The 55,001-nt window shown below is 64.4% G+C and carries 56 protein-coding genes (2 of these 56 cut by a window edge); 24 read left to right on the top strand and 32 right to left on the bottom strand.

From position 1 onward, the window contains the following. Window positions 1–382: the 5' end (the start) of an ABC transporter substrate-binding protein gene (locus DK847_RS09450; protein WP_111198035.1), read on the bottom strand. 806 nt of this gene lie to the left of the window's left edge; 382 of the gene's 1,188 nt are visible here — the first part of the coding sequence; it begins with the start codon at window positions 380–382; its stop codon lies off the left edge, out of view. 216 nt (window positions 383–598) lie between these two features. Between DK847_RS09450 and DK847_RS09445 the strand changes: the two genes are divergently transcribed. After that, window positions 599–1,360, top strand: a complete 762-nt coding sequence (locus DK847_RS09445) for an aspartate/glutamate racemase family protein (RefSeq protein ID WP_111198033.1) — start codon at window positions 599–601, stop codon at window positions 1,358–1,360. 3 nt (window positions 1,361–1,363) lie between these two features. Here the strand turns inward: DK847_RS09445 and DK847_RS20390 are convergent, their stop codons facing one another. Further along, complete coding sequence (locus DK847_RS20390; protein ID WP_146256090.1) at window positions 1,364–2,095, bottom strand: GntR family transcriptional regulator; 732 nt, start codon at window positions 2,093–2,095, stop codon at window positions 1,364–1,366. 120 nt (window positions 2,096–2,215) lie between these two features. Here DK847_RS20390 and DK847_RS09440 point away from each other — a divergent pair, with 120 nt between their 5' ends. Beyond that, the gene (locus DK847_RS09440) at window positions 2,216–3,238 is read left to right on the top strand and encodes a GlxA family transcriptional regulator (protein ID WP_161957213.1); all 1,023 of its coding nucleotides are present in this window, start codon (window positions 2,216–2,218) and stop codon (window positions 3,236–3,238) included. A 9-nt stretch (window positions 3,239–3,247) separates the two neighbouring features. Further along, window positions 3,248–3,814, top strand: coding sequence for an NAD(P)H oxidoreductase (locus DK847_RS09435; RefSeq protein WP_111198029.1), 567 nt, complete (start codon window positions 3,248–3,250; stop codon window positions 3,812–3,814). Between the two features lie 54 nt (window positions 3,815–3,868). Here the strand turns inward: DK847_RS09435 and DK847_RS09430 are convergent, their stop codons facing one another. From DK847_RS09430 to DK847_RS09400, 7 genes are all read right to left on the bottom strand, one after another. After that, a complete protein-coding gene (locus DK847_RS09430) occupies window positions 3,869–4,144 on the bottom strand; it encodes a chaperone modulator CbpM (protein ID WP_342634753.1) in 276 nt (91 codons plus the stop codon). Beyond that, window positions 4,141–5,055 carry a DnaJ C-terminal domain-containing protein gene (locus DK847_RS09425; protein WP_245414570.1) on the bottom strand — a complete coding sequence of 305 codons (915 nt, stop codon included), beginning with the start codon at window positions 5,053–5,055 and terminating at the stop codon, window positions 4,141–4,143. The genes DK847_RS09430 and DK847_RS09425 overlap by 4 nt, the downstream gene beginning before the upstream one ends. 229 nt (window positions 5,056–5,284) lie before the next feature. Then, window positions 5,285–6,262, bottom strand: a complete 978-nt coding sequence (locus DK847_RS09420) for an HpcH/HpaI aldolase/citrate lyase family protein (RefSeq protein ID WP_111198026.1) — start codon at window positions 6,260–6,262, stop codon at window positions 5,285–5,287. Window positions 6,263–6,283: 21 nt separating this feature from the next. After that, a complete protein-coding gene (locus DK847_RS09415; RefSeq protein ID WP_111198024.1) occupies window positions 6,284–6,631 on the bottom strand; it encodes a helix-turn-helix domain-containing protein in 348 nt (115 codons plus the stop codon). An 11-nt stretch (window positions 6,632–6,642) separates the two neighbouring features. Then, a complete protein-coding gene (sucD, locus tag DK847_RS09410; RefSeq protein ID WP_111198023.1) occupies window positions 6,643–7,530 on the bottom strand; it encodes a succinate--CoA ligase subunit alpha in 888 nt (295 codons plus the stop codon). After that, entirely contained in the window at window positions 7,527–8,726 is a 1,200-nt protein-coding gene (locus tag DK847_RS09405) for a malate--CoA ligase subunit beta (RefSeq protein WP_111198021.1), read from the bottom strand. Before DK847_RS09405 ends, sucD begins: the two co-directional genes overlap by 4 nt. An 11-nt stretch (window positions 8,727–8,737) precedes the next feature. Continuing rightward, on the bottom strand, window positions 8,738–9,931 hold the full coding sequence (locus tag DK847_RS09400) for an aminotransferase class V-fold PLP-dependent enzyme (RefSeq protein WP_111198019.1): 1,194 nt from the start codon (window positions 9,929–9,931) through the stop codon (window positions 8,738–8,740). Between the two features lie 172 nt (window positions 9,932–10,103). On the opposite strand from DK847_RS09400, the gene DK847_RS09395 reads away from it, so the two are divergent. Next, the gene (locus DK847_RS09395) at window positions 10,104–10,718 is read left to right on the top strand and encodes a response regulator transcription factor (RefSeq protein WP_193548185.1); all 615 of its coding nucleotides are present in this window, start codon (window positions 10,104–10,106) and stop codon (window positions 10,716–10,718) included. 312 nt (window positions 10,719–11,030) lie between these two features. Here DK847_RS09395 and DK847_RS09390 read toward each other — a convergent pair whose 3' ends face one another. From DK847_RS09390 to DK847_RS09385, 3 genes are all read right to left on the bottom strand, one after another. Then, a complete protein-coding gene (locus DK847_RS09390; RefSeq protein WP_111198017.1) occupies window positions 11,031–12,707 on the bottom strand; it encodes an alpha/beta hydrolase in 1,677 nt (558 codons plus the stop codon). A 37-nt stretch (window positions 12,708–12,744) separates the two neighbouring features. Continuing rightward, entirely contained in the window at window positions 12,745–12,918 is a 174-nt protein-coding gene (locus DK847_RS20595) for a hypothetical protein (RefSeq protein ID WP_161957212.1), read from the bottom strand. A 265-nt stretch (window positions 12,919–13,183) separates the two neighbouring features. Continuing rightward, complete coding sequence (locus DK847_RS09385) at window positions 13,184–13,333, bottom strand: cbb3-type cytochrome oxidase subunit 3 (protein ID WP_111198015.1); 150 nt, start codon at window positions 13,331–13,333, stop codon at window positions 13,184–13,186. 311 nt (window positions 13,334–13,644) lie between these two features. Here DK847_RS09385 and DK847_RS09380 point away from each other — a divergent pair, with 311 nt between their 5' ends. Further along, window positions 13,645–15,669 carry a hypothetical protein gene (locus DK847_RS09380; protein ID WP_111198014.1) on the top strand — a complete coding sequence of 675 codons (2,025 nt, stop codon included), beginning with the start codon at window positions 13,645–13,647 and terminating at the stop codon, window positions 15,667–15,669. Here DK847_RS09380 and DK847_RS09375 read toward each other — a convergent pair. The 7 genes from DK847_RS09375 to DK847_RS09345 are packed head-to-tail and all read right to left on the bottom strand — an operon-like array spanning window position 15,661 to window position 22,913. After that, entirely contained in the window at window positions 15,661–16,560 is a 900-nt protein-coding gene (locus DK847_RS09375; protein WP_161957211.1) for a dimethylsulfonioproprionate lyase family protein, read from the bottom strand. The two genes, DK847_RS09380 and DK847_RS09375, sit on opposite strands and share 9 nt — an antisense overlap. Continuing rightward, window positions 16,553–17,362, bottom strand: coding sequence for an ABC transporter permease subunit (locus DK847_RS09370; RefSeq protein WP_193548189.1), 810 nt, complete (start codon window positions 17,360–17,362; stop codon window positions 16,553–16,555). The genes DK847_RS09375 and DK847_RS09370 overlap by 8 nt, the downstream gene beginning before the upstream one ends. A 26-nt stretch (window positions 17,363–17,388) precedes the next feature. Then, entirely contained in the window at window positions 17,389–18,303 is a 915-nt protein-coding gene (locus DK847_RS09365) for an ABC transporter permease (RefSeq protein WP_161957210.1), read from the bottom strand. Window positions 18,304–18,307: 4 nt separating this feature from the next. Next, window positions 18,308–19,411, bottom strand: coding sequence for an ABC transporter ATP-binding protein (locus tag DK847_RS09360; protein WP_111198008.1), 1,104 nt, complete (start codon window positions 19,409–19,411; stop codon window positions 18,308–18,310). 4 nt (window positions 19,412–19,415) lie between these two features. Continuing rightward, the gene (locus tag DK847_RS09355) at window positions 19,416–20,525 is read right to left on the bottom strand and encodes a polyamine ABC transporter substrate-binding protein (RefSeq protein WP_111198007.1); all 1,110 of its coding nucleotides are present in this window, start codon (window positions 20,523–20,525) and stop codon (window positions 19,416–19,418) included. Between the two features lie 34 nt (window positions 20,526–20,559). Beyond that, on the bottom strand, window positions 20,560–21,777 hold the full coding sequence (locus tag DK847_RS09350; protein ID WP_111198005.1) for an aromatic ring-hydroxylating oxygenase subunit alpha: 1,218 nt from the start codon (window positions 21,775–21,777) through the stop codon (window positions 20,560–20,562). After that, entirely contained in the window at window positions 21,774–22,913 is a 1,140-nt protein-coding gene (locus DK847_RS09345) for an aromatic ring-hydroxylating oxygenase subunit alpha (protein WP_111198003.1), read from the bottom strand. The genes DK847_RS09350 and DK847_RS09345 overlap by 4 nt, the downstream gene beginning before the upstream one ends. Before the next feature lie 230 nt (window positions 22,914–23,143). Between DK847_RS09345 and DK847_RS09340 the strand changes: the two genes are divergently transcribed. Further along, window positions 23,144–23,734 carry a TetR family transcriptional regulator gene (locus DK847_RS09340; protein WP_161957209.1) on the top strand — a complete coding sequence of 197 codons (591 nt, stop codon included), beginning with the start codon at window positions 23,144–23,146 and terminating at the stop codon, window positions 23,732–23,734. A 6-nt stretch (window positions 23,735–23,740) separates the two neighbouring features. Here the strand turns inward: DK847_RS09340 and DK847_RS09335 are convergent, their stop codons facing one another. Next, window positions 23,741–24,337: a tetratricopeptide repeat protein gene (locus tag DK847_RS09335; RefSeq protein ID WP_111198000.1), complete on the bottom strand. Its 597-nt coding sequence runs from the start codon at window positions 24,335–24,337 to the stop codon at window positions 23,741–23,743. Window positions 24,338–24,504: 167 nt separating this feature from the next. Here DK847_RS09335 and dhaL point away from each other — a divergent pair, with 167 nt between their 5' ends. Genes dhaL through dhaK form a run of 6 tightly spaced genes read left to right on the top strand, consistent with a single transcriptional unit; the run spans window position 24,505 to window position 28,764 of the window. Beyond that, window positions 24,505–25,107 (top strand): dihydroxyacetone kinase subunit DhaL, encoded by a 603-nt coding sequence (gene dhaL, locus DK847_RS09330; protein ID WP_111197998.1) that lies wholly within the window; start codon window positions 24,505–24,507, stop codon window positions 25,105–25,107. Then, entirely contained in the window at window positions 25,104–25,490 is a 387-nt protein-coding gene (gene dhaM / locus DK847_RS09325; RefSeq protein WP_111197997.1) for a dihydroxyacetone kinase phosphoryl donor subunit DhaM, read from the top strand. Before dhaL ends, dhaM begins: the two co-directional genes overlap by 4 nt. Further along, a complete protein-coding gene (locus DK847_RS09320; RefSeq protein ID WP_111197995.1) occupies window positions 25,487–25,780 on the top strand; it encodes an HPr family phosphocarrier protein in 294 nt (97 codons plus the stop codon). The genes dhaM and DK847_RS09320 overlap by 4 nt, the downstream gene beginning before the upstream one ends. Next, entirely contained in the window at window positions 25,770–27,350 is a 1,581-nt protein-coding gene (gene ptsP / locus DK847_RS09315; RefSeq protein WP_161957208.1) for a phosphoenolpyruvate--protein phosphotransferase, read from the top strand. The genes DK847_RS09320 and ptsP overlap by 11 nt, the downstream gene beginning before the upstream one ends. 2 nt (window positions 27,351–27,352) lie before the next feature. After that, on the top strand, window positions 27,353–27,784 hold the full coding sequence (locus DK847_RS09310) for a hypothetical protein (RefSeq protein WP_111197992.1): 432 nt from the start codon (window positions 27,353–27,355) through the stop codon (window positions 27,782–27,784). After that, window positions 27,781–28,764 carry a dihydroxyacetone kinase subunit DhaK gene (gene dhaK / locus DK847_RS09305; RefSeq protein ID WP_111197990.1) on the top strand — a complete coding sequence of 328 codons (984 nt, stop codon included), beginning with the start codon at window positions 27,781–27,783 and terminating at the stop codon, window positions 28,762–28,764. Before DK847_RS09310 ends, dhaK begins: the two co-directional genes overlap by 4 nt. Here the strand turns inward: dhaK and DK847_RS09300 are convergent. Continuing rightward, window positions 28,761–30,158: an aspartate ammonia-lyase gene (locus DK847_RS09300; protein ID WP_204508294.1), complete on the bottom strand. Its 1,398-nt coding sequence runs from the start codon at window positions 30,156–30,158 to the stop codon at window positions 28,761–28,763. The genes dhaK and DK847_RS09300 overlap by 4 nt on opposite strands. A gap of 124 nt (window positions 30,159–30,282) precedes the next feature. Here DK847_RS09300 and DK847_RS09295 point away from each other — a divergent pair, with 124 nt between their 5' ends. Next, a complete protein-coding gene (locus DK847_RS09295; protein ID WP_204508286.1) occupies window positions 30,283–30,753 on the top strand; it encodes an MmcB family DNA repair protein in 471 nt (156 codons plus the stop codon). Here the strand turns inward: DK847_RS09295 and DK847_RS09290 are convergent, their stop codons facing one another. Then, window positions 30,754–31,299 (bottom strand): ActR/PrrA/RegA family redox response regulator transcription factor, encoded by a 546-nt coding sequence (locus tag DK847_RS09290; RefSeq protein ID WP_111197987.1) that lies wholly within the window; start codon window positions 31,297–31,299, stop codon window positions 30,754–30,756. A gap of 86 nt (window positions 31,300–31,385) precedes the next feature. Beyond that, window positions 31,386–32,735, bottom strand: coding sequence for an ActS/PrrB/RegB family redox-sensitive histidine kinase (locus DK847_RS09285; protein ID WP_245414569.1), 1,350 nt, complete (start codon window positions 32,733–32,735; stop codon window positions 31,386–31,388). Between the two features lie 83 nt (window positions 32,736–32,818). Here DK847_RS09285 and DK847_RS09280 point away from each other — a divergent pair, with 83 nt between their 5' ends. The 3 genes from DK847_RS09280 (at window position 32,819) to DK847_RS09270 (ending at window position 35,472) form a co-directional block, all read left to right on the top strand. Next, the gene (locus tag DK847_RS09280) at window positions 32,819–33,427 is read left to right on the top strand and encodes an SCO family protein (protein WP_111197986.1); all 609 of its coding nucleotides are present in this window, start codon (window positions 32,819–32,821) and stop codon (window positions 33,425–33,427) included. Window positions 33,428–33,500: 73 nt separating this feature from the next. Beyond that, window positions 33,501–34,775 carry a polyhydroxyalkanoate depolymerase gene (locus tag DK847_RS09275; RefSeq protein WP_111197985.1) on the top strand — a complete coding sequence of 425 codons (1,275 nt, stop codon included), beginning with the start codon at window positions 33,501–33,503 and terminating at the stop codon, window positions 34,773–34,775. Next, window positions 34,723–35,472, top strand: a complete 750-nt coding sequence (locus tag DK847_RS09270; protein ID WP_111197983.1) for a M48 family metallopeptidase — start codon at window positions 34,723–34,725, stop codon at window positions 35,470–35,472. Before DK847_RS09275 ends, DK847_RS09270 begins: the two co-directional genes overlap by 53 nt. 150 nt (window positions 35,473–35,622) lie before the next feature. Here DK847_RS09270 and DK847_RS09265 read toward each other — a convergent pair whose 3' ends face one another. Further along, the gene (locus DK847_RS09265) at window positions 35,623–37,740 is read right to left on the bottom strand and encodes a transglycosylase domain-containing protein (protein ID WP_111197982.1); all 2,118 of its coding nucleotides are present in this window, start codon (window positions 37,738–37,740) and stop codon (window positions 35,623–35,625) included. Between the two features lie 173 nt (window positions 37,741–37,913). Next, window positions 37,914–39,419, bottom strand: a complete 1,506-nt coding sequence (locus DK847_RS09260; protein WP_245414568.1) for a UxaA family hydrolase — start codon at window positions 39,417–39,419, stop codon at window positions 37,914–37,916. 92 nt (window positions 39,420–39,511) lie between these two features. On the opposite strand from DK847_RS09260, the gene DK847_RS09255 reads away from it, so the two are divergent. From DK847_RS09255 to DK847_RS09245, 3 genes are read left to right on the top strand one after another with little or no spacing between them, the layout of a single operon-like run. Next, window positions 39,512–40,243, top strand: a complete 732-nt coding sequence (locus DK847_RS09255; protein ID WP_111197978.1) for a GntR family transcriptional regulator — start codon at window positions 39,512–39,514, stop codon at window positions 40,241–40,243. Beyond that, entirely contained in the window at window positions 40,240–41,265 is a 1,026-nt protein-coding gene (locus DK847_RS09250) for an aldo/keto reductase (protein WP_111197976.1), read from the top strand. Before DK847_RS09255 ends, DK847_RS09250 begins: the two co-directional genes overlap by 4 nt. Beyond that, window positions 41,262–42,200, top strand: coding sequence for a 3-hydroxyacyl-CoA dehydrogenase (locus DK847_RS09245; RefSeq protein WP_245414567.1), 939 nt, complete (start codon window positions 41,262–41,264; stop codon window positions 42,198–42,200). The genes DK847_RS09250 and DK847_RS09245 overlap by 4 nt, the downstream gene beginning before the upstream one ends. Before the next feature lie 17 nt (window positions 42,201–42,217). Here the strand turns inward: DK847_RS09245 and DK847_RS09240 are convergent, their stop codons facing one another. From DK847_RS09240 to DK847_RS09230, 3 genes are all read right to left on the bottom strand, one after another. Next, window positions 42,218–43,006, bottom strand: a complete 789-nt coding sequence (locus tag DK847_RS09240; RefSeq protein ID WP_111197974.1) for an ATP-binding cassette domain-containing protein — start codon at window positions 43,004–43,006, stop codon at window positions 42,218–42,220. A gap of 31 nt (window positions 43,007–43,037) precedes the next feature. Beyond that, the gene (locus DK847_RS09235) at window positions 43,038–44,123 is read right to left on the bottom strand and encodes an ABC transporter permease (protein ID WP_111197973.1); all 1,086 of its coding nucleotides are present in this window, start codon (window positions 44,121–44,123) and stop codon (window positions 43,038–43,040) included. Window positions 44,124–44,232: 109 nt separating this feature from the next. Continuing rightward, the gene (locus DK847_RS09230) at window positions 44,233–45,252 is read right to left on the bottom strand and encodes a substrate-binding domain-containing protein (protein WP_111197971.1); all 1,020 of its coding nucleotides are present in this window, start codon (window positions 45,250–45,252) and stop codon (window positions 44,233–44,235) included. 220 nt (window positions 45,253–45,472) lie between these two features. On the opposite strand from DK847_RS09230, the gene DK847_RS09225 reads away from it, so the two are divergent. Both DK847_RS09225 and DK847_RS09220 read left to right on the top strand, forming a co-directional pair. After that, the gene (locus DK847_RS09225; protein WP_111197969.1) at window positions 45,473–46,699 is read left to right on the top strand and encodes an ROK family transcriptional regulator; all 1,227 of its coding nucleotides are present in this window, start codon (window positions 45,473–45,475) and stop codon (window positions 46,697–46,699) included. Then, the gene (locus DK847_RS09220) at window positions 46,699–47,130 is read left to right on the top strand and encodes an RbsD/FucU family protein (RefSeq protein WP_111197968.1); all 432 of its coding nucleotides are present in this window, start codon (window positions 46,699–46,701) and stop codon (window positions 47,128–47,130) included. Before DK847_RS09225 ends, DK847_RS09220 begins: the two co-directional genes overlap by 1 nt. Before the next feature lie 131 nt (window positions 47,131–47,261). Here DK847_RS09220 and DK847_RS09215 read toward each other — a convergent pair whose 3' ends face one another. The 4 genes from DK847_RS09215 to mutM form a co-directional block, all read right to left on the bottom strand. Next, a complete protein-coding gene (locus DK847_RS09215) occupies window positions 47,262–48,578 on the bottom strand; it encodes a DUF1501 domain-containing protein (protein ID WP_111197966.1) in 1,317 nt (438 codons plus the stop codon). Window positions 48,579–48,582: 4 nt separating this feature from the next. Further along, window positions 48,583–50,061 carry a DUF1800 domain-containing protein gene (locus tag DK847_RS09210; protein ID WP_111197965.1) on the bottom strand — a complete coding sequence of 493 codons (1,479 nt, stop codon included), beginning with the start codon at window positions 50,059–50,061 and terminating at the stop codon, window positions 48,583–48,585. Between the two features lie 594 nt (window positions 50,062–50,655). Continuing rightward, window positions 50,656–51,429 (bottom strand): enoyl-CoA hydratase, encoded by a 774-nt coding sequence (locus DK847_RS09205; protein WP_111197963.1) that lies wholly within the window; start codon window positions 51,427–51,429, stop codon window positions 50,656–50,658. A gap of 10 nt (window positions 51,430–51,439) precedes the next feature. Beyond that, the gene (mutM, locus tag DK847_RS09200; protein ID WP_111197961.1) at window positions 51,440–52,324 is read right to left on the bottom strand and encodes a bifunctional DNA-formamidopyrimidine glycosylase/DNA-(apurinic or apyrimidinic site) lyase; all 885 of its coding nucleotides are present in this window, start codon (window positions 52,322–52,324) and stop codon (window positions 51,440–51,442) included. 109 nt (window positions 52,325–52,433) lie between these two features. On the opposite strand from mutM, the gene trpS reads away from it, so the two are divergent. The 3 genes from trpS to tsaB all read left to right on the top strand — a co-directional run. Further along, on the top strand, window positions 52,434–53,474 hold the full coding sequence (gene trpS / locus DK847_RS09195; protein WP_111197959.1) for a tryptophan--tRNA ligase: 1,041 nt from the start codon (window positions 52,434–52,436) through the stop codon (window positions 53,472–53,474). Window positions 53,475–53,557: 83 nt separating this feature from the next. Then, window positions 53,558–54,118: a NifU family protein gene (locus tag DK847_RS09190; protein ID WP_111197958.1), complete on the top strand. Its 561-nt coding sequence runs from the start codon at window positions 53,558–53,560 to the stop codon at window positions 54,116–54,118. 34 nt (window positions 54,119–54,152) lie between these two features. Further along, on the top strand, window positions 54,153–55,001 hold the 5' portion of the coding sequence (gene tsaB, locus DK847_RS09185) for a tRNA (adenosine(37)-N6)-threonylcarbamoyltransferase complex dimerization subunit type 1 TsaB (RefSeq protein ID WP_111197956.1). It continues 261 nt past the right edge of the window; 849 of the gene's 1,110 nt are visible here — the first part of the coding sequence; it begins with the start codon at window positions 54,153–54,155; its stop codon lies off the right edge, out of view.

The raw sequence follows: 55,001 nt of genomic DNA, 5'->3' as shown, positions 1-55,001 counted from the left end.
AATAGATGATGCCGTTCTTCTCGGCCACCGGGCGCACCGCGGCAGCACCGTCATCGACGTTCGGGCCCACGACGTAGTGGATGCCCTCCTGGGCCATCTTTTCCATGCCTTCGACGGCGCGCTTGGGGTCCTTCTGGTCGTCGAAGGTGACGATCTCGATCGTGTAGGTCTTGTCACCGATCTTCACGCCGCCCAGTTCATTGTACCAGTCGGCGAGCGTCTGCATGGAGCGCACGTTGGACGTGCCCCAGGCCGCGGCCGGGCCGCTGGTCACGCCGACGAAGCCGATCTTGAGGTTGGCGTCGGCGGCGGAGGCCGCATGGGCTCCGGCGAAAAGGGCCAGCGCACTGGCGGCACCGATCAAGGCACGGCGGGAAATCATAAGCATGGTGTTCCTCCTGTCAGGTCTGACGTTCTTCCCATCGAGTGATCCGGCGGCGCCGCATGGCCTGCGGTCTCCGTCTGGCTGCCGGTCTGATTTTGAGGTTGGACTCGAATGCCGAAACATGCAATGAAAAAACACAACTGTATACACTTGGCTATGTTTCAGGCAGCCTGCCCAATTGCTGGTCACGCCGCCTGCGGGATCAACGGCGACATGAAGATCAAGGTCATCAACCCCAATACCACCACCTCGATGACGGCAACGATTGCAGCTGCGGCGCGGGCCGTCGCATCGCCGGGAACCGAGATTATCGCGATCACCTCCCGATCCGGCGCCGTGTCGATCGAGGGGCACTACGACGAGGCGATGAGCATCGTCGGCCTCGTCGACGCCATCAACGAGGGCCCGGTGGCGGATGCCCACGTCATCGCCTGCTTCGGCGACCCGGGCCTGCTCGCGGCGCGCGAGATCGCGGCGGGGCCGGTGCTGGGCATCGCCGAGGCCGCCATGCATGCGGCGAGTTTCGTGGCCACCGGCTTTTCCGTCGTCACCACCCTGGAGCGCACCCGCATCATTGCCGAGCACCTCGTACGCAACTACGGCATGGAGCACCACTGCCGCCGGGTGCGCGCCACCGACATTCCGGTGCTGGAGCTCGAGAAGCCCGACTCCAACTGCCGCAAGCTGATCCTCGAGGAATGCGAGCGCGCCATCGTGGAGGACGGCTCGGGCGCCATCGTGCTGGGCTGTGCCGGCATGGCGGACCTCAATGCCTGGCTGGAGGACAAGCTCGGCGTGCCGGTCATCGACGGGGTCACCGCCGCGGTGAAATTCGCCGAAGCCCTTGTGTCGCTGGGGCTTCGCACCTCGAAGCGGGGCGACCTCGCCTATCCGCTGCACAAGCCCTACAAGGGTGCGCTCTCGGCCTATGCACCCGCCGACCGCAATCCCGCCCCCACGCGCAAGCTGGGCTGAGCCTCACTTCGCCGCGCTGGCGCCGCGCCGTGGCGGGGCCTTGCTGAACAGCCGGTCAAAGTCGACATTCACCAGGGCGTTCGAAAGATCGAGCTGCGCCTCGATGTGCTGCAGGTGATGGTTCATGTACTGCACCGCCCGCGCCCGGTTGCGCTGGCGGATGGCGGTGGCGATCTCCAGGTGTTCGCCATGCGAGCAGGGCACGGCGCCGGGCGACTCGTAAAGCGCGATGATCAGCGAGCTGCGGGAGACGAGCTCGGTGAGAAAGCCCGTCAGCACCGGGTTGCCGCCGATGCGGGCCAGCTGCGTGTGGAAGGTGCCCGAAAGCTTCAGGCGCTCCTCCTTGTCGCCGGTCTCCGCCGCCTTCTTCTCCTGCCGCGCGGTATCGACCAGCGTGGCGATGTCGCGGTCGGAACCGAGCTCGATCGCCCGCTCCACCAGCACCCGTTCAAGGGCGCGCCTGGCCTCGAACACGTGGCGGGCCTCCTCGGCGGAAGGCTTGGCGACGAAGGCCCCCTTGTTGGGGACGAGTTCCACCAGCCGCTCATGCGCCAGCCGCTGCAGCGCCTTGCGGATCACCGTGCGGCTGATGCCGAAGGCCTGGGCCAGCGCATCCTCCTGCAGGGGCGTGCCAGGGGCGATGCGATGGTCGATGATCGCCTTGTAGAGGTTCTGGTGCACCCGCTCGTCGGAGGTGCCTGCCCGCTTCGGGGCCCGTTTCGCCGTTTTTGCCATGGCACGATACTAGCGCAGCCCGCCGCGATGGGAAGCCGGCAAAGAGGGGTGGACGCTCGCCGCCTCCCGCGTCTAGATCATGCCATGGGACACCGCGCGCCGCACCGGACGACAGGGGACGTGAGCGAGGCCGACCGCGACCGCTTCGTCAGCAAGGGCGCGGCGTCCTTCGCGCTCGACCGGCCCGTCACCACCCGCGACTTCTATTTCATGATGCTGCCGAAGATGACCATGCTGGCCTTCTCGGCGGCGGTCGAACCCCTGCGCATCGCCAACCAGCTGACCGGCAAGTGCCTCTATCGCTGGTACCTGCTGTCCGAGGATGGCCAGCCGGTGCGCTGCTCCAACGGGGTCTCCATCGTGGTCGACGGCGGCCTCACCGAGACCGGGAGCGGCGACACCGTCTTCGTATGCTCGGGCGTCGATGGCTATCTCGCGGCCTCGCCCAGGACCATCGCCTGGCTGCGCGAGCAGGCCCGCCACGGGCGCACCATGGGCGGCGTGTGCACCGGCGCCTTCACGCTGGCCCGCGCCGGGCTTCTCGCCGGCAAGCGCTTCACGCTGCACTGGGAGAACCAGCCGGCCTTCGAGGAGATCTTTCCCGAGCTTCCCGTCGCCAACCAGATCTGGTGCCGGGACGGGCAGGTCATCACCTGCGGCGGCGGCGCCGCCGGGGTCGACCTGCTGGTGTCGCTCATCGAGGAGCATTACGGCACGGGGCTGGCCACCAAGGTGGCGGAGATGTGCCTTCACGGCATGCCGCGCGGCGAGGGCAACAAGCAGCGCCTTTCCGTCGCCGCCGAGCTGGGTGTTCGCCACCCCAGGCTCTCCGCCATCCTCAACGACATGCGTGCGGGCTTCGCGGGCGACATCGACGTCGAGGAACTGGCGGCCCGCCACGGCCTGTCCCGCCGCCAGATGGAGCGGCTGTTCCACGACCGCCTCCACACCTCGCCTGCCGCCAGGCTGCGCGACATCCGGCTCGACCAGGCCCACAGCCTGATCTCGGAGACCGACATGTCGATGATGGAGATCGCGGTGGCCTGCGGCTTCCAGTCCCAGGCAGCGTTGCGCAAGGCCTATCGGCAGCGCTTTGGAACCGTGCCATCCTTCAAGCTGCGGCAGCAGGCGAAGAAGACATAGGAGACGGCGATGAAGGTGCTCGTTGTATTCGATCATCCCAGGCGCGACTCCTTCTGCGGAGCGGTGGCCGACAGTCTGATGGCGGGGCTGCGCAGCGCGGGCCACCTGCCCGAATTCGCCAATCTCCGCGCCGAGGATTTCGACCCGCGGCTTCCCGTCGATGACGAGCCGGACTGGGATGACCCCGACAAGGTCTATTCGGCCGAGGTACTGGCGGAGCAGGCGAGGATCGTCCGCAACCAGGCCATCGCCTTCGTGTTTCCCGTCTGGTGGTGGTCCGTGCCGGCGACCACCAAGGGCTGGATCGACCGGGTGTGGAACAATGGCTGGGCCTACGGCGCGCGCAAGCTGAAGCTCCAGTCCGCGCTCCTCATCGGCACGGCCTCGGCCGGTCCGGAGACCTATGCGAAACGCGGCTACGACGAGGCGATGCGGGTTCAGATCAACACCGGCATGATGGAGTATTGCGGCATCCCGCGCTCCCATCTCGAGCTGATGTATGACGTCATGGAGAACGACGCGACGCGCCACACCTTGCTGGAACGGGCACGGCAGCTGGGGGCGACCTGGTTCTAGTGCACCCCCCTCTGCGGTCATCCCGGCTTTCGCCGGGATGACGGATTTAAGGGTTCACTCGTCCTGCGGTGGCGCGATCCGGTTCGCCAGCGCCCAGCGCAGGCTGTGGATCTGGTCGACGAGGTTGAGGATCACGCCAACGCCCTCGCGATTGACGCCGAGATCGCCCTGCAGGTCGCGGATCAGCCCGGCGCGGGCGAGATCGGCCTCGGAGAAGACAGGCTCCGCATCGCCCTGGTCGGGCGACAGCCATTCTTCCTGGATCCACACCTCCAGCGTCTGCTGGTCGAGATGGGCGCGGAGAAGGAATTCGCTCTTGGTGATGATCATGACTGCATGTCCCGGCGCGGATCATAGTTCGAACCCGGCGTCCAGCCGGAGAGGAAGTTTTCAAGCGCGGCATCAGGCTCGGCCGGCACCATGACCTTGAGCCGGACGAGCTCGTCACCGGCACCGCCACCCTTTTTCGCGACGCCCTTGCCCTTGAGGCGCAGCGTCGTGCCGGTGTTGGAACCCTTGGGCACCGTGGCCATGACGGCGCCCGTGGTGGTCGGCACCTTCACCTTGCCGCCCAGCACCGCCTCCTGGATGGTCACGGGAAGCTCGAGCAGGATGTCATCGCCCTCGCGCTTGAAGAAGCGGTGCGGACGGATGGTGATGGCCACCAGCGCATCCCCCGCCGGGCCCTCGCCGCGTGACGGCGCACCCTTGCCGCGCAGCCGCAGGATCTGGCCCTCCTCGATGCCAGCCGGAATGGTGACGTCGAGCGAGCCGCCATCGGGCAGCATGATGCGCTTCGTCGCACCATTCACCGCATCGAGGAAGTCGATCTCCAGCTCATAGGAGCGGTCGGCGCCTGGCGCCCGGCGCGCCTGTTCCTGGCGGCGGCGCAAGAGCTCGGCCAGGAAGTCATCCTGCGAGGCGAAATCGTCGAAGCCGGAGCCCGCGCTCTGGTACTGGTAGCGGCGGCCGCCGGGGTCCTGAGCATAGTCGCGGTAATAGCGCTCATGCTGGCGCTCGGCACCGGAGGCGTCGATCTCGCCCGCATCGAAGCGGCGGCGCTTTTCCTCGTCCGACAGCAGGTCATAGGCGCCGGCCACCTGCTTGAACTTTTCTTCCGCCGACTTGTCGCCGGGGTTCAAGTCCGGATGCAGCTTCTTGGCCAGCTTGCGGTAGGCCGACCTGATCTCGTCGGCAGTGGCCGTCTTGGCCACGCCCAGTGTTTCGTATGGATCCTTCAACGAGCCCTCCAACGGGTGCAGGGCCGCAGTATAGGTCAGCAAAGCAGCGTGCAGAAACCGAATTTTTGCGGAGAGCACGCAGCGCGATGTGGATGGAAGGTGCGTTTCCCTCCCCCTTGTGGGGAGGGACCAAGTGTGGGGGTGGTTCCGCGAGTCCGATGGTGAAACACCATCTCGAGCATCACCCCCACCCCTGCCCCTCCCCACAAGGGGGAGGGGAACTCTTGGGTCAGTGCCCCGCGATCTGCGCGGCCTTCTCGACCAGCACCTGGGCCTGGCGGATCGAGGCATAGTCGATGAGGCGGCCGTCGAGCGACACCGCCCCCTTGCCCTGGGCCTCGGCCTCCTTCATCGCCTCGAGGATGCGCCGGGCGCGTGTCACTTCCGCGTCCGACGGGCTCATCACCTCGTTGGCGAGGGCGATCTGCGAGGGGTGGATCGCCCACTTGCCCTCGCAGCCCAGCACCGCGGCGCGGGCGGCTGCGGCCTTGAAGGCATCGGGGTCGGAGAAATTGCCGAAGGGCCCGTCGACGGGGCGCAGGCCATTGGCGCGCGCCGCCACCACCATGCGGGCGATCGCATAGTGCCACATGTCGCCCCAGTGCACCTGGCGCGAATTGTCGGCGAGGGGCTCGGTGAGAACAGCATAGTCGGCATTGGCACCACCGATCGAGGTGGTGCGGGCGCGCGTGGACGCGGCATAGTCGGCGACACCGAAATGCAGCGACTCGTTGCGCTTGGACGCCGCCGCGATCTCGTGCACGTTCTGCATGCCGAGTGCGGTCTCGATGATCATCTCGAAGCCGATGCGCTTCTTGCGGTTCCTGGCGGTCTCGATCTGGGTCACGAGCATGTCCACCGCATAGACGTCCGACGCGGTGCCGACCTTGGGGATCATGATCAGGTCGAGGCGGTCGCTCGCCTGTTCCAGCACGTCCACCACGTCGCGGTACATGTAATGTGTATCGAGGCCGTTGATGCGCACCGACAGGGACTTGTTGCCCCAGTCGATGTCGCCGATGGCCTGGATGATGTTCTTGCGGGCCTGGGCCTTGTCGTCGGGGGCCACCGCGTCCTCGAGGTCGAGGAACACGACGTCGGCGGCGGATTTCGCCGCCTTCTCGAACATCTGGGGCTGGCTGCCGGGAACGGCCAGTTCGCTGCGGTTCAGGCGCGGCTTGGCCTGTTCGACATTAAAGAAGCTCATGATGATTCCAATCTGAAGGGGTCAGGCGGCCTTGCGGCGGCGCAGGATTTCGGCCTGCGCCGCTTCGGGGTCGAAGAGGCCGTTCTCGAACACGTAGCGCACCAGCTGGTGGCGGCGATAGAGGCCCATCTCGCGGATGGCGCGGGACATGTGGGCCTTCACCGTCGCACTGCACACGCCGAGGAGATAGGCGATCTCCTTGTCGGCAAGCCCGCAGCACACGAGCTGCAGCACCAGCATCTGCATGGCCGAGAGGCGGCAGGGCTTGGGATCGTAGCGATAGGAGCGGAGCTCCGGCACCACGTTGATGGTACCGGACGCGGTCCTGCTGCGCCCCAGGCGCACCGGGGTTTCCAGAGGCAGGTTCATGGCTTCACCCCTTACGCGGCCTTGAGGACCTTGTGCGCCGTGCTGCCGATTTCGGCAGGGGTGGGCGCGATGGCCACGCCCACGTCGCGGAGCAGCTCGACCTTCTCCGAAGCACCCTCGCCGAAAGCCGAGATGATGGCGCCGGCATGGCCCATCTTGCGGCCCTTGGGGGCCGAGAGGCCCGCCACATAGGCGATCACCGGCTTGGTCATGTGGTCGCGGATGTATTCCGCCGCTTCCGCTTCCTGCGGGCCGCCGATCTCGCCGATCATGACAACGGCGTGGGTTTCGGGATCGGCCTCGAAGAGCTCGAGGATGTCCTTGAACGAGGAGCCGTTGATCGGGTCGCCGCCGATGCCCACCGAGGTGGAAACACCCATGCCGAGCTCCATCATCTGCGCCGCGGCTTCATAGCCGAGCGTGCCCGAACGGCCGACGATGCCGACATTGCCAGGGAGATAGATGTTGCCGGGCATGATGCCCATCATCGCCTTGCCGGGCGATATGACACCTGCACAGTTGGGGCCGATGAGGCGCATGCGGTTCTCGGCGCGGTAGCGGCGCATGTAGCGCTTCACGCGGATCATGTCCTGCGAGGGAATGCCGTCGGTGATGGCGACGCAGAGCCGGATGTTGGCGTCCGCTGCTTCCATGATCGAGTCGGCCGCGAAGGGCGGCGGCACGAAGACGATCGAGGCGGTGGCTCCGGTCTTCTCCACCGCTTCCTTCATGGTGTCGAACACCGGCAGGCCATCGATGGTGGTGCCGCCCTTGCCGGGCGTGACGCCGCCGACCAGGTTAGTACCATATTCGCGCATCTCCTTCGCGTGGAAGGAGCCGATCTTGCCGGTGATGCCCTGCACCAGAACCGGCGTCGTACGGTCGAGAAGGATGCTCATGCGTTCACCACCTTGAGGCCAACGGTGTTGGCGTTGTTCTTCCAGGCCGCGACCGCGCGTTCGGCGGCTTCGGCCAGCGTGTTGGCGCGGATGATGGGAAGCCCTGAGCGCGCCAGGATGCGGCGGCCTTCCTCCACATGGGTCCCCGCAAGGCGCACGATCACCGGCACGCCAACGGGGCTCTTCTCCAGCGCCTGGACCACACCTTCGGCAACCCAGTCGCAGCGGTTGATGCCGGCGAAGATGTTGACGAGGATGGCCTCGACGTTCTTGTCCATGGTGACGAGCTTGAAGGCCTTGGCCACGCGCTCGGGTGTTGCACCGCCGCCGATGTCGAGGAAGTTCGCAGGTTCGCCGCCGGCGAGCTTGATCATGTCCATCGTGGCCATGGCAAGGCCGGCACCGTTGACGATGCAGCCGATCTTGCCGGTGAGGCCGACATAGGAGAGGCCACGGTCATTGGCGTGGGTCTCGCGCGGGTCTTCCTGGCTCTTGTCGCGGAGCTCGGCCACCGCCGGGTGGCGGAACAGCGCGTTGTCGTCGAAGGTCATCTTGGCGTCGAGCGCCATGACGTGATCGTCCTCGGTGACGATCAGCGGGTTGATCTCCAGCATCGTCGCATCAAGTTCCTCGAAGGCGCGGTAGCAGCCCATCAGGGCGTTGACCGCCGACTGGATCTGCGAGGGCTTGAGGCCCAAGGCGAAGGCGATCTCGCGGGCCTGGAAGGCCTGCATGCCCACCGCCGGCTCCACGCTCACCTTGACGATCGAGTCGGGCTTTTCCGCCGCGATCTCCTCGATCTCCATGCCGCCTTCGGAGGAGGCGACGACCATCACGCGCTCGGACTTCCGGTCCAGAACGAAGCCCAGATAGAGTTCCTTGGCGATGGCGACACCGCCCTCGATGTAGAGGCGGCCGACGATCTTGCCCGCGGGCCCGGACTGGTGGGTAACGAGCTTCTTGCCGAGCAGCTCGTCAGCCGCATCCATCACCTCGTCTTCCGACCGGCACAGCTTCACGCCCCCGGCCTTGCCGCGACCGCCGGTGTGGACCTGGGCCTTGACGACCCAGAGCTTGCCGCCGATCTCGCGGGCGCGGTAGGCCGCCTGCTCGGGGCTGTAGGCCAGCGCACCCTTGGGTGTTGCTACGCCGAAGCGGGCAAGGATTTCCTTGGCCTGGTACTCGTGAATATCCATTTGGTCCTCCCTTATGCGGCGTTCTTGAGGGCCGAGGAGGCCGTTGCACCGCGATAATATTCGATGGCTGCACCCACGCCCGAGCCCGCCGTCACCGGAACGCCCAGATCGCGCATCGCCATCTCGGCGCCAGCGAGCGCCTGGAGGCACATGATCTCGTTGAGGTCGCCTAAGTGACCGATGCGGAACACCTTGCCGGCCACCTTGTTGAGGCCCATGCCGAGCGACATGTGATACTTGGTATAGGCATGGCGCACGAGTGCCGCGCTGTCGAAGCCCTCGGGCAGCAGGATGGCGCTGACCGTGTCGGAATGCCACTTCGGCGCCGCGGCGCAGAGCCTGAGGCCCCAGGCGGAAACCGCCTGGCGCACGCCCTCGGCGAGGCGGTGGTGGCGGGCGAAGACATTCTCCAGGCCCTCGGAGAGAAGGAGGTCCGTCGCGGCCCTCAGTGCACGGAGCATGTGGAGCGGCGGGGTATAGGGGAAGAAGCCGTCCTTGTTGGTCTTCATCATGTCTTCGAAATCGAAGTAGCAGCGGCGCATGCCGGCGGCCTTGCGTGCGGCCAGCGCCTTCTCGGAGACGGCGAGGATCGCGAGGCCGGCGGGCATCATGAAGCCCTTCTGCGAGCCCGACACGCAGATGTCGACCTTCCACTCGTCCATGTGGAAGTCGATCGAGGCGAGCGAGCTCACCGCGTCGACGAAGAGGAGTGCCGGGTGATGCGCATCGTCCATCGCCTTGCGCACACCGGCGACATCGCTGGTCACACCCGTTGCGGTTTCATTGTGGGTGACGAGCACGGCCTTGTAGGCATGCGCCTTGTCGGCCTTGAGCTTCTCGGCGAAGATCTCGACCGGCACGCCCTCGCCCCACGGCACGTCGACCACGTCGACCTCGAGGCCCATGCGGGTGCACATGTCGGCCCAGAGCAGCGAGAACTGGCCGAAGCGGGCGATCAGCACCTTGTCGCCGGGCGACAGCGTGTTGGTCATCGCGGCTTCCCAGCCGCCGGTTCCGGACGCCGGGAACAGGAAGACCTGGGCCGTGTCGGTCTTGAACACCTTCTTCACGTCGGCAAAGAGCGGCAGGGTGAAGGAGGGAAGATCCGGCGCGCGCTGGTCTTCCATGGAAATGTCCATCGCGAGGCGGACCGCCTGCGGCACGTTGGTCGGGCCCGGAATGAAGAGGCCGCGTTGTCCTGGCATCGAGTTTCTCCCATGTGTTCTGTTGTGTTGTATTCACCATGGGCGGGTGGGTGCAGTTTGAAAACACCCGGAAAACCAGCCATTTGGCATCCATTAGGGTAGGATTTTTACCATCCTTTCTGGCTGTAAATTCCGCTTGTCAGGGATTAGCCCTACCCGATAGGGTAGGTTTATGACAGATATCCGCAGCGTCATCGTCGCCGATCCGAACACCATCATGCTTCAGGCCCTCTCTGAGTTGTTCGAGCGTGACCGGCGCTTCAGCCTGGTTGCAACATCGAAGACGGCCGAGGGCTTCCTCGAATCGTGCCTGCGCGTGCCGGTCGACATCGGCATCGTCGACTGGACCATTCCGCAGCTCGGTGCCGAGCGGCTGCTGGGAATCCTGCGCGACCGGCCGGACGCGCCCAGAATTATCGTCTACTCCGCTTCCGGCGACCCTGACGTGCCACGCCGCGCCATGGCAGCGGGGGCCGCGGCCTTCCTCGCCCGCGATGCGCCGGAGCAGCAATTGCTCGACGTCGCCGCCTCCGTGGCTGCGGGCCGCATGGTGTTTCCCTTCATGGATGTGAGGAGCCTCAAGCGCGACCCGCGCGACAGCCTCACCGAGCGCGAGAAGACCCTCCTCGCCGCACTCGCCAAGGGCCGCACCAACACCGAGCTGGCGGCGGAGCTCGACATCTCGATCAACACCGTGAAGTTCCACCTCAGGAACCTCTACGAGAAGCTCGGCCTCAACAATCGCTCGCAGGCGATCGCGTTCTTTTATGCGAATGCGGGGGCGTGACCTAGCCCGGCCCCACCCCCTTCTAACCGTCACCCGAGCCTCCCCTCCGGCCGTCACCCCGGCGAAGGCCGGGGTCCCGCTTCGGGCGGTGGAACGTGTTGACAGCTGGATCCCGGCCTTCGCCGGGATAACGGCAGAGAGTGGAGCGAGAAGGCCCCAAGGAGCCCGCTGGATGGCCATGCCCTTCCCCGCGCTAGGGGGCTAGCCGTTGACCAAAACGCCCAAAAGCAATCGTTACAAACTCATTCTCGTGAACGGTCAGAAAACGGGTCCCCGGCTTTCGACCGGATGATGGAACTGGGGAGGGTGAGGCTAGAGCCCTTTCCCCTCCATCCAGTCATCCAGCTTCTGCATCTCGGCCTCGCCGAAACCCTCCGGCTGGATCAGCGCCCGCCAGCCGGCGCCATAGTCGCGCGCGGCATAGACGTGGCCGCGGCCCTTGGGCACGGTCGTCGCCGTCATCATGTCAAAGGCGAGCTGGATGAAGCTGATGCCGGGATACCAGGTGAGTGCCGGCGACACGCCCACTCCGCGCGGTGCCTTCATCCAGTCGGGTTCGCGGCGCCACATGCCGGTCTCGAAGAAGGTGATCGCATCGGAGGGATACTGCAGATAGGCGATCTTCACCGGGCCCCAGCCCGGCGACGTGATCTGCCCGCGGTCGCCCGCATTGAAGAAGCGGAACACGGCCGGTGTGCGCGCCTGCGGCAACCAGGCGGGTGACTCCTTCAGCCGGGTCGCTGTCACCTGGTTCCAGGTGCGGCTGGCAAAGGGCGGGCCGACCCACAGCGCGCCTTCGAAGGGATCGCCCAGCAGCGCATAGGCATCGGTGGCGAGATCGGAATTGAGCGAGCCCAGCGACAGGCCGAACAGGAACAGCCGCGGCCGCTGCGCGCGCGGCAGGCTGCGCCAGTAGCCATAGACCGTGTCGAACACTTTTTCCGCCGTCTCCTCGCCATACTGCGGATCGACGAACAGCGTGAGCCAGCTCGGCAGGTAGGAATACTGCACCGAGACGGAGGCAATGTCGCCGCCCGTCATCACTTCGAGAGGCAGCATCGAGGCAGGGTCGACCCAGCCAGTGCCGGTGGGGGTCGCGATCACCAGGAACTTGCGGCTGAAGGCATTGGTGCGCTTCAGCTCGGCCAGCGCCAGGTCAGCGCGCTCCTGCGGCGTTTCCGCGGAGTTGAGTCCGACATAGATCTGCAGCGGATCCTTCGCCTCGCGGCCGGTGATGGCCGTGATCTCGGCCGGGGTGGGCTGTGACAGCACGCGCAGGCGTCCTTGCCGGCCGAGGTCGTCCCACTGGACGAGAGAGGCGGGGCTTCCCGCCTTCATCGGGTCGGTGGGCTGGGCCTCCTCCGGCGGGATCAGCGCATCGATGCGGCGGTAGGAGGAATCGAGGCCGCGCAGCAGCGCATCCAGAAGCACGCCATTGCCGACCGACCAGAAGATCCATGACGCTGCGGCCACCGCGATGAGCACCGCGACCCGCGGCGGCAGGACGCGGCGCAAGGGAGCGCTGACCATGTCGCGCAGCGCCGCGAAGATGCGCCCCGCCAGCATCAGCACCACGATCAGCACCACACCCACGGTGATCAGGATGAAAGGCCAGCTGCCGCCGTTGGGCGGCATGTCCAGCGCTGCCCGCACCTCGTCCTGCCAGCCATCGCCCTTGAAGGCGGCAACCAGCATGATGGCAATGGCCGCGATGGCCGACACGACGCGGATCGGCTTGAGCAGCAGCCGGGGGAGCACCGGAAAGCCCAGCCATGCCCACACGGCAATGAGCGCCACCGCCAGGGCATAGCCCGCGCTGAAGCACAGCCCGCCGATTGCCCCCTGCAGCAGCCCGTCACGCGGGATGAGGCTCGGCGTCAGCGCCGCCCACCAGAACAGCGCGCCAAGAATCAGCCCAGCGGCCGAGAAGGGCCCGGCAAGACGATGATAGATTGCAGTGCCAAGTTTTCCCAAAGTGAGGCGCTCCATGTCCCGCCCGGAGGAAGACACTCGCGCGCTCCTCCTGTCAAGCAGGGCAGACGCACCAGTCCGCTGGGGCCAGGAAGTCGGCCACGTCCTGGTTGGTGATCAGCACACTCGGCTTCACGCGTTTCAGCGACGTGCTGATGATCTGCTGCTTGTGGTGCCCGCGGGAGACGAGGATCACCTGGCGGGCGCCCCACAGATCGATCGGGTGCACCGCCGTTCCGGCGTAAGGGCGCGCAGCACACGCGACCCGCCGAGCCCGGTGAGGGTGACGCGATCTCCTCCTGCGTCATGCCCCTCGACGCAATGAAGCCAGGCGACGCGGGTCCTGGTGCCCTCGGACACATCGGTCGTGCCCAGGCTCGAACCCCTCCGCCCGTCTTCAGCGGCGTGACCCCACCGGCTGTTGTGCGGAGGAGTGTGGGTCCGGCCATGAACAAAGTCAATTTCAGAACGACAACTGTCCAGGCGGGGTGAATTCACGGCTTGGGCGGGTCATCTTCCAGCGGCACGCGCGCCTCTTCCTCGAACTGCTTCTTGCGCTTGGGGTTCAGCGCGTAGATCAGCACCGCCACGAAGGCGACTGGCACGGCCCACAGCCACCATGCCGACAGAATTTCGCTGGCCATCCAAAACCTCCCGAATTCGTGGTGAGACGATTGTGAGTTTCCTTCGGCCAGGTTCGCTTGCTGGAGAAGGGAGCAGCCGAATTTGCCGCCTTGCCACTCACAGTGGCCTCTTAGCAAACGTATACGCGATACGGAATAGTGCAATGCAGACGAAAGAAACTTGACGTTTTTCGCAGAGCCGCTGCAGTATTCGCCAAGCCGAGCTCGCAGGGGCAAGAGCACAACCTGAAGCCAACGACTCATGCCCCGCAGTTTTCGCATGGCCCTCGGGGCCATGCGGCATCGGAGGCGGTCGCAGGAGATCGTCCGTGATGACATCGCACAGTGAAGACCAACTTCGCTCGGCCGAGCGCCCGGGGAGGTGGAACTGGGACTGGGACAGCCTCGCCCTGGCATGTCTTGCAGTGGTCGTTTGGATCCTATGTCACCCGTATCGCGGCATCGTCCACGACAACCGCATCTACGCCCTGCTTGCACTCAACTTCAATGATGCCAGGGGAATGGGAGAAGACCTCTTCCTGAAGCATGGCTCGCAGGACAGCTTCACGCTGTTCTCACCTTTTTATGCGTGGTGGATCAGCCTCCTTGGGTTGGACGCGAGCAACCGCATGCTGGTGGGCGTTGGGCAGGCATTATGGATCCTGGGCGCCTTTGCACTCATCCGGTCCCTGCTGTCTCCGCGCTTCAGCTGGCTTGCCTTGCTGTTCCTCGCAGCATACCCGCCCTATTACGGGGGGGATAAGATTTTCAGCATTGGCGAAGGGTTTCTTTCGCCGCGGCTGCTCGCCGAAGCGCTGGCGCTTGCCGCTCTTGCCGCCTTCCTGAGCCGCCGTTTCGGAGTCTGCTTCCTGCTGCTGATCCTTGGTGGTGTGCTGCACCCGCTGATGATTGCAGGACCTGCCGGCGTCATCGCAACGCTGGTCTTGCTGCGCCGGCAACCGTGGTGGATGGCTCTTCCGGTCGCCGGGGCGGCAACAGCACTGATCCTGGCAGTGCTGGCTGCTGGCCACCTTTCCGGGGTTGCTGCACTCCCGGTGATCGATCCCGCGTGGAAATTCATCGTCGAGAACCGCACCCAGCAGGCCATGCTCGTGAACTGGGCAGTCGAGGACTGGCTGCAGATCCTGTGTGACGTTCTCCTCGTGTCGCTCGCCTGCATCAAGGCTTCCCCTGAGCTACGCCGGTTTCTGGTGGCTGTCGTTGCGGTGGCACTCGCGTCCTTGCTCGTTTCCTTCGTGGCCTTCGACCTGCTCAATGACCTGCTGGTGGGCAAGACACAGGTGTGGCGTGCCGTCTGGATGCTTCATGTGTTGGCGCCCGTCAGCCTCGCACTGGTCGTGCAGGAAGCAAGCGGGGTGCGGTCGGAAGAGCGATCAATGCTGCTGGTCCTCGGCTGCGGAATGGCCGCGGCAATGCCACTTTGCTTCGCCGCGTACCTGTCATCGCTTGGCCTCTCGCTCGGGGTCCTGCTCGCCGTCACCTATCTCTCCGTGATGTTGAACCGGGAATGGACTTCACGCGAACGGCGTCTGATCTGGCTGGCCTTCGGCACACTGATGGTCGTCATTGCCGCCAGGACCATCTTGTTGGTGGCCATCGACATCAATCCGCTTCTCTCGGGACTGAGGGATCCTCTGCTGCGCTTTACACTGGCTGCTCTTGTCACCGCTCTCGGCAGCGTACTGCTGCTGACACCGGTGATGGCCAGGCAGCGAAAGGTGTTGGCGTCCCTTGCGATGATCGCACTCGCCGGCATGGCACTTCAATGGGACCAGCGCGGAGTCTGGCGGAGCTACCTGGATTCGGTCCCCGACATCAGCCGGGATCTACCCATCTCGATCGCCCCCACAGAACAAGTCTACTGGCCGGGCGATGTCATGATGCTATGGGGCGTGCTGCGGAACCCGAGCTTCTATTCCAATGTGCAGGGTGCAGGAGTGGTCTTCAACAGGCAAACGGCATTGGACTATCTGGAGCGGTTGAAAATGGTGGCCATGTTCGAACCACCGGCATCCGAAACCGGTACGTTGCTCGACAAGAAGTATTTCTGGTCCAACCTCGATGCACCACATGAACTCGAGGATCTCGTGGGACTCTGCTCACGGCCGCTTCACCCCGACGTGGTAGTGCTCGATCAGCACATTCCGGGAACGGAACGCAAGTCATGGCGTTCTCCCCATGAATTCGTGAGGGCCTATCTGCCTCCGGACGCCGCGCAGGAGCGGGCAAACATCGTCGTTCAACGAATCAGCGAGTACTTCTTCTACCGTTGTGACGATGTTCTTCAGAGCCATGCGACGGGACATGGGGCAACGCCCGATCCGCCATCACCATGAACGATCAGCAGGTCGCAGGTCTTGCTGTACCGGGATCGGCAATGCGGCTGTCTCCAGCGCCGCCCAGTCTCCCGCAGGTATGACCCTCGCGGGTTCCTTCACGTCGCGCGTCCAGACGAAGAGGCAGAGGAAGGGAACCTGACCCACCTTCGTCAGGTGCGGCTGCAGGGCGGGGTTCCACACCGGTTCGCCCGCCGCCTTGACGATCAGCGACCGCCCGGGGCCGAAGCGCCAGCCGTGGGGGCCGGTGAGCGGCGCATAGAGCTCCGGTGCCGCGTGGCAATGATCGCGGTAGACAAGATGCGGCGCCATGAGGAGCAGGCCGATCTCCAGGTCCTCCGCCAGGAACGGGGCATCTTCGCCTGCGATGGAGGCGAAGGCATGGCCCTCGGCGAAACCATCGCCGATCTCGGAGCGCGGGTAGGGATCGTAGATCCCCCAGGCCAGATGCGGCGCGGCATTGGCAATGGCTTGGGCGAGGTGTGGCTGAAGCGCCCGGGCCGCAGTGAGGGCAGGCTCCAGCCAGCGGTCCGCCACGGGGTGGCTGCGCGCGGCAGGAAGCTCACCCGGGGCCGCGCAGCGCGAGAAGCAGGCCGAGACATCCGCCGCGCCAGGATGCGCCAGCGTGTCGAGGTAGTCGCGCGCCGCCACGAAGAGTGCCTGCAGGCGGGCTCGTGGCGTTGCTGCCCAGGGCGGTGGCGGCGGCAGGCCGCGGTCGCGGAGCAGCACCGCAGGATCGCGGGAATCGAAGGGCGAGGCCTCGCGATAGGCATCAAGCTGCGCCTCGCTCAGCAGGCCCTGCCGGAACAGCTCCATCGCCGCGCCATAGCGGACGCGCCCCGAGCCATGGAGGCCAGGCGGGGTGTGCAGCAGCTGCAGCGTCTCATCCATTGGCACGGAACGCCATCTGCTCGTCGCGCTGGCGACGGTGCTCGGCCCGGTTCATCACGATGCCGGCGATCACCACGCCAACCGCCACGACGCTGACCATGAGGGTCGCCAGCGCATTGATGTCCGGCGTCACGCCGAGCTTCACCTTGGACCAGATCAGCAGCGGCAGGGTCGTGCTGCCGGGCCCGGTGGTGAAGGAGGTGATGACCACGTCGTCGAGGGAAATGGTGAAGGCCAGCAGCCAGCCCGAGAGCACGGCCGGGAAGATCACCGGAATGGTCACGTCGCGCAGCACCTGCCAGGGCTTCGAACCGAGGTCCATCGCCGCTTCCTCGATGGAGCGGTCGGACTGCAGCATGCGCGCCTGCACGATCGTGGTCACGAACACCATGGAAAAGGTGATGTGGGCGAGCGTCACGGTGGTGAAGCCGCGCTGCCCTGGCCAGCCGATCCATTGCGCCATGAGAATGAAGAACATCAGCGACGAGATGCCGGTGATCACCTCGGGCATGATCAGCGGCGCGGTGACGAGCCCGGAGAACAGCAGCCTGCCGCGGAACACCGGGAAGCGCGCCAGCGCGATGCCGGCCATTGTGCCGAGGATCGTGGCAAGGGTGGCTGAGACGAGCGCGATCTCGAGCGACAGGATGAGTGCGTCGATCACCTGCTTGTTGGAGAACAGCGAGACATACCATTTGGTCGAGAAGCCACCCCACACGCTCGCCAGCCGCGAGGCGTTGAACGAATAGACGATCATCGACAGGATGGGGATGTAGAAGAAGGCAAAGCCAAAACACAGCATGGTGATCAGGAAGGTGTGGCGCCGCTTCACTTGGCACCCTCCGCCTTGGCCTGGAAATGGCTGTAGAGCATGGCGGGGCCCACCATCAGCACCAGCAGCACCACCGCGATGGCAGACGCCATGGGCCAGTCGCGCGCCGACGAGAACTGGTCCGAGATCACCCGCCCGATCATCGGGCTCGCGGCATTGCCGACGAGCGTGGGGATCACCAGTTCGCCCGCGGCCGGAATGAAGACCAGCATGCCGCCGGCCACGATGCCGGGAATGCTCTGCGGCAGGGTCACGTCCAGGAACACCTGCCAGGGCCTGGAACCGAGGTCGAGTGCGGCCTCGTCGAGCGTCGGGTCCAGACGCTCGAGGCTGGCGTAGAGCGGCAGGATCATGAAGGGCAGGTAGGTATAGACCATCACCAGCACGACGGCGAAGTTCGAATGCATCATCGGCATGAAGTCGACGGCCCAGCCTTGCGGCACGATGGCATTCCAGATCCTGGTGACGCCTTCGTTGAACCAGCTCGAACGGCCCATCAGCCCCATCCAGGCATAAACGCGCAGCAGGAAGGACGTCCAGAACGGCAGGATCACCAGCATCAGCAGGATGTTGCGCCAGCTCTTCGACACGCGCGTGAGCCCCAGCGCCATGGGATAGCCGATGAGCAGGCAAAGCACCGTTGCGATCCCGGCACTCACCAGCGAGGTGATGAAGGCGCGGAAATAGAGCGTGTCGGTCACCGCCCGGACATAGCCCTGCAGGCTGACCCAGGGATGTTCGCCGCCGAAGGAAATGGGTGGCGCCGTGGGGGTCTTGGTGCCGACGCTCATCGCCACCACGATGAGGAAGGGCAGGAGGAAGAAGATCACCAGCCAGACATAGGGCGCGGCGATCAGCAGGTCGGACCAGCCCTTGGTGTCGAACCAGCGTGCCAGCCGCTTCGCCCGCATCGACCTACTCCGCCAGCACGATGGCCGAGGACGGCGCGAAGGAAATCCACACCTTGTCGTCCCAGTCGGCGGCACGCGCCGCCTCGCCACCGCGCCTGGCATTCACCGCATGGGCCTGGACCAGCGCGCCCGAGCGCAGGATGACACGGTAGAGACTGTCCTTGCCGAAATAGGCGAGGTCCTTGACCGTGCCTTCGAAGGCATTGACCTCGTCGGGCCTGTCCTTCGAGATGAGCAGCTTCTCGGGGCGGATGGCGAGGGTCGCGTCCTGTCCCTCGTTCAACCCCGGCACGTCACGCGCCAGAACCTCGCCGCCGAGGGCGGGCACCGAGAGCCGCAGCTGCGCATCCTGCCGGGCAAGGATGGTCGCGGGGAAGGAGGTGATGGAGCCGATGAAGTCCGCCACGAACCTGCTGTTGGGGAACTCATAGACATCGCCCGGGCTGCCGATCTGCTTCACCTCGCCCTTGTCCATCACCGCGATGCGGTCGGACAATGTCATCGCCTCTTCCTGGTCATGGGTGACGACGATGAAGGTGACGCCGGTGCGCTGCTGGATCGACATCAGCTCGAACTGGGTGCGCTCGCGCAGCTTCTTGTCCAGCGCCGCCAGCGGCTCGTCGAGCAGCAGCAGCTTGGGCTGGCGGGCCAGCGCGCGGGCCAGCGCCACGCGCTGGCGCTGGCCGCCGGAAATCTGGTGCGGCTTGCGCGTGGCGAAGGGCAGAAGCTGCACCAGTTCCAGCATCTCGCGCACGCGCGCGGCTTTTTCATCCGCGCTCATCCGCTCATGCTTCAGGCCATAGCCGACGTTCTTCTCGACACTCATGTGCGGGAACAGGGCATAGGACTGGAACATCATGTGGACCGGGCGGTCCCATGGCGCAACGCCGGTCATGTCGCGCCCGTCGAGAAAGATCCTGCCCGAGGTCGGCTCCTCGAAGCCGGCCAGCATGCGGAGCAGCGTGGTCTTGCCACAGCCCGAGCCGCCGAGCAGCGAGAAGATCTCGCCCTTCGCCACGTCGAGCGAGACATCCTTCACCGCCTGGAAGGGACCGAAGAACTTCGAGATGTTCTCGATCCTGAGGAACGGCTCCCCCGCCGCCGTCATGATGTCAGCCGCCCGTCTTGATCTCGGTCCAGGTGCGGGTCAGCGCCTCTTCCTGTTCCGGCGTCGGCGGTGCGAGGGTGAACAGGCGTTCCTTGGTTGCGGCATCGGGATAGACGGCGGGATCGCTGGAGATCGTCTTGTCCACCAGCGGGGTCGCCAGCTTGTTGGCGTTGGCGTAGCCGATGAAGTTGGTGGCCGCCGCAATCACCTCGGGCCGCAGCATGTAATTGAGGAAGGTGTAGGCGTTGTCGAGGTTCTTGGCGTCGGACGGAATGGCCCAGACGTCGAACCAGGCGGGGGCGCCGGTCTTCGGCACGAAATATTCGAGGTCGAGCTTGATGCCTGCGTCGGCCGCGCGCTTCTTCGCCACACCATAGTCACCCGACCAGCTGTTGACGGCGCAGACCTCGCCATAGGGCAGCGTGGTCAGGTAGTTGGTGTTGTCGAAGGTGGTGATGTAGGGCCTGATCTTGGCGAATGCCTCGGCCATCTTCTTGTAGTCGTCGGGGCCAGCCTTGTTGGGATCGATGCCGAGCCACTTCAGCACGATGGGGCCGATGTCGGTCGGGCTGTCGAGGATGGAGAGGCCGCAGGAGGCAAGCTTCTGGGCATTTTCCGGATTGAAGATGACGTCGAGGCTATCGAGTTCGACGCCGGGCAGCTGCTGCTTCACCAGGTCCATGTTGTAGGTGAAGCCCACCGAGCCCCAGGTATAGGGCACGCCGTAGTCGTTGCCGGGGTCGAAGCCCTGCAGGATGGCGAGGATCTCGGGGTCGAGGTTGCCCCAGTTCGTGAGCTTCGCCTTGTCGAGCTTCTGGTAGACATTGGCCTTCACCATGCGCGGCAGGCCCAGGCCCGACTGCAGCACCACGTCATAGCCCGACGAGCCGGCCAGCATCTTGGCCTCCATCTCCTCGGCGCTGGCATACATGTCGTAGACGACCTTGATGCCGGTCTCCTTGGTGAAATCGGCAATGGTGTTCTCGCCGATGTAGTCCGCCCAGTTATAGACGTTCAGCGTTCCGGCATCGGCGCGGGCGCGGCGTATGTGGGGCATGGCCAGCCCGGCTGCGGCGCCCATCATGGCGAGGGCGTGGCGGCGGTTGAGCTTCATCTGATCCTCCCGGAATGCAATCGTTTTGGCCAGCCTAGAGCGAGTTGGACGGCTGGCAAATTAAATCTTCATTGGCACGCGGCAGGGGTTTTCCCGCTGGTTCCTCGGGCAGGGTCATCACCGGCATCAGGCGGCGCAGCCCGTCATGGTGGCGGCGCAGGCCATATTCGAGGTCGGAGAGATGGAAGCCCTCGAAGGCCTCCGATTTCATCGACTCGTTCGACCAGATGGAGAGCTGCTGGTCCTCGGCGGAGGTGAAGCGGTCGATGCGGAAGGCGAGGTAGCGCGCGAGCCTCGTCTCGCGGCTTTCATTGGGCCAGCGATACATGCGGCCGGCGAGCCGGGTACGCCCCGGGCCGATAGGAATTTCCTGGTAGAACTGGGCGCCTTCCGGCGTCACGGCGAAGACCGCGTTGGGGAACAGCCCGTAATAGGTCCAGGCCTTTTGCAGATGCGCGGGAAGTTCAGGACGTGGCGGCGAGATCTTCACATAATTCCTGACCGACCAGCCGCGCGCCATGCCCTCGTCGAACCAGCCGATCGATACCGAGAGGCCTTTGTCGAGGTGGAGGTCACGGTAGGTGCGGCCATAGAGTTCCTGAAGGCTCGGATGGGCCAGCGCCACGTGGTAGCCCTCATTGTCGACGTCGCGCACCGACTTCCAGTTCACCGGCAGTTCCGAGGTCCAGTCGAGGTTGCGGACGGGCATGAGCTTGTCCATCCCATAGGCGGCGAAGTCTTCAGCATAGGGTGCCAGGAGTTCGGCCACCGCCGGCTGCGGCCCATCCTTGAAGCGCAGGAAGATGAAGCCGTGGAAAATTTCCATCTCGATCGGCTTCAGCCCGAACTCCTCGCGCTTCAGCTCACCGAAGCTCGAAGGCCTCGCGGCGCCGCGCAGCGAGCCGTCGAGATTATAGACCCAGCCATGGAACGGGCAGACGATGGACCCCTTGCAGTGGCCCTTCGCCCCGTCGACGACGCGCGCCCCGCGATGGCGGCAGAGATTGTGGAAGGCGCGCACCACGCCGTCCTGCCCGCGCATGACCACGGCGCGTTCGCCCAGCAGGTCGAAGGCCAGCCAGTCGCCTGCGGCGGGAATGTCGCCGACATGGCCCACCACCTGCCAATGGGTGAGGAACAGCCGGTCACGCTCGAGGTCGAACAGCGCGGGGGAATGATAGGTCCAGGCCGGCAGGCCGCCACGGTTCCAGTCATTCGGCACGGGGATGGTGTCATAGGGCAGCTCGGTCATGCGTGCGTCTCCATCTCGTTCAGCACCCAGCGGTGAAAGCGGTGAATCTCATACTCTTCCGGCATCAGCCGGGCGGCGCGGAAGGCGGGCGAGCGCATGCCGCGCTGGTTCATCTCCGAGGCCTCGCCATCCTGTTCCATGACGATCTTGGCGAAGGCAGCGACGCGGGCCGCATCGAAGCCGGGCTGGGCCATCGTCTCCGGGGTGAAGTGCCATTCGGCCACCAGCCTTGTGCGCTCGGGCGCCAGGGGCTCGATGCGCACCGAACGCACATAGTCGACATGCGCCACGACGTAGGTCGACGGCCACAGCGTGACGAAGCTGTAGCCCGCCAGCCGCTCGGCCTCGGAGAGATTCGGAAACTCCGGCCCGCAGGGTTCGCCGTCCAGTGTCCAGCTCTTCGCGCCGGCGCGCAGGTTGGGGGCTTGCGGGGCACCCGGCGCCCAGCCGAGCGCCTCCGACGGGCCCATGATGCCCCTGCCATAGACCGGCACCATGTCGCACAGTTCGGGGTGGATGCCGGGGCAATGCAGGCACTCGGAGTAATTCTCCCAGAAGGTCTTCCAGTTGCAGGCGATTTCGGTCTCCCAGTGGTGGCCGGTCACGAGCCCGGCCATGGGCCAGTTGCCGAGCGTATCGAGCCCTACGTCGGCAAAGAGACCACCCGGTGCTGCAGCGAGGTTGAGAAACAGGAAGCCGTTCCACACCCGGCAGGCCACAGGTTTGAGGCCGTGCGCCGCACGGTCGAAGTCGGTCGTCGGCACGGCATGCCCGGTGGCCACCAGCGCGCCGTCGGACGCGGAGAATGCAAAGGCGTGATAGGGGCAGCGGATCAGCTTGCCGACCGGCTCCTCTGCCGTCCGGCAGAGCTCGGAACCGCGATGCGGGCAGGAATTGTGGAAGGCCGAAACGCCGCCATCCGCGGCGCGCACCACGATCACGGGGGCTGCACCGACCTGCACCCGCCGCATGCGGCCGGGCAGGACATCGGCCAGGCGGCCGGCCATCACCCATTGCCGTGCGAACAGCGTTGCCATCTCGCGGCCGAACCAGGCCGCATCGAGATAGGCCTCGCGCGGCAGGCCTTCCGGGCAGGCTGCAAGGCGCGGGGAAAGCGGGTGGCGTTCCTGTCCCATGACTAACTCCCCGGCCGCCTCAGCTGTCGATCTGCGGGCCGGACAAGCCTAGGCTGCCATTTCACTGGTTGAACTGTCAATCAAGTTATTCCCCACGATTTCACGTTTGCCGTTCTCCCTCGTTCCGCTAGGAAATAAGGAAGTGAACCGAGGCCGCCGTGTCAAACTCCGTCTCTGCCCCTCCCCTCCGTACCCCGCGCACCCTGAGCCGCGAAGAACGCCGGACCCAGTTGTTCGAGGCGACGCTGGCCACCATAGCAGAATGCGGCTTCTCGCGCACCACGCTCACCGAAGTGGCCCGGAGGGCCGGCCTGTCACACGGACTGGTGCTGTTCCACTTCGACACCAAGGAGAGGCTGCTGGTCGAAACGCTCGACTATCTCTCGGACGAATACAAGGCCAACTGGCAGGCCGCACTCGACGCTTCGGGGCCGGCGCCCGAAGAGAAGCTCGCAGCGCTCGTCGAGGCGGACTTTGCCCCGCAGGTGTGCCAGCCCAGCCGGGTCAATGCCTGGTCTGCCTATTGGGGCGAAAGCCAGAGCCGCCCGCTCTACCTCTCGAAATGCGGTGAAAACGACGCGCTCTACATCCGCATGCTGGAAGATGTCTGCGCCGGAATGAATGCGTCACATGGCTATGCGACGGATCCGGCACGCGCCGCCCGGCTGATCCGCATCACCATCGAAGGCACCTGGCTGGAAATGATGACGCTTCTCAATCCCTATGACCAGCAGGAAGCGAAGTGCACGGTGTGGACCTGTGCCAGCCTGCTCTATCCGCGCCATTTCGGGCCGGACGGGCCGCTCGCCGCAGCCCGCTGAAGCGCCTCAGTTGTAGCCCTGGTAGAAGAACTGCTGGGTGTAGCCCGGATAGAAGAACTGCTGGTCGAAAGGCGTCCACCCCGGCCGGCGCGTCCAGGTGGGATAGATGCAGCGGTTGACGTTGCAGCGCAGCTGAACCGGGTGCTGGGCCTGCCACTCGGTGGCATCCGCCATCACCCGCTGGCGCACCTTGTCCTTGAGCTGGTTGTAGTGCTGGTCGCGCAGCAGCGGTGCCAGCGGGTGGCCACCGGCCGCTGCCAGTTCCAGCCAGAACAGCGCCTTGGCAATGTCCTGCTTCACCCCGCGGCCGCCGCCATAGAAGCGGCCGGCCATGTATTGCCCGTCGGCCAGGCCCTGCGCCCCTGCCCGCTTGTACCAGGTCAGGGCGAGGTCGAAGTTGCGCGGCACGCCGATCCCGTTGTCATACATGGCCGCAAGGGTGAAGGCGGCATAGGGGTCGCCCCGCTTGGCCAGCGGCATGATCAGCGCCACCGCCGTTTCGTAATTGCGCGCCCGATAGGCCGAAATGCCCTGCGACAGCTCCCCCGCGGCGGCGGGCTGGAACCACAGGAACAGGGCAATCACGGCGAACAGCTTTTTCATCCGGCATCCGGGAGAATCACTCGCCGCACAGTCTACCGGGATTTCGCGGAAAAGGTGAGGGCCACCCGCCGGTCCCAGGCGCTTCGCAGACGCGAGACGGCCATCTTGCCCTGTTTAGTGAACTGTTGTTCACTAAACACATTCACTAAACAGAGGACCCATCGCCCATGGCGCTTCCCCTCGAAACCCTGCTCGACACCGTGTCGGCGCGCATCATTTCCGCGGCGGACGAACTGACGGCACTCGACTCGGCCATCGGCGATGCCGACCACGGCCTCAACATGAAGCGCGGCTTCGAGGCAGTGCAGGCCGACAAGGCCGGCATCTTCGCAAAGCCTCCGGGCGAGGCGCTGAAGGCCGTGGGCATGACACTGGTGATGAAGGTGGGCGGCGCCTCCGGTCCGCTCTACGGCACGCTGTTCATGACTCTCGGGAAGGAACTGCCCGAGAATCCGTCTGTGGCCGATCTCGGCCGCGCCCTGCAGGCCTCGGTCACCGCCCTCAAGGCGCGCGGCAAGGCCGACATCGGCAACAAGACCATGCTGGACGTGCTGGGCCCTGTCGCCGCGCATCTCGAATCCGGCAGTGCTTCCATCGAGAGCGTCCGCGCCTTGGCAACCGAGAGCGCGAAGGCCACGATCCCGATGAAGGCGATCCGCGGCCGCGCCTCCTTCCTCGGTGATCGCTCCATCGGCCACATGGACCCCGGCGCACGGTCGAGCGAGATCATGATCACCGCCGTCTGCGACGTTCTGGAAGGCAAGCCATGACGGTGGGCATCGTCATCGTCTCTCATTCGCCCGATGTGGCCAAGGGTGCCGCCGACATGGTGCGCCAGATGGTGGGCAATGAGGTGCCGCTCGGCTTCTGCGGCGGCAACCCCGATGGCGGGCTCGGCACCAGCGTCGAGAAGATCCTCGCTGCCATCGATGCGGCCTGGTCGGAAGACGGCATCGCGATCCTCGTCGATCTGGGCGGGGCCGAAACCAACAGCGAAATGGCCATCGAGATGCTGCCCGAGGAGCGCCGGCAGAAAATCGTCATCTGCAATGCCCCGGTGGTCGAGGGCGCGGTGATGGCCGCGACCGAGGCCTGGGGCGGCGGCTCGCTGGCCGATGTGAAGCGCACCGCAGAGGAGCTGTCCCCGCAATGAGCGAGACTGCAGAAGGCTCGGTTGTCATCACCCACGACGTGGGGCTCCATGCGCGGCCCTCGGTGAAGCTGACGAAGCTCGCCAAGGGCTTCACGTCCAGCCTCGAAATCGCTGGCGCTGCCGAAGGCCCGTGGATCGATGCGAAGAGCATCGTGAAGGTGATGGCGCTGAAGGCGAAACAGCACTCGACCCTCTTCGTGCGCGCCGCCGGGGTCGATGCCGAGGCCGCCGTCGCGGCGGTGGTCGACCTTGTGCGCCGCGACTTCGACGAAGCGGGCGATGGGCACTAGCCACCAGGGCACGGGCGCCTCCGACGGGCTGTTCCTCGGCCCGCTGCGCTGGCTTGGCCGCACGGCGCTGAAGCGGCAGCCGACAGGCAGTGCCGAAAGCGAAGCCGCTGCGCTCGCCGAGGCGATCGCCCTCTCCGTTGGTGAGCTCGCCGCGCTGATGGCGCGCGTCGATGGCGAGGCACAGGATATTCTCGGCTTCCAGGTGGCGATTCTGGAGGATGACGCGCTCTCCGCGCCCGCCCTTGCCGCCATCGCCGCGGGCACGCCCGCGCATGAGGCATGGGGCGCCGCCCTCGCGGGCGAGATCGCAGGCTATGAAGCCTCGGATGATGATTACTTCCGCGCCCGTGCCGCCGACCTGCGCGACATCCGTGACCGCGTGCTGCGGAACCTCGCGGGCTATACCACCACGCAGCACAGGACAGGCGCCGTGCTGGCGGGCGAGGACATTGCTCCCACCGTGTTTCTCGAAACCGACTGGAGTGCCGGCGGCGCCGTCGCGCTGACGCGCGGCAGCACCACCAGCCATGTCGCCATGCTGGCGCGGGCCCGGGGCATTCCCATGGTGGTGGGCCTTGGCGCCCTGCCCGCACACTGCACCACCCTCGCCGTCGACGGTGGCAGCGGCCATGTGCTCGCCGATCCCGATGATGCGCAGCGGCGCGACTTCGCTGCCGCTGCGGCGGCAGAGGCGCAGACGCGCGCCCGCGAGGAGCACTTCCGCCTCCGTCCGGCCCAGCGCCGCAGTGGCGCGCGCATCGACATCCTCATCAATGTCGCCGGTGTCGACGAGCTCGACCATATCGATCACGCCGCCTGCGACGGCATCGGCCTGATGCGTTCCGAATTCCTGTTCCGCGACGGCGCACCGCTCCCTGACGAGGAGACGCAGTACCGCGCCTACCGCCGCTTCGTGGAATGGGCACAGGGCCGGCCCGTCACCATCCGCACGCTGGACATCGGCGGCGACAAGCCGGTGCGCGGGCTGACACCCGATGGCGAGGCCAACCCGTTCCTCGGCCTGCGTGGTGTGCGCCTGACGCTTGCACGCGAGGACGTGTTCCGCACCCAGCTGCGCGCGCTGGCGCGGGCCGCGGTGCATGGCAACCTCAAGATCATGCTGCCCATGGTCACCGTGCCCGACGAACTCGCACGCGGTGCCACGCTGCTCGACGCCTGCGTCACCGAACTCGAAGCGCAAGGTGTGGCCTGCCATCGCCCGCCGCTGGGTATCATGGTGGAGGTGCCCGCCGTCGCCGTGGTGCCGGAGCTGTTCAGCGAGGCTGCCTTCTTCTCCATCGGCTCCAACGACCTCACGCAATATGTCACCGCCTCCTCGCGCGACGACGCGCGCGTCGCGGCACTGAATGATCCCGCACACCCGGCCGTCACCGCGCTCATCGCGCGGGTGGCGCGCTTCGGCCGCGAGGCGGGAATTCCCGTCAGCCTGTGCGGTGACATGGCGAGCGAGCCGAAGCACCTTGCGACACTGCTCGAGGCCGGACTCACCTCACTCTCCGTCGCGCCCGCGCGGATTGCCCGCCTCAAGGCGGCGATTGCGGAGCTCTGAACATGGCCGAGCCTGCCACGAACCACACCCCGCAGGATGCCGTTGCCGCCTACAAACGGCTGCTGGCGGCGATTCTCGACAGGCGCCCCTCCGGCACCCGGCAGCGCCTCGCCACGGCGCTGGCCAAGAACCGCAGCTTCGTGAGCCAGATCAGCAATCCCGCCTACCCCACACCGATCCCCGCGAGCCACCTCGCGCAGATCTTCGAGCTGTGCCATTTCTCCTCCGCCGAACGGCAGGAATTCACAAGGCTCTATGCCCGCGCCCATCCCAGGAAGATGCTGGCGGAGAAGCCGCAGCGCGCCGCGGCAGTCGAACTGCCGGACCTCGGCGACGATGCGAAGAACCGAAAACTGCACGGGCTGGTCAGCGCCTTCGTGCGGGACATCACGAGGCTGATCGATGACGAACGGGAGAAAGGGAAACGGCGATGAAGAAGCTCATCAACGACGTGTCGAACGTGCTGACCGAAAGCCTTGACGGCTTCGTGGCGGCGCATGGCGACATCATCACGCTCGGGGCCGAGCACAAGTTCGTGCAGCGCCGAGTGCTGAAGCCGGGCAAGGTGGCGCTGCTCTCGGGCGGAGGCTCCGGCCACGAGCCGCTGCATGCAGGCTTCGTCGGCCACGGCATGCTCGATGCCGCCTGTCCCGGACAGGTCTTCACCTCTCCCACGCCGGACCAGATGATCGCGGCGGCGGAGGCAGTCGACACGGGCGCGGGCGTGCTGTTCATCGTCAAGAACTACGAGGGCGACGTCATGAACTTCGACATGGCGCGCGAGATGGCGGGGCGCGACATCGAGACGGTCATCACGGACGATGACGTGGCGGTCGAGAACTCGCTCTACACCACCGGCCGTCGCGGCGTTGCCGGCACGCTCGTCGTCGAAAAGGTCGTGGGGGCCGCCGCCGAGCAGGGTGCCGACCTCAGGGCGCTGAAGCAGCTGGGTGACAGGGTGAACCGTGCGACGCGCTCGATGGGCGTGGCGCTGACCAGCTGCACCGTTCCCGCCGCCGGCAAGCCGACCTTCGACATGGGCCCCACCGAGATGGAAATGGGTGTCGGCATCCATGGCGAGCCCGGCCGCCGCCGGGTGGCGCTGCGCTCGGCCGACGAGATTGCCGAGGAAATGGTGGCGGCCATCGCGGGCGACCTGAAGGCAAAGGGCAATGCCCTGTTCTTCGTCAACGGTTTCGGCGGCACCCCGGCGATGGAGCTCTACCTGATGTACAATGCCGCCGCGGCACAGCTCGCCAAGCACGGCATCACGCCGGTGCGCTCGCTCGTCGGCAGCTATGTCACCTCGCTCGACATGGCGGGCTGCTCCATCACCGTGACCATGCTCGATGACGAGATCACGAAAGGCTGGGATGCACCGGTGCACACCCCGGCGCTGCGCTGGGGCCTCTAGCGCTGGCCGAGGAGCGTGGCGGTGGAGAAGGCCTGCTGCAGCTGCTCCTCTGTCATCAGCCCTTCCGACAGCACCACGTCACGGATCGAGCGGCGTGACTTCAGCGCCTCCTTGGCCACCCGGCTTGCCGCCGCATAGCCGATATAGGGGTTGAGCGCCGTCACCGTGACGAGCGAGCCTTCCAGCAGTTCCTGGCAACGCTCGCGGTCGGCCTCGATGCCGACGATGCATTTCTCGCGCAGCACCGCCATGCCCTTCAGCAGCATGCGCATCGACTGCATGATGTTGAGCACGATCACGGGCTCCATGGCATTGAGCTGCAGCTGGCCCGCTTCCGCGGCAAGCGTCACGGTGAGGTCATTGCCGATCACCTGGTAGGCGATCTGGTTGACGACCTCGGGGATCACCGGGTTCACCTTGCCCGGCATGATCGATGAGCCCGCCTGCACTGCGGGAAGCCTGATCTCGCCCAAACCCGCGCGCGGGCCGGAATTGAGGAGCCGCAGGTCGTTGCAGATCTTCGACAGCTTCACCGCGATGCGCTTCAGCACGCTCGAGAAGGTGACGAAGGCGCCGAGGTCGGAAGTGGCCTCGATCAGGTCTGCCGCCGGCACCATGGGCACGCCCGAAATCTCTGCGAGGTTGCGGATGACGCGTTCGGAATAGCCTTCCGGCGTGTTGATGCCGGTGCCGATGGCCGTTCCGCCCAGGTTCACCTCGCGCAGCAGGCTGGCGAATTCCTTCAGCCGCTCGATGTCCTCGGCAACCGTCACCGCGAAGGCGCGGAACTCGGAGCCAAGCCGCATCGGCACCGCGTCCATCAGCTGGGTGCGGCCGACCTTGATCACGTCATCGAATTCCACCGCCTTTGCCATAAGCGCCGCGACCAGCAGGCGCTGTTCCTCGATCAGTGCGGGGCAGGCGCGCAGCACGGTGAGGCGCACTGCCGTGGGATAGACGTCGTTCGTCGACTGCGACAGGTTCACATGGTCGTTGGGATTGATGATCGCATAATCGCCGCGCGGCTTGCCGAGAAGCTTGAGCGCCAGGTTGGCGATCACCTCGTTGGCGTTCATGTTGGTGGAGGTGCCGGCACCGCCCTGCAGCATGTCGACCACGAAGTCATGATGCTCGTCGCCGGCGATGACGAGGTCGCAGGCGGAGATGATGGCCTGGGCGACCTCGGGCGTCAGCCGGCCGAAGTCGCGATTGGCCATGGCGGCGGCCTTCTTCACCATGGCGAGCGATTCGATCAGCTCCGGGAAATGCGACAGCGTGATGCCGGTGATCGGGAAGTTCTCGACCGCACGCGCGGTATGGATGCCATAGTCGGCCTCCGCCGGGATTTCCATTTCGCCGATCGAATCACGCTCGGTGCGCATGCGCCGCGTCATCATCAGTTCTCCCATTTCGCCGTTGCCCGTTGCCGGGACATTGTGATTGCCTATAATCCGAGCATAGGATGGAACCGGGCTTACCGCCCCTGAAATCGGCGCAATGCTCTCCCCGGTGGAAAATATGGATCGAACCCAACCGGCACCCCGGCCAGACGGCCGCCAGTCCGCCACCGCGCTGATGATCCAGCGCGGGGTGTGCCGCCTGCTGCGCGCCTCGGGCTTCGCGGTGCTGCCGGAGTTCACGCTGGCCTCGGGCCGCCGCGCCGACGTCATGGCCATCTCGGACGCGGGCGAGATCTGGATCGTCGAGATCAAGTCGTCGCCGGAGGACTTCCGCAGCGATTCGAAGTGGCCCGAATACCGTGACTGGTGCGACCGCCTGTTCTTCGCCATCCCGACCGCCATGGAGCCGGACATGATGCCGGCGGACACCGGCCTCATCATCGCCGACAGCTGGGGGGCCGACATCATCCGCCGGATGGAGGCGTCGAACCTGCATGCGTCGCGCCGCAAGGCCGTGACGCTGGCCTTCGCCCGCGCCGCCGCCCTTCGCCTGCACGGGCTCCATGACCCGTTGGCGGAAACGCTCTGACTATTTCGGCGCGCGCTTGGCCAGGATGCGCTGCAGCGTGCGGCGGTGCATGTTGAGGCGGCGCGCCGTCTCGGAAACATTGCGGTTGCACAGTTCGTAGACGCGCTGGATATGCTCCCAGCGCACGCGATCGGCCGACATCGGGTTGTCGGGAAGGGCAGCGCGCGTTTCGCTGTCGCCCACCAGCGCGCCATAAACGGCATCGGCATCGGCGGGCTTGGCGAGATAGTCGATGGCACCGAGCTTCACCGCCGTCACCGCGGTTGCAATGTTGCCATAGCCCGTGAGCACCACGGCGCGCGCCTCGGGCCGCGCCTGGTGCAGCGCCTCGATCACGTCGAGCCCGTTGCCATCGGCGAGCCTCAGATCGACCACGGCGAAGGAAGGGGCCGAACGCTTCACGTGGGCCACGCCCTCGGCGACCGATTCCGCCATCAGCACCTCGAAGCCGCGCGTTTCCATGGCGCGGGCAAGCCGCGTCAGGAAGGGCTTGTCGTCGTCGACGAGCAGCAGGGTCTTTTCGGTCGGGATCACGGCGTTGGTCATGCAGGCGCGGCCTGGTCTCGTTTCTCGGGTCCAATGCGCTCTCTAGCCCCTCGCGAGCGCGGGTTCAAACACTTCCCGTTACGCAGTCAGGCGCGCCCGAGATCAACGACGCTGCGCGGCCAGACAACATGCACCACCGCACCGTGTTCCGGTGGCGGCCTGTTGGCGAGCGACACGGTGGCGCCCGAGCGCTCCAGCAGCGTCTTGGCAATGAAGAAACCAAGCCCCATGCCCTCGTGCTGGCCGGCCTCTCCCGTGTCCTCGCCATAGCCGGGCCGCGTTGTCACGAAGGGGTCGCCCAGCCGGTCGAACACGTTCTCGTGGAAGCCCGGCCCGTCGTCCCGGACGGTGATCGACACCTGGGCAGGCGTCCAGCGGGCATCGACCTCCACCCGGCTCTCGGCGAAATCGACGGCGTTCTCCAGCAGGTTGCCAAGCCCGTAGGTAATGGCAGGGTTGCGCTGGAACACCGGCTCGCTGCCCAGCGCCTTGTCGTCGAGATCGGCCGAGCTCGTGACTGCGATCACGGCGTCAGGCCCGCGCAGCGGCGCCACCAGGTCCTCGATCATGGCGAGGATGGCGGTGCGCTGATACATCTCGTCGGTCTGCGCCTCGCGGTTGGCGAGCCTCGCCAGGATCTCACGGCAGCGCGCCGTCTGGCTGATGAGGAGGTCGATGTCCTCCGTATGCGGAGCATCCGCCGGCATCTCGCGCTTCAGCTCCTTGGCGACGAGCGCGATGGTGGCCAACGGGGTTCCCAGCTCATGGGCGGCGGCGGCGGCCATGCCATCCAGCGCGGACAGCCGCTGCTCGCGCGCCAGCACCAGCTCGGTCGCCGAAAGGGCCGCCGACATCTGCCGCGCCTCGTCGGCAATGCGCCGAGCATAGATCGCCGAGAACACCACGCCGCAAACGATGGCCGCCCACATGCCGCCGATATAGACATCGGGAAGCTCCAGCGTCTCGCCCGGCAGCCAGGGCAGCGGAAAATGGCGGAAGGCAAGGAAGGTGGCGCAGGCAAAGGCCAGCAGCCCCAGCCACAGCGTCCAGCGGTTGGGAAGCGAGGTGGCCGAGATGGTGACGGGAACGAGGAACAGGAAGGAGAAGGGATTCTCCAGCCCGCCGGTCAGGAACAGCAGCACGGCAAGCTGGATCACGTCATAGACCAGCAGCAGCCCGGAATGGGTTTCATGCAACCTCACGCTCTTGCGCCAGCGGATGGTCAGGAAGATGTTGAGCCACGCCGAAAGCGCCACCACACCGAGGCAGAAGCCCAGAGGCAAAGGAAAACCAAGCACGAAATGCACGCCCAGCACGGCGCCCGCCTGGCCGACGATGGCGAGCCAGCGCAACCGTACAAGGGTCCTCAGGCGCAGCATGCCGATCTCGGCGCCAGTGGCGACGGGCCGTGGGTCGAGGGCGAGGTCCTGTGGCATGGGCTCCGGTGGTGTGAGTTCGGCCAGGGTTGAGTCCGGGCCAGTCTAGACATATGTGCTGGGGGATTGAAGGAAGAACACCCATGCCCCGCCGCCCCGTCCTCATCTTCGCCGCCGTCGTGCTGCTGATCGCGGCGGGCCTTGGCAGCTATGCCTATCTCGGCCGCGGCACGCACGCCCCGCAGGGTTCCGGCACGGCGCTGGTGGGTGGCCCCTTCTCGCTCATCGACCAGGATGGCCGGCGCGTCACCGAGAGGGACTTCCTCGGCAAGTACATGCTGGTGTTCTTCGGCTATACCTATTGCCCGGATGTCTGCCCTACCGAATTGCAGGTGATGAGCGCGGCGCTGGACCAGCTGGGGCCGGACGCCAGCCGCATCCAGCCGGTCTTCGTGTCGATCGACCCGGCGCGCGACACGCCGGAGGTGCTGAAGGCCTATGTCGGCAATTTCGGCCCGCGCCTCATGGGCCTCACCGGAACGCCGGAGGAGGTTGCCGCCATCGCCAGGGCCTACCGCGTCTATTACACGAAGGCGGCGGGTGGCAGTTCGTCCACGGACTATCTGATGGACCATTCGAGCATCATCTATCTGATGGGGCCTGACGGCCGCTTCGTCCGGCACATGGCCTACACCACGGACGCCGCAAAACTCGCGATGGAACTGAAGGAAACACTTAGACTTTCCCCCTAAAGTCTAGAAATGACGGGTTGCCCCGAGTCGGGGGAGTTGCTACCGTCGAGCGTTAACGAGGGGTTTCCCGGTTGTGCTGTATTACCTGTACGAGATGAATCATGCGGCGCTCGCGCCGTGGCGTGCGGCCGCCGATGCGGGCATCAGCTTCTGGCGAAGCCCCGCAAATCCCTTCAAGGATACGCAGCTCGGCCGTTCACTCGCGGCTTCGCTCGAACTCTTCGAACGCACCACCCGCCGCTACGGCAAGCCGGGCTTCGAGATCCAGGACGTCATCATCGGCGATGACATCGTCCCCGTCGAAGAGCGGGTCGTCCACAACAAGCCCTTCTGCAAGCTGCTCAACTTCGAGAAGCAGTGGGAGAAGCCGAGGAAGCAGCACAAGCTGCTGATCGTCGCCCCCATGTCCGGGCACTATGCCACGCTGCTGCGCGGCACTGTCGAATCCATGCTCCCGCATTATGACACCTACATCACGGACTGGGTGGATGCGCGCAGCGTGCCGCTGATGGAAGGCGGATTCGACCTCGACGACTATGTCGACTACGTCACCGACTTCCTGCAGTTTCTGGGTCCCGACACCAGCGTCATGGCGGTGTGCCAGCCGTCCGTGCCGGTCATGGCGGCGGCGGCGCTGATGAATGCCGCGAAAGATCCCTGCGCGCCCCGCACCATGATCCTCATGGGCGGCCCCATCGACACCCGCCGCAACCCGACGGCGGTCAACAACCTGGCGCAGGAAAAGGGCGTCGACTGGTTCCGCAAGAATGTCATCATGAAGGTGCCCGCGCCCCATGCCGGCATGATGCGCGACGTCTATCCGGGCTTCCTGCAGCTCGGCGGCTTCATGACCATGAACCTCGATCGCCATCTCGATGCCCATCGCGAACTGTTCTGGCACCTCGTCGACGGTGATGGCGACTCTGCCGAAAAGCACCGCGACTTCTACGATGAATACATGTCGGTGATGGATCTCACCGCCGAGTTCTACCTGCAGACGGTGGAGAAGGTCTTCGTCAACCACGACCTGCCCAAGGGTACCCTGACCCATCGCAATTCGCTGGTCGACTGCTCGAAGATCACGCGCACCGCGCTGATGACCATCGAGGGCGAGCGTGACGACATTTCCGGCGTCGGCCAGACCGAGGCGGCCCATGACCTGTGCTCGAACCTCGCTCCCGAGAAGAAGCTCCACCACCTGCAACCGGGCGTCGGTCATTATGGCGTGTTCAACGGCTCGCGGTTCCGCAAGGAAATCGTTCCGCGAATCGTCGCCTTCGTGAATAAGAACGCTGATGATCGGACTGCTCAGAAGCCTTCAGCGAACGGTCGCGCCAAGACCGCTTGAACCGACCCGGCTCCTCGTCGGTGACGAGGTGCTGGACGTCACCTTCCGCCGCCATGCGCAGGCGCGCCGCCTCGTTCTCAGACTGAATGCCACTGGCACCGGCGTGCTGGTGACTGTGCCGCGCGGCGTTTCGCGCGCCCGGGCGCTTGAATTCACCGAACGCTCGCGCGCCTGGATCGAGGACAGGGTTCGCGCGCGGGGCGGCCTCATTCACCTTGCGGACGGCGCGGCCCTTCCGCTGCGCGGCATCGAGCACGACATTCGCCACGTTCCCGGGCGCCGCGGCATCGTGCGGGCCGATCGTGACCGCCTCTACATCGACGTTCCGGGCGACCCGGCGCATCTGCCGCGCCGCGTCCACGACTTCCTCAAGGCGGAGGCGCGTGCCGATCTCACCCGCGCCTCGCTGAAATACGCTGCGCTGATGGGCGTGAAGTTCCGGCGCATCACCATCCGCGACCAGCGCAGCCGCTGGGGCTCGTGCTCGGCAGGGGGCGACCTGTCCTATTCCTGGCGCCTCATCCTGGCGCCCGACTATGTGCTCGACTATGTGGCGGCGCATGAAGTCGCCCACCTGCGCCACCTCGACCATAGCCCGCGCTTCTGGCGTCTCGTCCTCACCCATTGCCCCAATGCCGCCCGCGCCAAGAACTGGCTGCGCAGCCACGGCCAGGACGTGCACCGGGTGGTGGTATGAAAGCCCCGCGCCTCGCTGTCTGCAGCGCACACCCCTGAGCAAACGTTCCATCATCGCCGGGGCAGATGTTCAGACGCCGCGATCCTTTTTCAGGATGCGCCGGACAAGCCCCCCGCGCATGTTGGAAGCGGTGATTGCCATGATCGGCTGCTAGGGTTCATCGAGCTTGTCGCGCATCGCCCGCTCGCGTGCGCTGTTGTGCTTCTTCTTCGGGTTGCCGCTGCCCTGGCCACCGCCGAACAGCCGTTCGAGAAAGTTGCCGGCATTGATGCCGGGCGGCGCCGGTTCCTCGGCAGCGCCCATGTCATATTGTGCATCGGTCACCGTGGCAGGCCCGCTCATCGCCACCTGCGGCGTCCCGGGCAGGGGGCGGGGCGTGAGGCCGCGATGGGCGGGCTCCATCACGTCGCGCCAGATCATGGCCGGCAGCAGGCCACCGGTGACTTTGCCGGTCGGTGAATTATCATCGTTGCCGACCCACACGCCGGCGATGAGATCGCTGGTGTAGCCGATGAACCAGGCATCACGATAGTCCTGGCTGGTGCCGGTCTTGCCGGCGATGTCGAAGCCGGGAAAGCCGGCGCGGGTGCCGGTGCCATCGGTCACCACGAGGCGCATCATGCGGTTCATGCCCCAGAGCTCGTTGTCGCCCACGGTGCGCGGAAAGCCGGAGCCATTGCGCTCGTAGATCACCCGCCCATCGCGCGTCTTGACGCGCGTCACCGCATAGGCCGTCACCGGATAGCCGCCATTCGAGAAGGGCACGAAGGCGGCGGTCAGTTCCAGCGGCGTCACCTCGGAGGTGCCAAGTGCGATCGAGGCATCGTCCTTCAGCGGCGAGACGATGCCGAGCCGGTGGGCCACGGCCACCACCGCCTGCGGGCCCAGCTGCAGCACGAGCTTCACCGAGATGGTGTTGAGCGACAGGGCCAGCGCGGTTTCCAGTGCCACCGGCCCCAGGTATTTCTTGCGATAGTTTTCCGGCTGCCAGTTGCCCACCCGGATGGGCTCGTCGACCTCCACCGTGTCCGGCGTGAAGCCATGTTCGAGCGCGGCAAGATAGACGAATGGCTTGAACGCCGAGCCGGGCTGGCGCTTGGCCTTGGTGGCGCGGTTGAACTGGCTCTTCTTGTAGGACTTGCCGCCCACCATGGCGAGAACCGCACCCGAGCCATCCATCACCACCATGGCGCCCTGGCTGACCTTCAGCTTCGTGCCCTGCGCGCCCAGCTCCTTGGCGACCGCCAGTTCGGCACTGTTCTGCAGCGCCGGGTCGATGGTGGTCTCCACCACCAGCGACTGCTGGTAGTCCCGCACGAATTCCGGCAGCTGCTCGCCGATCCAGTCGATGACGAAATTCTTGGCCGACATGTAGCTGTCAGTTTTGGCGGCGGCTGGATTGCTGATTGCCGCGGCCGCTTCCTCGGGCGTGATGAAGCCTGCGTCGGCCATGCTTTCCAGCACCAGCCCGGCGCGATCGCTCGCAGCCCTGGGATTGGAGATCGGGTTTGCGGCGCTCGGCGCCTTGACGACGCCGGCCAGCGTCGCAGCCTCGGCCAGCGAGAGTTCTGCGGCGGACTTGCGATAATAGACCTGCGCCGCCTTCTCGATCCCGGTGGCACCGGAGCCGAAATAGACCCGGTTGAGATAGAGCTGCAGGATGTCGTCCTTCGAATAGTGCTTCTCCAGCCACAGGGCCAGAACCAGTTCCTGCAGCTTGCGCTGCAGCGTACGGTCGGGGGAGAGGAACAGGTTCTTGGCCAGCTGCTGGCTCAGCGTCGAGCCACCCTGCACGACGCGGCCCGAGCGGTAGTTGGTATAGATGGCGCGGGCCAGCCCGATGGGGTCGACGCCATAGTGGCTGCGGAAGCGGCGGTCCTCGATGGCGATGAAGGCGTTGGGCACATAGTCCGGCAGGTCGGCGATGCGCACCTCGTCGCCGTTGAACGAGCCCTGCTCGGCCAGCACCGAGCCGTCATTGGCGAGGATCATGATGCCGGGGTCCCGGTCCGGGATCTGCAGCAGCCCCTGCTTGTCCAGCGTCATCCAGACGTAACCGAACATGCCCGCGAGCCCGAGGGTGCCGATCACCGCCAGTGTCAGGCCGAAGCGGATGACGGGCCACAGCAGGGAGCGCCTGCGGCGGCGCGACCCGCGCGGCGGTGGAGAGGCCTCCTTGCCGGCCCGGCCCTTGCCGCCCTTCGCAGCGGAGAACAGCTGAGGCTCCGCCCGTTGCCCTCCCCGATCTTTCCTGACCGACCGACCCATCACTCCCCCGGCACCCCGGACAAGGGGCAAGACTAGCGGGTGACGGCTTTACGTGCCGTGAACCCGGCATCCGCCGCCGGGGAAAAGCAATGGTTCGCAAACATGGTGCAATGATGACCCGGACGGCATCCGGAATGCATCCGAAATGCATCCGCAAGACGCCCAGAATGCATCTACATCATCGCGCCGACATGCCAGGGAACATACTCGTTGTCGCCATAGCCGAGTTCTTCCGACTTGGTCTTCTGCCCCGAGGCCACCTTCAGCATGAGTTCGAAGATCTGCTGGCCCTTCGCCTCGATCGACACACCGTCGAGGATGTCGCCGCAGTTGATGTCCATGTCGTCGATCATGCGCGTGTAAATATCTGTATTCGTTGCCAGTTTGATAGACGGAACGGGCTTGCAGCCATAGGCGGAACCACGCCCCGTGGTGAAGCAAAGCAGGTTTGCACCGCCCGCCACCTGGCCCGTTGCCGCCACGGGGTCATATCCCGGCGTATCCATGAAAACGAAACCACGCCCCGTCACCGGCTCAGCATAGCGATAGACGTGGCGCAACGTCGTCGAACCGCCCTTGGCGGCCGCGCCCAGCGACTTCTCTAGGATGGTCGTCAACCCGCCCAGCTTGTTGCCCGGTGAGGGATTGTTGTTCATTTCCATATTGTTACGCTTCGTGTAGTCCTCCCACCACTTGATGATCTCGACGAGCCTCTCGCCGACCTCGCGGTTGGCCGCGCGGCGGGTGAGCAGGTGTTCCGCGCCATAGATTTCCGGTGTTTCCGACAGGATGCCGGTGCCGCCGTGCCGCACCAGGATGTCCACCGCCGCACCGAGCGCCGGGTTGGCGGTAATGCCCGAGTAACCATCCGATCCGCCACACTGAAGGGCCACGATCAGCTCCGAGGCATGGCAGGTTTCGCGGTGCACGTTGTTGACGTGGGGCAGCATCTCGCGAATGGCCGCGACCCCTGCTGCAACCGTCTTTTTCGTGCCTCCCGTCTCCTGGATGGTCATGGTCCGGAAGGTTTCGTTCTCGACCACCCCATAGGCTTCCTTGAAGCGCGGAATCTGGAACCCTTCGCAGCCCAGTCCGACCATCAGCACGCCACCCATGTTGGGGTTGGTGGCGTAGCCCCAGGCCGTACGCTTCAGGATATCGAAGATCACGCCGCGGTAGTCGACGACGCAGCCATTGTCCATCTTGAGTGCGACGATACCATCTATGTTCGGATAATCGTTCAGCATTCCGGATCGCTTCACCTCCTCCGCAATGAACCCCGCGACGGTGGCAGAGCAATTGACCGAGGTGAGCACGCCGATGTAGTTGCGCGTGCCCACCTTGCCGTTGGCGCGGCGATAGCCCAGGAAGGTCGCCTGCTGCGCCAGCGGCAGTATGTCCTCCGATCTTGCATCCTGCGCAAAGGCGTAGTCGCGGTCGAAGTCCTGCATGCCCGTATTGTGTTCATGAACCCAGGCGCCCTTGGGGATGTCCTGTTTCGCGAAGCCGATGATCTGCCCGAACTTGCGGACCGCATCCCCGGATCGGATCGCGGCTGAGGCCATCTTATGGCCCTTGCCGATGCGGTCCAATGCCGTGATGCCCTCCGGGGCATCCGACCCCTTGTCAACCGTGTCGATGGCAACGAGGACGTTGTCCGCAGCAGACAGGCGAAGCATGCGGGGTTGTTTCGGCACGGTTGCAATCATCATGGGACTCGCTTGCGTGTTGCGGGGCTTGCCCGCTGGTGGAATATCGCTAACATGTTAGCATGCCAGTCGATGACGTCACCTATGAATTCTTGAGTCCGGGACGACCTTCGACAAAGGGTGCAACAGCGCGCGTCCACGCGGCACTTCGGGAAGCCATCGTCCAGCTGGATCTGAAACCCGGCGAAGTCCTGGATAAACCTGCAATTGCGGCCCGCATGGGCGTTTCACGCTTCCCCGTTGGCGAGGCTATGAACCGTCTCGCGGCGGAAGGACTGGTCGACATCATTCCGCAAAGCGGCTCCCGCGTCGCGCTCATCAAGATATCCGATGCACGCGAGAACATGTTTCTCCGCCGCGCCCTGGAAGTGGAAACGGTAAGGTGGCTTGCTCCCCACAGCGGACCCAGCCTTCTGCAACAGCTGGCCAGCAACCTGCGCTATCAGCGGGCCGCGATCGATGCACAGGACCTGAAGGGCTTCCATGGCTTCGACCTGGCCTTTCATGCTCTGCTGCAAGATCACCTCGGTTTCGAACGGGTGCGGACTGCAACGGAAACGGCACGGCTGGGGCTCGACCGCGTCAGACAGCTTCTGAACACCCGGCGCCGCGTCGAACTCACCCTCGCCGAACACCGGGCCATCGTGACGGCGCTGGAGGCCCGCGACGGCGACGCCGCAGCGCGCGCCATGTACATGCACCTCGATGCAGTCATGACAGAGCTGGAAACATTCGCGCGCGAGAGGCCAGAGCTTTTCGCCGATCTCAACACCGCGGGAGGACTTGCGACATGAAGAAGCGCAACTTTAGGGCGCCGTCCGGAGAAACCATCTCCTTCACCGAGTTGGGCTTCGGCACGGCGCCAATCGGCAATCTTTACAGGGCGGTTGATCCGGAAGAGGCACAAAGGACGCTGGACGCGGCATGGAAAGCGGGAATCCGCTACTATGACACGGCGCCACTCTATGGGCTCGGCCTGTCGGAGACGCGCCTCAACCGATTCTTGTTCGGCAAGAAGCGCAAGGACTATGTGCTTTCGACCAAGGTGGGGCGCCTCCTCGAAGTGTGTGATCCCAAGCAGCGTACCGGGATAGGCAAGTTCTTCGACACACCGTCACGCCGTGAAATCTACGACTACAGCTATGACGGCTTCATGCGGTCGATCGAGTTCTCGCTGGAGCGGTTGGGCGTCGACTCGATCGACGTCATCTTCATTCACGATGTGGACGTCTTCAACCACAAGACCGTGGCGGCGCGCGATGCGCATGTGAAGACGATTCTCAACAGTGGCATCAAGGCCCTGGAGAAGCTCCGCAGCGAGAAGGTGATCAAGGCATTCGGCGCCGGCGTCAACGAGTGGGAAGTATGCGAGATCCTGACACGCAATTCCGATGTCGACATTTTCCTGCTGGCGGGCCGCTACACGCTGCTGGAGCAGGACTCTCTCAACTCCTTCCTGCCCCTGTGCGAGGAACGCGGCATCGGCATCGTGCTGGGCGGCCCCTATAACTCAGGCATTCTTGCCACTGGTCCGAAGCCTGGCGCCTGGTATAATTATGATCCCGCGCCCAAGGCGATCCTGGAGCGCGTGGCGAAGATCGAGGCCGTGTGCAAGCGGCACAAGGTGAAGCTCGCCCAGGCTGCACTGCGCTTTCCATTGCACCACCGGAACGTGGTGAGCGTGATCCCCGGAGGCGTGAGTCCGAAGGAAGTGGCGCTGAACGTGGCCACGATGGATGCGAAGCTTCCCAAGACTCTGTGGAAGGACCTCAAGGCCGAGGGGCTGCTGCACGCCGACGCGCCGGTGCCGCGGTGAGGGCGGCGATCCTCGGTTCGGGCCTCATCGGCCGCTCATGGGCCATGGTCTTCGCCCGCGGCGGGCACGATGTTGTGTTGTGGGACCAGGACCCTGCCCAAGTCGAGAAGGCCAAGGGCCACATCGCGCGCACCTTGCCCGAGATGCAGTCGGCAGGACTGTTGGAGGATGCCGAAAGTACGTTCCGACGCATCAGCGGAGCGGCAGATCTTGCGCAAGCATTGGCGGGAGTTGACTTCATCCAGGAGAACATCGTCGAGCGCGCCGAACCAAAGAAGGCCCTGTTCACCGAGGTTGAGCGGCTGGCTCCACCGAATGCCATCATCTCGAGCTCAACGTCGGCCATCATGCCGTCCATCATCTTCGGCGAACTTGCGACACGGAGGCGCTGCCTCGTGTCGCATCCGCTCAACCCGCCGCATCTCGCCCCCATCGTCGAACTGTGCGGGGCCGACTTCACCCAGCCGGACGTGATTTCGCGTGCCCGCGATTTCATGGCAGGTTGTGGCATGTCGCCCATCATCGTGAAACGCGAGATCGAGGGCTTCATCCTGAACCGGTTGCAGCTTGCGGTGCTGAACGAGGCGTTTCGGTTGATCGCCGACGACTATGTAAGTGCCGAAGACCTCGACAAGACCATCAAGGACGGGCTCGCACTGCGCTGGAGCTTCATGGGACCGATCGAGACCATTGACCTCAACGCACCCGATGGGGTGGCCGACTATCTCGAGCGCTATGGACCTACCATCCGTCGGGTGGGGCACAGCCAGTCCGCCGCGGAGCCCTGGCCCGAAGACATGGGAGCACGGCTCGATGCCGAACGCCGCGCAGCTGTGCCGCGCGAGAAGCTCGGCGATGCCACCCAGTGGCGTGACCGGCGGATGATGGCACTTGCCGCCCACAAACGCGCCCAGGAAAGGAAAACGCCGCACTGAGGCGGCGCTTTTCCCGCTCAGGCGGCCATCAACTCGGGGGGCGGCGCCTTTGCACCCGTCATGAAGGCCACTGCGTCCGACATGGTGAAGTCCTTCGGATTGATGACACAGAGGCGCTTGCCGAGGCGGTGGATATGGATCCGGTCCGCCACTTCGAAGACGTGCGGCATGTTGTGCGAGATGAGGACGATGGGAAGGCCGCGGCGCTTCACGTCGAGGATCAGTTCCAGCACGCGGCGCGATTCCTTGACCCCCAACGCGGCGGTCGGCTCGTCCATGATCACGACCTTCGAGCCGAAAGCGGCAGCACGCGCGACGGCGACGCCTTGGCGTTGGCCGCCCGAGAGCGTCTCCACCGCCTGACCGATGTTCTGGATGGTCATGAGGCCGAGCTCGCTCAGCTTGTCGCGGGCGATTTTCTCCATGGCCTTGTGATCGAGCTTCTTCAGCACGGAGCCGAGGAAGCCAGGCTTGCGGATCTCGCGGCCCATGAACATGTTGTCGGCGATCGACAGCGCGGGAGACAAGGCAAGGTTCTGGTATACCGTCTCGATGCCGGCATTGCGCGCATCCAGCGGCGACTTGAAGTGTACTGGCTTGCCCTCGAGCCTGATCTCGCCCTCGTCGGGTGTCACGGCGCCGCAAATGGCCTTGATGAGAGTCGACTTTCCTGCGCCATTGTCGCCGATCACCGCCAGTATCTCATTGGGATAGAGATCAAAGTTGCAATGATCGAGGGCCGTGACGCGGCCATAGCGCTTCACCAGGTTGTGGGTCGTGAGGATCGGCGTGACGGATGTGGTCATGACGGGTGCCCGTGCTTGAAGCGTTGAAGTGTCAGGTCGATGCCTTGCGGATCCACTGGTCGATGGCGACAGCCGCAATGATCAGGATGCCGACGGTGAAATCCTGCCACAGCACATCGACCTTCGAGAGCGACAGGCCGAAGCGAAACACGCCGACGATGATGGCGCCGAGGACCGATCCGACGATGGTGCCGCGGCCGCCGAACAGCGACGTGCCGCCGATCACGACGGCGGTGATGGAGTCGAGATTGGCGGTTTCGCCTGCGAGGGGCGTGACCGTTCCGCCGACGCGGCCGATGAGAACCAGGCCGGCAAAGGCAGCGATGACGCCAGCGACTGCATAGACCGAACGCAGCACCTTGTCCGTCTGGACACCGGAGAGCATGGCGCCGCTGAGATCGTCACCGACAGCATAGACGTGGCGTCCCCAGGCAGTGTGCTTCAGCACATAGGTCATCAGCCAGGCGAGCAGCAGGAAGGCAACGGTGCCGTAGAGGATCTGGAAGCCTGCGATCGAGATGACCTTGCCAAACCAGATGAGCAACGGAGCAGCCGCCTCCGTATCGACATTGCGGATCGACTCCGAATTCGAATACCAGAGTTTGAGCGCCTGGTAGATGTAGAGCGTACCGAGCGTCACGATGAAGGGTGGCAGGCGCAGGCGGGTGACGAGGAATCCGTTGAAGTAGCCCATGAGACCACCCGCGAAGGCGCCGATGGCAATGGCGGCAGGAGCAGGTACGCCAGCCTGCACCGCAAGCTTGCCCATGATAATCGATGCCAGCACCATGATGGCCCCGATCGACAGGTCGATGCCGGCGGTGAGGATGATGATGGTTTGTGCGATGGCGACGATGCCGATCGGCGTGATCTGCTTCAGGATGGTGGAAAGGTTGCCGGGCTGTACGATCCGGCCGTCCGTGGTGAAGGAGAACAGAAACAGCGAAAGAATGAGCACGAACACCGGCACGGCAACCGGATAGGCCTGCAGGAAGATACGCAGCTTCTGCAGCCCTGTCAGGTGTTCGGTTTCAAAGGACGCAACCGAGGTATCGGCCTTGGTGAGCGTCGCCTCAAAATCAGAAACGGTTTTCGTCGGCTGACCGGTGTCGCTCATGTTCCCTACCCCAGTACGAGTCATGTGCGGGTGTTTTCCCGCATCTTGTTTGAGGGGCGACGTTAAGGCCGCCCCCCACGCTGTTCAACTCAGAAAATCTGCTTCGGGATCAGCCCCAGCAGAGCTTCAGGCCTTCTTCCGAGGTCTTGGAGTCGAGGCCATCCACCGGCTTGTCGGTGATCAGCTGCACGCCCGTGTTGAAGAAGGTCAGGCCTTCGGAGTTGGCCGGCTTGGTGCCGTCCTTGGCGAAGGCGGCGATGGCTTCCACGCCCTTCGAGGCCATCAGCAGCGGGAACTGCATGGAGGTGGCGCCGATGACGCCGGCCTTGACGTTCTGCACGCCCGGGCAGCCGCCGTCGACCGACACGATGATCGCCTGGTTCTCCTTGCCCGCGGCCTTCATGGCCTGGTAGGCGCCCTCGGCGGCCGGCTCGTTGATCGTGTAGATCACGTTCATGTCCGGGTCCTTGGCGAGGAGGTTCTCCACCGCCTTGAGGCCGCCCTCGGGGTTGGCGTTCGAGGTTTCGTGGCCGATCACGCGGGGATCCTTCTCGGAGCCCAGCACCTTGCCGTCCGGAACCTCGATGCCGAAGCCGGTGAGGAAGCCGGTGTCACGCAGCACGTCGACCGAGATGTTGTCCTTGTTGATGTCCAGCATGCCGATCTTCGCGGTGGCGGCCTTGTCGCCGAGCTGGGCCTTGGCCCACTTGCCGATGAGCACGCCGGCCTGGAAGTTGTCGGTGGCGAAGGTCGAGTCGGCGGCTTCGGCGTCGCCGATCGGCGTGTCGAGGGCGATGACCAGCAGGCCCTTGGCGCGGGCTTCCTTGAGGGCGGGAATGACCGAGTCGTTCGACGCGGTGATCAGGATACCCTTGGCGCCGGAGGCGACGCAGTTCTCGATGGCTTCGATCTGCGGGCCGGCGTCACCGTCGACCTTGCCGGCGAAGGCCTGGATCTCGATGCCGAGTTCCTTGGCCTTGGCCTCTGCACCTTCCTTCATCTTCACGAAGAAGGGATTGGTGTTGTTCTTGGTGATCAGGCAGACGCTGTCAGCCGCGAGAGCGGGGGTGACGGCAAAAGCAACGGTCGCCGCGGCGCCGAGCAGAGCAGCTTTGAAAAGGGTCTTCAACGTAGGCCTCCCATCAGTTTGTTGTCCCCAATCAAGGGGTTAGATGACAATCAATTGCTACCGGTGCGAGAGGGGCACGTGACTCCACACTCCTGCACATGGCGCAATCTCAACTCAAAAAATCACCCCTGTCAATAAGTAAACCGGAATGATTTATTGATTGACAGGTTGCCGGGCTGCTGGAAATCTGTGCGCCTTCTGCTCAGGGAACGGGATTGGCATGTCGATCGAATGGGCCAGCGGCACGCGCGGGGACACCTACCCCGAGCTTTCGCGCGGCACCACCCAGACGGGGGTGAGGCTCTATAACGAGCGGCTGATCCTGTCGCTGGTGCGGCTACATGGACAGCTGCCGAAGGCTGAAATGGCAAGATTGACAGGCCTCTCGGCCCAGACGGTCTCGGTCATCGTTCGGCAGCTTGAGGGTGACGGACTGCTGCGGAGGCGGACACCGCGCCGGGGCAAGGTCGGCCAGCCGCTGGTTCCATTCGAGCTCGACACCAATGGCGCTTTCTCGATTGGGCTCAAGGTGGGCCGCCGATCCGGTGACCTGATGCTCCTGGACCTTGCCGGCAATGTGCGTCACACCATTCACCGCCCTTACACCTTCCCTTCCCCGGCCGAGATGATGAGCTTCGTCACCACGGGGGTCGAGGAGTTGATTTCTGGTTTGGCGACGGAGCAGCGCGCGCGTATCAGCGGCATGGGAATTGCCGCTCCTTTCCAGCTCTGGAACTGGGCCGATGACGTTGGCGCACCGGCTGACGTGCTCTTGGCATGGAAGGACTTTGACCTGCAGGCGGAAATCTCCAGGCTTTTTCCCTGGCCCATACATTTCTGCAATGACGCATCTGCGGCTTGCGCGGCTGAGCTGCTGTTCGGCCATGGCCGCGACCTGCAGGACTTCGCCTATTTCTACCTCGGCTACTTCATCGGCGGCGGCGTAGTGCTGAACGGAAGCCTCTATCTGGGTCATCATGGCAATGCAGGGGCGCTTGCTTCCTTTCCCGTAACATCGGCACGCGGTGAGTCAGAACAGTTGGTGCATTCGACCTCGCTGGCGGCGCTGGAGCGCGACATCCTCCGCGACGGTGGTGACCCGGAGCTGCTGTGGAGAGATCTTGGCGAATGGCGAGGCGCTGGACCCGCGCTCGACCGCTGGCTCGTGCGCGCGGCGCACGACGTTGCAACGGCGGCGGCCGGCATCATGGCAGTCCTGGACTGCTCCGCCATCGTCGTTGATGGGGCGATACCGCTTCAGGTGAGGGCCCGCTTCGTGGAAGCCGTGAACCGTGCCCTGAACGGCGTCGACCGGCAGGGCCTGGCGGAATTTCCGGTGCTCGAAGGCACGATCGGGGCAGACGCCCGCGCGCTAGGGGCGGCCAGCCTGCCGCTTTTCGACAACTTCATCATCAACCGCAATGTGCTGTTCAAGGAGAAGGCCTGATGCTCAAGGGACTCGATCCGTTGCTGAGCCCGGATCTCCTCCGCGTGCTGCGGGCGATGGGACATGGCGACGAGATCGCCATCGTCGATGGCAATTATCCCGCCGAGGAACACGGCAAGCGCGTGGTCCGCCTCGATGGCCACGGTGCACCGCGCATCCTTGATGCCATACTCTCCGTCATGCCGGTGGATGACATGGTGCCGGATGCGGTGTGGCGCCCTGCTGCGTATATGGATCCCACCCGCATGGAACCGGTGTTCGAGGACTTCGCAGCGGTGCTGCTCAAGCACGAACCGAAACACAGGATCGTCCCGCTGGTGGGCGATGCCTTCTACAACAAGGTGAAGTCATGTTTCGCCATAGTCGCGTCCAGTGAGCCGCGGCTCTATGGCAACATCATCGTGAAAAAGGGCGTGATCTATCCAACCTGAAGTGTCGGGTCCGAAGGCTGGCGACCCCGCGTTCGCTACATCCTGCATGTTGCGGGGTGTCATGGCATCACCGAAGACTGGCTGGCTTGGCCGGAAGACTGACCAGGCGCGATAGAACGCCCCCGGGTAGATCACCCTTGGCTCTTGATCAGTCCTGTCAATGCCTTAGCGTCGGCGCTGTCCGGGAACACGGCCTCACGTCCATCGGTACCACGCTCGAGCTCGTCCTCGCTGATACCCAGATGGTCCTTGAGAATCCCCTTGAAGAGCATGCGGGTGCAGTAGGGGGCCTTGAGATCACGCTTATCCTGCAAATCCTTGAGCCACGGCCAGTCGGTGGTCACCTTGCGGCCGGCGACAGCACCGCCCACAAGCAATGCCGCCGTCCCGGTGCCGTGGTCCGTGCCGTCCTGGCCATTGTCCCACACCGTGCGCCCGAACTCGCTGACACAGGCCACAACAGTGTTTCTCCACGCAGCTTCCCCCTCTGCGCCTTCGCCCAGTCCATCCCTGAAACTCTTGAGGCATGTGTCGAGATAGTTGAGCATGTAGGCCATGCCGCTCTTTTCACTCCTGTGGGCGTCGAAACCGACGATCTGGATGGCCGCCACACGCGGCCCCGTGGCAGCTCCCATCAGTTTGCCGGCACCATAAAAAGTTGAATTTACACTCCCCGTAGCAGCAGAAGGATTGCTTCTCGCGACTGTGCGAACCCCGTCACCAAGCGCCAGATATGTGGCCAATTCCATGTCACCGCCATTACTCGCATTGTAGAGCGTCTGGACGTCCCCGCTGTACCACGGCCATCTGTCCGGGGTCCATGTCAGTACAGGCCTCTCACCTTTCAGAATGAAGGGCGCGCCCCCGAGCGCAAGTCCCCTCGGTAACCGGATCTCCGGTGTAACGCCCGCGATAGCGTCGCCTTGCGGAAGATATGCCAGGAGGCGGTTCATCCATCCGTTCCTCGCTGTTCTTGCTCCCGCCTGTCCATTGGTACCTGCTTCGAGGTTGTACATGCAGTGGAAGTGTGAACGCACCCGCAAAGGGGGCGCGATGGCATGGACAATCGCCGCATCTCCGGCCTCGTACCAGGCGTGGAAGTTCGTCATGGCCTTGTTGAGGTAGAAGAATCCATCGAGGTCCGCCATATCGGTGGCGGACTGACGAAGGCCATTCCGCCAAACGCCATAGTCAGGGTCACCCAGCGGAGCGACCAAGTGCAGACCATCGAGGCCGCCCTGCAGCAAGACGACCAACAGGCGCTTCTCACGGTCATTGTTGCCGGTGGCACTGGAACTGCGCGGCATGAATGCCCAGGCGCTGAGACTGGCGGTCGCACCCAACAGGGCGCGGCGGTTCAGGTAAAGACGCGATTCGCTGCAGCCTTCAGCGGCTGCTGCCTCAATCCGCGGATCAATGATGTCGTGGCCGTGATCATGGTCCTGCATAGCATTAACTCCGGATGTATTCGGGAGAGAGGAAGATGAGTGGAACGAGGTGACGAAAATCGACACTCCTCTTGAGAAGCTTCGTCAGGGCTGGCGTCGCGCAGTCTCCCAGCAAGTCCTCAGCGAGAGAGGCGGGCGTGGAGTGGCCCAATTTGGAGTCCGCCATGGTTTTGAGGAATTGCATTCGCGTTTCGACAAGTCTGAACGCCATGTTTCGGCGGACAACAAGGGCATCGCCTGTGAGCCAGAATGCGTTGTCGTCCGGATAACCATCAGGCGTTTCACGGCCCCAGAAGGCCCAGCCCATCAGATCAAGGTACAGTTTATAGCGCCACGCAAACCCGCGCGCCTCAACCTCCGTGGTGCCGATTCCGCGTATGACCGACACCGCCCAGGGCAGAGGCTGCTTGATCCTGTTGAAAGGTGTGGTCCAGGCTGAAGGTAATTCCAGCAGTGCCTTGGAGACCTCGTAGAGGTTTCCGGCCTCATCGCTAAAAACATCAGCCAGCCTTCTGATATCAGCGGTGTCCTGACTCATCGCTTTCTCATTGTTGGGATCTGGAGCATCCCTGATGAAATGACGCACGAGCTTGGTCGCGATGTGTTTCGCCGTGTTCGGATGGAGAGCCAAGTCTTTCAGGCACGCGCTGACCTGCCGCACCACGTCGGCCTGGCCATAGGTTGTGCCCATCACAGTATATGCACCGGGCTGGTGCACGTCGGCATTGTAGAACGTGTTCGGACTGTTGGCAGTCCAGCCCGTCAGCATTTTGGCAAAGGCCGTGACGTCTGCCTGCGTGTATCCCCCGTCCTCGCCGAGGGTATGGAGCTCAAGGATCTCCCGGGCCAGGTTTTCGGTGTAAGTGGGACGGTTCTTGATCGCGTAATCGGAGCCTTGTCTCTTCACCCACGCCGATTTTTTCCACCTGCCGACATAGGGGCTGTTGGGACCAATAGACAGATGGTTGTCGAGATAGCGGATCATCGCGGGATGCTTCTCGACGGCGAGCAGCATGTCGCTGAAGTTGCCGAGCACATTCTGGCGGATCGCGTGACGATCCATGTGGCCACTGAAGCACGAGGCTTTGGACGTCCAGACCGAGAAATGGTTTTGCCAGAACTGTACGAGGCGCTCAACGAAGCCCACGCGAGGGCGCAAGAATTGAACGTATCGTTCCGTAGATTCCTTTGTCCAAGCCGTTCGTGGCCGCTCTCCGGGAGAGCAAGCTACTTTGTAACAGCCCTCGAGCGTTCCGTCGTAATCCGGCCAATCGCCATAGACGACCCTGACATTCTCGTCTGGAATGAGGGCGGCCTGCTCGTCTTTAAGCTCAGCCAAGCAGGCATTGTAAGCGGCATCTTCACCGGTTCCGATAGAAAGTCTCCCGCCTGGTTTCGGCCCGAAACCAAACCGCATGAAGGCTACGCGTGCCTTGGTGTCTTCATCCAGCTTTTCATAACCCCCGGCGACTGCTGCTGCCATTTTGGAACCCTCTTCAACCTTAACGAGTCATTAACATGATCTTGGACTGAATACAAGCTATACGTGTATATACTGGAGGGATTGGATGAATGATTGGAATGAACGACCTCTGGTAGAGGTTGATCTTCCTGATCGAGCCGGGACGCTCACTGCAAGAAATCGCCGCTGCCTTGTTTCAATTCGGCGAGGTAAGGGCCGCAGGCTGGGACCCGCCCATTTCCCATACCGATGCGGCTTCATGTTCTAGGACCAAGCTTGACGCGCGTGGATGAGACCCCTCGCCTTGGTATCGGGGTTTCGATCTGGGCACCATCCAGCAATGATTTTCATAATTGGAACCTTATACAACCTCAGAGAGTCTCCTAACACGGGAGATTTCCAGTCTCAAGCTGAGCGTGTATAATCCTCCGCTTTGGTGCGATTCAGTATTAAGAACACCCTCTCAAGGAGGTGCAATTCGCACCCCTGCCCGTCATGTGCTGTTTACCGAGAAGGTGTTGCAGTGGATGTCGGCGATGTTCCGGGCGCTTGCTCTTCGCGCATGCAAGTACACACCTGGGCGCGTCTCGCCCGATGATCGATGCTTGGAGCCGCTCAGCGGTCCTGGAAGCGGGGTTTCCGTTTCTCGATGAAGGCCTGCATGCCTTCCTTTTGGTCCTCGGTCGCAAACATCGAGAGGAACAGGCGTCGCTCGAAGCGGACTCCTTCCGAGAGCGACATTTCCTGTGCGCGGTTGACGGTTTCCTTGGCCATCATGACGATAGGCTGCGAATAGCCGGCAATCTTCGCGGCCGCCGTCAGGGCTTCGTCCAGGAGCTTGTCCGCTGTGACCACGCGGGCGACCAGTCCGCAGCGTTCACCCTCCGTGGCGTCCATCATCCGGCCGGTGAGGATCAGGTCCATGGCCTTCGCCTTGCCGATGAAGCGCGGCAGCCGCTGGGTGCCACCAGCGCCGGGCATGATGCCGAGGGTGATTTCTGGGAGCGCAAAACGCGCCGTTTCGGACGCGATGATCAAATCGCACATCATGGCAAGCTCCAACCCTCCCCCCAGGCAGAAGCCGGAGACCGCCGCGATGACCGGCTTGCGGGTCTCGGCGACACGGGTCCAGCCATCGAGGAACTTGCCGAGATAGGATTCGATATAACCCTTCTCCGCCATCTCCTTCACATCGGCGCCTGCTGCAAAGGCCTTTTCGCTGCCCGTGAGAACAGCACAGCCCACCCCTGGATTCGACTCGAAACTTGTCAGGGCCTCGTTCAGCTCGGCGATCAGTGCCTCATTGAGCGCGTTGAGAGCCTGTGGCCGGTTGAGGGTCACCAGGCCCACCTTGCCGCGGGTTTCGACGATGATGTTCTGAAAGGCCATGGCAGTAATCCTATGTCTGGCAGTGACGGCAGTAGAAAGTGGAGCGGCCCGATTGCACAAGCCTCTGGATGGGCGCTCCACAGGTCAGGCAGGGCTCGCCCTCCCTGTCATAGACGAGGAAGCCTTGCTGGAAGGCCCCGGCTGTGCCGTCGGTATGGGCGAAATCCTGAAGCGTGGAACCGCCCGCGGTGATCGCCTCGGCCAACACGTCCCGCACGTGACGCACCAGTTGGTCGAGACGCGGGTCGTGGCCCTTCTTCTTCACCAGTGTCCGGGCCTTGCGGCGGGGCGAAAGACCAGCGCGAAACAGTGCCTCGCAGACATAGATGTTGCCGAGTCCTGCAATGATGTGCTGATCGAGCAGAGCCGCCTTGAGAGGCGCAGCCTTGCCGCGGAAGCGTTGGGCCAGATAAGCCGCGTTGAATTCATTGCCGAGCGGTTCGACGCCGATATTGCCCAGGAGCTTGTGGGTAGGCGCCTCGGACGCGGGGAAGAGGTCCATGATGCCAAAGCGGCGGGGGTCGGTGTAGACGAGGCGCGAACCATCTTCCAGCGCCAGCACCACGTGGTCATGAGGCCCCTGCCCCGCCTCTCCGGCCCCGGACTCGAAGTAGAATTCGCCGAGATTCCGAGCATGCTGCCCGGTGAAAACGGTAAACCGCCCTGTCATTCCAAGATGGATCAGGAGGACATCACCCGAGTCAAGGCTCGCCAGGATATATTTGGCCCGGCGCGTCAGCCCGGTCACCCGTCGTTCTGTCAAACGTTCCGCGAAATCCGCCGGGAAGGGAAAGCGCAAGCCCGCCCGGCGGAGGGTGACCCCCGCGATGCGGCGACCCTCCAGCACGGGCTTCAATCCCCGCATGACGGTTTCGACTTCCGGAAGCTCTGGCATGGTCCGTTTAGAGCCTGCCGGATGGGGGAAGGCAAGCCGCGTGCGAAGGTCTTTTCAGAACTGGCGATTACAGGCATAAGCGGCCCGCTTCCGATCAAGAGGGATCCTCATGTCCAAGTTCGTTCCGCGCGTCTTTTCCGGCATGCAGCCGACCGGCAACCTGCATCTCGGCAATTACCTGGGCGCCATGCTGAATTGGATTCACATGCAGGATACCCATGAGTGCATCTACTGTGTGGTGGACATGCACGCCATTACCGTCTGGCAGGACCCCAAGGAGCTGCGGCGGGCCATCGTCGATGTGACGGCGGCCTATCTTGCCTGCGGGCTCGATCCGAAGAAGAGCATCATCTTCAACCAGTCGCAAGTGGCCGAGCACGCCGAGCTTGCCTGGATTCTCGGCTGCACGGGGCGCATCGGATGGCTCAACCGGATGACCCAGTTCAAGGAAAAGGCGGGCAAGGACAAGGAGGCCGCTTCCGTCGGCCTCTATACCTATCCGGTGCTGATGGCGGCGGACATTCTGGGCTACCATGCCACGCATGTTCCGGTGGGCGAGGACCAGAAGCAGCACCTTGAGCTGGCACGCGACATCGCCAACAAGTTCAACATCGACTACAAGGATGCAATCGAAGCGTCTGGTTTTGCCGACGGTGTGTTCTTTGTGCCGCCCGAACCCTATATCACCGGCCCCGCGACGCGCGTCATGAGCCTGAGGGACGGCACCAAGAAAATGTCGAAGTCGGACCCTTCCGACCTCTCGCGCCTGAACCTGACGGATGACGCTGACACCATTGCGAGAAAGATCCGAAAGGCAAAGACAGATACCGAGCCGCTGCCGACCGAGAAAGATGGCCTGAAGGGCCGCCCGGAAGCCGACAACCTCACCGGCATCTATGCTGCGCTGTCGGGAGAGAGCCTCGAGAAGGTGCTGGGCCAATATGGCGGCGGGCAGTTTTCGGTTTTCAAGAATGCCCTTGCCGATCTGGCGGTGGCCAGGCTCGGACCGGTCGGTGAGGAAACCAAGAGGTTGCAGGCAGACCGCGGCTACGTTGAAAGCGTGCTGAAGGACGGTTCCGAAAGGGCCCGGGCCATTGCTGCACCGATCATGCGGAAGGCTCGTGAGATCGTCGGTTTCATTGTTTCCTGAAGAAATGAACGCCTTGCCGCGACTGAACAGTTTGAAATGATTCTAAACTCGGGCTATATAATTCCCGAGTAGAGGAATCGGACATGTTCATCCAGACGGAAGCCACGCCAAACCCTGCAACGCTCAAGTTCCTGCCCGGCAAGCCCGTGCTGCCCGGCGGGACCCGCGACTACCGGGACGCCGCAGCCGCTTCCGAGTCGCCGTTGGCCCAGAAGCTGTTTTCAGTGAATGGCGTCGCTGGCGTGTTTCTCGGCCAGGATTTCATCACCGTCACCCGGTCCGGTGCCGAATGGCAGCACATGAAGCCTGCGATCCTTGGCCTCATCATGGACCATTATCTGTCGGGCGCGCCGGTGCTGCTGGGTGAGGCCCCGAAAGCGGAGGCCAAGGGCGAGGAATTCTTCGAAGAGGGCGACGCCGAGGTTGTTGGCACCATCAAGCAGCTGCTCGACACGCGTGTACGACCGGCCGTAGCGCAGGACGGCGGCGACATCACCTTCCACGGCTTCCGAGAGGGCGTCGTCTATCTCAACATGAAGGGGTCCTGCGCCGGATGCCCGTCCTCCACCGCCACTCTGAAGCACGGCATCGAGAACCTGCTGCGCCACTTCGTGCCGGAAGTCAGCGAAGTGCGCGCCGTTTGACCTCGGCCCCTCGGTCGGCTTATCACGCCGGCCCATGAAGATCCTCAGCCTCGACACGGCGATGGCGGCCTGCTCGGCCGCCGTGATCGACACGGAAACGCCGCTGCCGCTGGCAGCTGCCTTTGTGGCGATGGAGCGGGGCCATGCCGAGGCGCTGCCGCCCATGGTGGCCGAGGTTATGAGAGCTTCGGAAATCAGCTTGTCAGATGTCGACCGGATTGTCGTGACGACCGGTCCAGGGACGTTTACCGGCGTGCGCATCGGGCTTTCCTTCGCAAGAGGGCTGGGGCTGGCGCGCGGCATTCCAGTCATCGGCATCGACAGCCTCTCGGCCATCGCCGCCAACGAAGCGGCGAAACGACCGCTCCTCGTCGTGTCGGATGCGCGCAATGACGAGGTCTACGCCGCAGTATTCGACGCAGATCGCAGGTTCATTTGCGACCCGCATGTCACAACGGCGGCAACGGCGGCGACGGCGTTGCCGAGTGAAGCAATGGTTCTCGGGACGGCTGCACCCGCGGTGCTCACTGCCAGCGGCCGGACGGATCTGCTGCTCTCAAAGGCATGTCCGCTGCCGATCGCAGCGCATTTTGCCCTGTTGGCTGTGGCGGCGACACCGAGGAGGGCGCCCACACCGCTTTATCTGCGATCGCCGGACGCCAGGCCCCAACCGAATTCGTTGCGAAACATCGGTGCCCTTGACGTTCAAACCGTGGATGCTGCCGCAGCACCGCTACTTTCTGAGCTGCATGGCGAAGCCTTCGAGGATCAATGGAGTGCAGAGGCGTTTGCGGCCATGCTGGCGGCGCCCGGAACACAAGCCGTCATTGCCAGCCGGGGTGGCGAGCCATTGTCATTCATTGTCACCCGGCAGGCCGCCGAT

Source organism: Aestuariivirga litoralis, from assembly GCF_003234965.1.
Classification (GTDB): Bacteria; Pseudomonadota; Alphaproteobacteria; order Rhizobiales; family Aestuariivirgaceae; genus Aestuariivirga; species Aestuariivirga litoralis.
This window is presented reverse-complemented; position numbering and strand designations above follow the sequence as displayed.

Excerpts from the sequence above, each read along its gene's own strand:
- DK847_RS09445 (WP_111198033.1), top strand. The coding sequence starts at position 599 with ATGAAGATCAAGGTCATCAACCCCAATACCACCACCTCGATGACGGCA.
- DK847_RS20390 (WP_146256090.1), bottom strand. The coding sequence starts at position 2,095 with ATGGCAAAAACGGCGAAACGGGCCCCGAAGCGGGCAGGCACCTCCGAC.
- DK847_RS09435 (WP_111198029.1), top strand. The coding sequence starts at position 3,248 with ATGAAGGTGCTCGTTGTATTCGATCATCCCAGGCGCGACTCCTTCTGC.
- DK847_RS09430 (WP_342634753.1), bottom strand. The coding sequence starts at position 4,144 with ATGATCATCACCAAGAGCGAATTCCTTCTCCGCGCCCATCTCGACCAG.
- DK847_RS09420 (WP_111198026.1), bottom strand. The coding sequence starts at position 6,262 with ATGAGCTTCTTTAATGTCGAACAGGCCAAGCCGCGCCTGAACCGCAGC.
- DK847_RS09415 (WP_111198024.1), bottom strand. The coding sequence starts at position 6,631 with ATGAACCTGCCTCTGGAAACCCCGGTGCGCCTGGGGCGCAGCAGGACC.
- sucD (WP_111198023.1), bottom strand. The coding sequence starts at position 7,530 with ATGAGCATCCTTCTCGACCGTACGACGCCGGTTCTGGTGCAGGGCATC.
- DK847_RS09405 (WP_111198021.1), bottom strand. The coding sequence starts at position 8,726 with ATGGATATTCACGAGTACCAGGCCAAGGAAATCCTTGCCCGCTTCGGC.
- DK847_RS09400 (WP_111198019.1), bottom strand. The coding sequence starts at position 9,931 with ATGCCAGGACAACGCGGCCTCTTCATTCCGGGCCCGACCAACGTGCCG.
- DK847_RS09395 (WP_193548185.1), top strand. The coding sequence starts at position 10,104 with ATGACAGATATCCGCAGCGTCATCGTCGCCGATCCGAACACCATCATG.
- DK847_RS09390 (WP_111198017.1), bottom strand. The coding sequence starts at position 12,707 with ATGGAGCGCCTCACTTTGGGAAAACTTGGCACTGCAATCTATCATCGT.
- DK847_RS09385 (WP_111198015.1), bottom strand. The coding sequence starts at position 13,333 with ATGGCCAGCGAAATTCTGTCGGCATGGTGGCTGTGGGCCGTGCCAGTC.
- DK847_RS09380 (WP_111198014.1), top strand. The coding sequence starts at position 13,645 with ATGACATCGCACAGTGAAGACCAACTTCGCTCGGCCGAGCGCCCGGGG.
- DK847_RS09375 (WP_161957211.1), bottom strand. The coding sequence starts at position 16,560 with ATGGATGAGACGCTGCAGCTGCTGCACACCCCGCCTGGCCTCCATGGC.
- DK847_RS09370 (WP_193548189.1), bottom strand. The coding sequence starts at position 17,362 with ATGCTGTGTTTTGGCTTTGCCTTCTTCTACATCCCCATCCTGTCGATG.
- DK847_RS09365 (WP_161957210.1), bottom strand. The coding sequence starts at position 18,303 with ATGCGGGCGAAGCGGCTGGCACGCTGGTTCGACACCAAGGGCTGGTCC.
- DK847_RS09360 (WP_111198008.1), bottom strand. The coding sequence starts at position 19,411 with ATGACGGCGGCGGGGGAGCCGTTCCTCAGGATCGAGAACATCTCGAAG.
- DK847_RS09355 (WP_111198007.1), bottom strand. The coding sequence starts at position 20,525 with ATGAAGCTCAACCGCCGCCACGCCCTCGCCATGATGGGCGCCGCAGCC.
- DK847_RS09350 (WP_111198005.1), bottom strand. The coding sequence starts at position 21,777 with ATGACCGAGCTGCCCTATGACACCATCCCCGTGCCGAATGACTGGAAC.
- DK847_RS09345 (WP_111198003.1), bottom strand. The coding sequence starts at position 22,913 with ATGGGACAGGAACGCCACCCGCTTTCCCCGCGCCTTGCAGCCTGCCCG.
- DK847_RS09335 (WP_111198000.1), bottom strand. The coding sequence starts at position 24,337 with ATGAAAAAGCTGTTCGCCGTGATTGCCCTGTTCCTGTGGTTCCAGCCC.
- dhaL (WP_111197998.1), top strand. The coding sequence starts at position 24,505 with ATGGCGCTTCCCCTCGAAACCCTGCTCGACACCGTGTCGGCGCGCATC.
- dhaM (WP_111197997.1), top strand. The coding sequence starts at position 25,104 with ATGACGGTGGGCATCGTCATCGTCTCTCATTCGCCCGATGTGGCCAAG.
- DK847_RS09320 (WP_111197995.1), top strand. The coding sequence starts at position 25,487 with ATGAGCGAGACTGCAGAAGGCTCGGTTGTCATCACCCACGACGTGGGG.
- ptsP (WP_161957208.1), top strand. The coding sequence starts at position 25,770 with ATGGGCACTAGCCACCAGGGCACGGGCGCCTCCGACGGGCTGTTCCTC.
- DK847_RS09310 (WP_111197992.1), top strand. The coding sequence starts at position 27,353 with ATGGCCGAGCCTGCCACGAACCACACCCCGCAGGATGCCGTTGCCGCC.
- dhaK (WP_111197990.1), top strand. The coding sequence starts at position 27,781 with ATGAAGAAGCTCATCAACGACGTGTCGAACGTGCTGACCGAAAGCCTT.
- DK847_RS09300 (WP_204508294.1), bottom strand. The coding sequence starts at position 30,158 with ATGACGCGGCGCATGCGCACCGAGCGTGATTCGATCGGCGAAATGGAA.
- DK847_RS09295 (WP_204508286.1), top strand. The coding sequence starts at position 30,283 with ATGGATCGAACCCAACCGGCACCCCGGCCAGACGGCCGCCAGTCCGCC.
- DK847_RS09290 (WP_111197987.1), bottom strand. The coding sequence starts at position 31,299 with ATGACCAACGCCGTGATCCCGACCGAAAAGACCCTGCTGCTCGTCGAC.
- DK847_RS09285 (WP_245414569.1), bottom strand. The coding sequence starts at position 32,735 with ATGCCACAGGACCTCGCCCTCGACCCACGGCCCGTCGCCACTGGCGCC.
- DK847_RS09280 (WP_111197986.1), top strand. The coding sequence starts at position 32,819 with ATGCCCCGCCGCCCCGTCCTCATCTTCGCCGCCGTCGTGCTGCTGATC.
- DK847_RS09270 (WP_111197983.1), top strand. The coding sequence starts at position 34,723 with ATGATCGGACTGCTCAGAAGCCTTCAGCGAACGGTCGCGCCAAGACCG.
- DK847_RS09265 (WP_111197982.1), bottom strand. The coding sequence starts at position 37,740 with ATGGGTCGGTCGGTCAGGAAAGATCGGGGAGGGCAACGGGCGGAGCCT.
- DK847_RS09260 (WP_245414568.1), bottom strand. The coding sequence starts at position 39,419 with ATGCTTCGCCTGTCTGCTGCGGACAACGTCCTCGTTGCCATCGACACG.
- DK847_RS09255 (WP_111197978.1), top strand. The coding sequence starts at position 39,512 with ATGCCAGTCGATGACGTCACCTATGAATTCTTGAGTCCGGGACGACCT.
- DK847_RS09250 (WP_111197976.1), top strand. The coding sequence starts at position 40,240 with ATGAAGAAGCGCAACTTTAGGGCGCCGTCCGGAGAAACCATCTCCTTC.
- DK847_RS09240 (WP_111197974.1), bottom strand. The coding sequence starts at position 43,006 with ATGACCACATCCGTCACGCCGATCCTCACGACCCACAACCTGGTGAAG.
- DK847_RS09235 (WP_111197973.1), bottom strand. The coding sequence starts at position 44,123 with ATGAGCGACACCGGTCAGCCGACGAAAACCGTTTCTGATTTTGAGGCG.
- DK847_RS09225 (WP_111197969.1), top strand. The coding sequence starts at position 45,473 with ATGTCGATCGAATGGGCCAGCGGCACGCGCGGGGACACCTACCCCGAG.
- DK847_RS09220 (WP_111197968.1), top strand. The coding sequence starts at position 46,699 with ATGCTCAAGGGACTCGATCCGTTGCTGAGCCCGGATCTCCTCCGCGTG.
- DK847_RS09215 (WP_111197966.1), bottom strand. The coding sequence starts at position 48,578 with ATGCAGGACCATGATCACGGCCACGACATCATTGATCCGCGGATTGAG.
- DK847_RS09210 (WP_111197965.1), bottom strand. The coding sequence starts at position 50,061 with ATGGCAGCAGCAGTCGCCGGGGGTTATGAAAAGCTGGATGAAGACACC.
- DK847_RS09205 (WP_111197963.1), bottom strand. The coding sequence starts at position 51,429 with ATGGCCTTTCAGAACATCATCGTCGAAACCCGCGGCAAGGTGGGCCTG.
- mutM (WP_111197961.1), bottom strand. The coding sequence starts at position 52,324 with ATGCCAGAGCTTCCGGAAGTCGAAACCGTCATGCGGGGATTGAAGCCC.
- trpS (WP_111197959.1), top strand. The coding sequence starts at position 52,434 with ATGTCCAAGTTCGTTCCGCGCGTCTTTTCCGGCATGCAGCCGACCGGC.
- DK847_RS09190 (WP_111197958.1), top strand. The coding sequence starts at position 53,558 with ATGTTCATCCAGACGGAAGCCACGCCAAACCCTGCAACGCTCAAGTTC.